General features: G+C 35.5%; 42 protein-coding genes, 1 pseudogene and 1 other annotated feature (1 of these 44 only partly in view). Of the genes and pseudogenes, 16 read left to right on the top strand and 27 right to left on the bottom strand.

Going from position 1 to position 48,379, the window contains the following annotated elements; genetic code table 11:
* Positions 1–153: 153 nt before the first annotated feature.
* The 3 genes from DEX24_RS06690 to DEX24_RS06680 all read right to left on the bottom strand — a co-directional run bounded on the left by DEX24_RS06690 (position 154) and on the right by DEX24_RS06680 (position 5,058).
* Positions 154–1,731 carry a peptide chain release factor 3 gene (locus tag DEX24_RS06690; RefSeq protein WP_109305640.1) on the bottom strand — a complete coding sequence of 526 codons (1,578 nt, stop codon included), beginning with the start codon at positions 1,729–1,731 and terminating at the stop codon, positions 154–156.
* 787 nt (positions 1,732–2,518) lie between these two features.
* A complete protein-coding gene (locus DEX24_RS06685) occupies positions 2,519–3,991 on the bottom strand; it encodes a UDP-N-acetylmuramoyl-L-alanyl-D-glutamate--2,6-diaminopimelate ligase (protein ID WP_109305639.1) in 1,473 nt (490 codons plus the stop codon).
* Positions 3,992–3,993: 2 nt separating this feature from the next.
* A complete protein-coding gene (locus DEX24_RS06680; RefSeq protein WP_109305638.1) occupies positions 3,994–5,058 on the bottom strand; it encodes a M42 family metallopeptidase in 1,065 nt (354 codons plus the stop codon).
* Between the two features lie 110 nt (positions 5,059–5,168).
* Between DEX24_RS06680 and DEX24_RS06675 the strand changes: the two genes are divergently transcribed.
* The gene (locus tag DEX24_RS06675) at positions 5,169–6,758 is read left to right on the top strand and encodes a two-component system sensor histidine kinase NtrB (protein WP_170112875.1); all 1,590 of its coding nucleotides are present in this window, start codon (positions 5,169–5,171) and stop codon (positions 6,756–6,758) included.
* A 416-nt stretch (positions 6,759–7,174) separates the two neighbouring features.
* Here the strand turns inward: DEX24_RS06675 and DEX24_RS06670 are convergent, their stop codons facing one another.
* Complete coding sequence (locus DEX24_RS06670; RefSeq protein ID WP_109305636.1) at positions 7,175–8,566, bottom strand: aldehyde dehydrogenase; 1,392 nt, start codon at positions 8,564–8,566, stop codon at positions 7,175–7,177.
* A gap of 124 nt (positions 8,567–8,690) precedes the next feature.
* Between DEX24_RS06670 and DEX24_RS06665 the strand changes: the two genes are divergently transcribed.
* The gene (locus DEX24_RS06665) at positions 8,691–10,862 is read left to right on the top strand and encodes a YhgE/Pip domain-containing protein (RefSeq protein ID WP_109305635.1); all 2,172 of its coding nucleotides are present in this window, start codon (positions 8,691–8,693) and stop codon (positions 10,860–10,862) included.
* A 445-nt stretch (positions 10,863–11,307) separates the two neighbouring features.
* On the opposite strand, the gene DEX24_RS06660 is transcribed toward DEX24_RS06665, so the two are convergent.
* The 4 genes from DEX24_RS06660 to DEX24_RS06645 all read right to left on the bottom strand — a co-directional run bounded on the left by DEX24_RS06660 (position 11,308) and on the right by DEX24_RS06645 (position 15,514).
* Positions 11,308–11,559, bottom strand: a complete 252-nt coding sequence (locus DEX24_RS06660) for a hypothetical protein (RefSeq protein WP_109305634.1) — start codon at positions 11,557–11,559, stop codon at positions 11,308–11,310.
* Positions 11,560–11,582: 23 nt separating this feature from the next.
* A complete protein-coding gene (gene gad, locus DEX24_RS06655) occupies positions 11,583–12,971 on the bottom strand; it encodes a glutamate decarboxylase (protein ID WP_109305633.1) in 1,389 nt (462 codons plus the stop codon).
* A 25-nt stretch (positions 12,972–12,996) separates the two neighbouring features.
* Positions 12,997–13,986 (bottom strand): choloylglycine hydrolase family protein, encoded by a 990-nt coding sequence (locus DEX24_RS06650; protein ID WP_109305632.1) that lies wholly within the window; start codon positions 13,984–13,986, stop codon positions 12,997–12,999.
* A gap of 106 nt (positions 13,987–14,092) precedes the next feature.
* Complete coding sequence (locus DEX24_RS06645; protein ID WP_109305631.1) at positions 14,093–15,514, bottom strand: amino acid permease; 1,422 nt, start codon at positions 15,512–15,514, stop codon at positions 14,093–14,095.
* Between the two features lie 128 nt (positions 15,515–15,642).
* Here DEX24_RS06645 and DEX24_RS06640 point away from each other — a divergent pair, with 128 nt between their 5' ends.
* A complete protein-coding gene (locus DEX24_RS06640) occupies positions 15,643–16,380 on the top strand; it encodes a potassium channel family protein (protein WP_109305630.1) in 738 nt (245 codons plus the stop codon).
* A 34-nt stretch (positions 16,381–16,414) separates the two neighbouring features.
* Here DEX24_RS06640 and DEX24_RS06635 read toward each other — a convergent pair whose 3' ends face one another.
* The 5 genes from DEX24_RS06635 to DEX24_RS06615 form a co-directional block, all read right to left on the bottom strand.
* Positions 16,415–18,184: an oleate hydratase gene (locus DEX24_RS06635; protein WP_109305629.1), complete on the bottom strand. Its 1,770-nt coding sequence runs from the start codon at positions 18,182–18,184 to the stop codon at positions 16,415–16,417.
* 818 nt (positions 18,185–19,002) lie between these two features.
* Positions 19,003–20,007 carry an inorganic phosphate transporter gene (locus DEX24_RS06630; protein ID WP_109305628.1) on the bottom strand — a complete coding sequence of 335 codons (1,005 nt, stop codon included), beginning with the start codon at positions 20,005–20,007 and terminating at the stop codon, positions 19,003–19,005.
* A 17-nt stretch (positions 20,008–20,024) separates the two neighbouring features.
* Positions 20,025–20,645 (bottom strand): DUF47 domain-containing protein, encoded by a 621-nt coding sequence (locus DEX24_RS06625; RefSeq protein ID WP_109305627.1) that lies wholly within the window; start codon positions 20,643–20,645, stop codon positions 20,025–20,027.
* Positions 20,646–20,942: 297 nt separating this feature from the next.
* On the bottom strand, positions 20,943–21,512 hold the full coding sequence (locus tag DEX24_RS06620) for a histidine phosphatase family protein (protein ID WP_109305626.1): 570 nt from the start codon (positions 21,510–21,512) through the stop codon (positions 20,943–20,945).
* A gap of 531 nt (positions 21,513–22,043) precedes the next feature.
* Entirely contained in the window at positions 22,044–22,796 is a 753-nt protein-coding gene (locus DEX24_RS06615) for a thermonuclease family protein (protein ID WP_246131445.1), read from the bottom strand.
* Positions 22,797–22,999: 203 nt separating this feature from the next.
* Between DEX24_RS06615 and DEX24_RS06610 the strand changes: the two genes are divergently transcribed.
* Positions 23,000–24,112, top strand: a complete 1,113-nt coding sequence (locus tag DEX24_RS06610) for a YhgE/Pip domain-containing protein (protein WP_109305624.1) — start codon at positions 23,000–23,002, stop codon at positions 24,110–24,112.
* 180 nt (positions 24,113–24,292) lie between these two features.
* On the opposite strand, the gene DEX24_RS06605 is transcribed toward DEX24_RS06610, so the two are convergent.
* Positions 24,293–24,895 carry a TetR/AcrR family transcriptional regulator gene (locus tag DEX24_RS06605; RefSeq protein ID WP_109305623.1) on the bottom strand — a complete coding sequence of 201 codons (603 nt, stop codon included), beginning with the start codon at positions 24,893–24,895 and terminating at the stop codon, positions 24,293–24,295.
* Positions 24,896–24,970: 75 nt separating this feature from the next.
* On the opposite strand from DEX24_RS06605, the pseudogene DEX24_RS17485 reads away from it, so the two are divergent.
* The 3 genes and pseudogenes from DEX24_RS17485 to DEX24_RS17475 all read left to right on the top strand — a co-directional run.
* Positions 24,971–25,384, top strand: a pseudogene (locus DEX24_RS17485) (ATP-binding cassette domain-containing protein); the annotation flags it as partial.
* Positions 25,358–25,546 (top strand): AAA family ATPase, encoded by a 189-nt coding sequence (locus tag DEX24_RS17480; RefSeq protein ID WP_246131443.1) that lies wholly within the window; start codon positions 25,358–25,360, stop codon positions 25,544–25,546. The pseudogene DEX24_RS17485 and the gene DEX24_RS17480, both read left to right, overlap by 27 nt.
* Before the next feature lie 23 nt (positions 25,547–25,569).
* On the top strand, positions 25,570–25,908 hold the full coding sequence (locus DEX24_RS17475; RefSeq protein WP_246131441.1) for a hypothetical protein: 339 nt from the start codon (positions 25,570–25,572) through the stop codon (positions 25,906–25,908).
* Positions 25,909–26,412: 504 nt separating this feature from the next.
* Here DEX24_RS17475 and DEX24_RS06590 read toward each other — a convergent pair.
* Positions 26,413–26,958 carry a phosphatidylglycerophosphatase A family protein gene (locus tag DEX24_RS06590; protein WP_109305621.1) on the bottom strand — a complete coding sequence of 182 codons (546 nt, stop codon included), beginning with the start codon at positions 26,956–26,958 and terminating at the stop codon, positions 26,413–26,415.
* A 100-nt stretch (positions 26,959–27,058) separates the two neighbouring features.
* Here DEX24_RS06590 and DEX24_RS06585 point away from each other — a divergent pair, with 100 nt between their 5' ends.
* The 3 genes from DEX24_RS06585 (at position 27,059) to DEX24_RS06575 (ending at position 28,823) form a co-directional block, all read left to right on the top strand.
* Positions 27,059–27,781, top strand: a complete 723-nt coding sequence (locus DEX24_RS06585) for an alpha/beta hydrolase (RefSeq protein WP_109305620.1) — start codon at positions 27,059–27,061, stop codon at positions 27,779–27,781.
* An 80-nt stretch (positions 27,782–27,861) separates the two neighbouring features.
* A complete protein-coding gene (locus tag DEX24_RS06580; protein WP_109305619.1) occupies positions 27,862–28,374 on the top strand; it encodes a 2'-5' RNA ligase family protein in 513 nt (170 codons plus the stop codon).
* A gap of 5 nt (positions 28,375–28,379) precedes the next feature.
* Complete coding sequence (locus tag DEX24_RS06575; RefSeq protein WP_109305618.1) at positions 28,380–28,823, top strand: GNAT family N-acetyltransferase; 444 nt, start codon at positions 28,380–28,382, stop codon at positions 28,821–28,823.
* 64 nt (positions 28,824–28,887) lie between these two features.
* Here DEX24_RS06575 and DEX24_RS06570 read toward each other — a convergent pair whose 3' ends face one another.
* The 7 genes from DEX24_RS06570 to DEX24_RS06545 form a co-directional block, all read right to left on the bottom strand.
* A complete protein-coding gene (locus tag DEX24_RS06570; RefSeq protein WP_109305617.1) occupies positions 28,888–29,181 on the bottom strand; it encodes a hypothetical protein in 294 nt (97 codons plus the stop codon).
* A 322-nt stretch (positions 29,182–29,503) separates the two neighbouring features.
* A complete protein-coding gene (mgtE, locus tag DEX24_RS06565) occupies positions 29,504–30,880 on the bottom strand; it encodes a magnesium transporter (protein ID WP_109305616.1) in 1,377 nt (458 codons plus the stop codon).
* 572 nt (positions 30,881–31,452) lie between these two features.
* Positions 31,453–32,085 (bottom strand): RluA family pseudouridine synthase, encoded by a 633-nt coding sequence (locus DEX24_RS06560; protein ID WP_346214774.1) that lies wholly within the window; start codon positions 32,083–32,085, stop codon positions 31,453–31,455.
* A 50-nt stretch (positions 32,086–32,135) separates the two neighbouring features.
* Positions 32,136–32,354, bottom strand: coding sequence for a hypothetical protein (locus DEX24_RS17760; RefSeq protein ID WP_346214761.1), 219 nt, complete (start codon positions 32,352–32,354; stop codon positions 32,136–32,138).
* A gap of 1 nt (position 32,355) precedes the next feature.
* Positions 32,356–33,162, bottom strand: coding sequence for an NAD kinase (locus DEX24_RS06555; protein ID WP_109305615.1), 807 nt, complete (start codon positions 33,160–33,162; stop codon positions 32,356–32,358).
* On the bottom strand, positions 33,159–33,839 hold the full coding sequence (gene yjbM / locus DEX24_RS06550; protein ID WP_109305614.1) for a GTP diphosphokinase: 681 nt from the start codon (positions 33,837–33,839) through the stop codon (positions 33,159–33,161). Before yjbM ends, DEX24_RS06555 begins: the two co-directional genes overlap by 4 nt.
* A 21-nt stretch (positions 33,840–33,860) precedes the next feature.
* Positions 33,861–34,244 carry a UPF0738 family protein gene (locus DEX24_RS06545; protein ID WP_146192967.1) on the bottom strand — a complete coding sequence of 128 codons (384 nt, stop codon included), beginning with the start codon at positions 34,242–34,244 and terminating at the stop codon, positions 33,861–33,863.
* 142 nt (positions 34,245–34,386) lie between these two features.
* On the opposite strand from DEX24_RS06545, the gene DEX24_RS06540 reads away from it, so the two are divergent.
* The 4 genes from DEX24_RS06540 to DEX24_RS06525 all read left to right on the top strand — a co-directional run bounded on the left by DEX24_RS06540 (position 34,387) and on the right by DEX24_RS06525 (position 37,171).
* Positions 34,387–34,968: a CYTH domain-containing protein gene (locus tag DEX24_RS06540; RefSeq protein WP_109305612.1), complete on the top strand. Its 582-nt coding sequence runs from the start codon at positions 34,387–34,389 to the stop codon at positions 34,966–34,968.
* 13 nt (positions 34,969–34,981) lie between these two features.
* Entirely contained in the window at positions 34,982–35,764 is a 783-nt protein-coding gene (locus tag DEX24_RS06535; protein ID WP_109305611.1) for a lytic transglycosylase domain-containing protein, read from the top strand.
* Positions 35,765–35,951: 187 nt separating this feature from the next.
* Complete coding sequence (locus DEX24_RS06530) at positions 35,952–36,347, top strand: globin domain-containing protein (RefSeq protein WP_109305610.1); 396 nt, start codon at positions 35,952–35,954, stop codon at positions 36,345–36,347.
* Between the two features lie 5 nt (positions 36,348–36,352).
* Positions 36,353–37,171 carry a DsbA family protein gene (locus DEX24_RS06525; RefSeq protein WP_109305643.1) on the top strand — a complete coding sequence of 273 codons (819 nt, stop codon included), beginning with the start codon at positions 36,353–36,355 and terminating at the stop codon, positions 37,169–37,171.
* 1,562 nt (positions 37,172–38,733) lie between these two features.
* Here DEX24_RS06525 and pepF read toward each other — a convergent pair.
* The gene (pepF, locus tag DEX24_RS06515) at positions 38,734–40,545 is read right to left on the bottom strand and encodes an oligoendopeptidase F (RefSeq protein ID WP_109305608.1); all 1,812 of its coding nucleotides are present in this window, start codon (positions 40,543–40,545) and stop codon (positions 38,734–38,736) included.
* Positions 40,546–40,592: 47 nt separating this feature from the next.
* The gene (locus tag DEX24_RS06510) at positions 40,593–41,696 is read right to left on the bottom strand and encodes a competence protein CoiA (protein ID WP_109305607.1); all 1,104 of its coding nucleotides are present in this window, start codon (positions 41,694–41,696) and stop codon (positions 40,593–40,595) included.
* Between the two features lie 416 nt (positions 41,697–42,112).
* On the opposite strand from DEX24_RS06510, the gene DEX24_RS06505 reads away from it, so the two are divergent.
* Positions 42,113–42,760 carry an adaptor protein MecA gene (locus tag DEX24_RS06505; protein ID WP_109305606.1) on the top strand — a complete coding sequence of 216 codons (648 nt, stop codon included), beginning with the start codon at positions 42,113–42,115 and terminating at the stop codon, positions 42,758–42,760.
* A 708-nt stretch (positions 42,761–43,468) separates the two neighbouring features.
* On the opposite strand, the gene spxA is transcribed toward DEX24_RS06505, so the two are convergent.
* A complete protein-coding gene (gene spxA / locus DEX24_RS06495; protein WP_186819642.1) occupies positions 43,469–43,864 on the bottom strand; it encodes a transcriptional regulator SpxA in 396 nt (131 codons plus the stop codon).
* A 382-nt stretch (positions 43,865–44,246) separates the two neighbouring features.
* Positions 44,247–44,466, top strand: a binding site (T-box leader).
* Between the two features lie 43 nt (positions 44,467–44,509).
* Between spxA and trpS the strand changes: the two genes are divergently transcribed.
* Positions 44,510–45,514, top strand: a complete 1,005-nt coding sequence (gene trpS, locus DEX24_RS06490) for a tryptophan--tRNA ligase (RefSeq protein ID WP_109305604.1) — start codon at positions 44,510–44,512, stop codon at positions 45,512–45,514.
* Positions 45,515–46,430: 916 nt separating this feature from the next.
* On the opposite strand, the gene DEX24_RS06485 is transcribed toward trpS, so the two are convergent.
* Entirely contained in the window at positions 46,431–47,612 is a 1,182-nt protein-coding gene (locus tag DEX24_RS06485; protein WP_109305603.1) for an MFS transporter, read from the bottom strand.
* Between the two features lie 156 nt (positions 47,613–47,768).
* Positions 47,769–48,379: the end of a beta-ketoacyl-ACP synthase II gene (fabF, locus tag DEX24_RS06480; RefSeq protein WP_109305602.1), read on the bottom strand. Its footprint extends 631 nt past the window's final position; 611 of the gene's 1,242 nt are visible here — the last part of the coding sequence; the start codon falls outside the window, past its right edge; the stop codon is at positions 47,769–47,771.

Below are 48,379 nucleotides of genomic sequence, written 5' to 3'. Positions count from 1 at the left end.
TGGTTAACATTTGGATTGCTTTATATTTTTGTTCAATTGTATGCTTACTTCGCGCCATAAAAAATACCCCCCAACAGGTAAACAGATTTTTGTTTTTTCATCTGTCTACCTATTGGGGAGCATATCACAATCAAAGAATGTCTTTTTATTTTCTTATAGTAGGCTGTATAATTCCACTTCTGGGAACTTATCGCCAAACCAACGCATAGCAAATTCATTTTCAAATAAAAATACTTTATTGCCAAAACGATCATTTACGAGCATGCTGCGGGGACCTGTCATAGCATCTTTAACAACTTCTTCATTAGCAATCCAACGCGCGATTTTATTGCCAATTGGCTCCATTTTCACATCAACATTATATTCATTTTTCATACGATTTTCAAACACTTCAAATTGTAGTTGACCTACAGCACCAAGAATTGTGTCTTCCGTATGCAATGTTTTGTAATACTGAATGGCACCTTCTTGTACAAGTTGATTAATACCTTTATGGAAATGTTTTTGCTTCATAACATTTTTAGCTGTGACGCGTACAAATAATTCCGGTGTAAATTGTGGAAGTTTTTCAAATAGGAATTTATTTTTCCCGCCAACGATTGTATCGCCAATTTGATAGTTTCCTGTATCATATAAACCGATTATATCCCCAGCAACTGCTTCTTCAACCGTTTCGCGATCATCGGCTAAAAATGTTGTTGATTGCGTTACTTTAAAGGACTTATTTGTGCGGCTAAGTGTGACGCTCATACCGCGTTCAAATTTGCCTGATACAATTCGGACAAATGCAATACGGTCACGGTGAGCAGGGTTCATATTCGCTTGAATTTTGAAAACAAAGCCACTGAATTGCTCATCTGTTGGCTCAATATACTGCTCATCTTCCGTCAAGCGTGGTTGTGGTTGCGGTGCAAAATTTAAATATGTCTCTAAAAATGTTTGTACACCGAAGTTAGTCAATGCTGATCCAAAGAATACAGGTGTTAATTGACCTTTACGAATTGCATCTTCTGAGAAAGGATTTCCTGCTTCGTTCAATAGCATAATATCATCTAAAGCTTGTGTGTAATAAGATGTTTTAGTCATATCATTTTGAACATCAAGTCCGCCTTCTGCATTTAAAGGTAAGAAACGATCTTCTTCTGCTGTACGGAATTGTTCTACACGATTATTATAACGATCATAAATACCTAAAAATTCTTTCCCCATACCAATAGGCCAGTTCATAGCATACGATTGAATACCTAACACTTCTTCTAGTTCTTCCATTAATTCAAGTGGTTCTTTACCTTGGCGATCCAATTTATTGATAAAAGTGAAGATTGGGATACCACGCATACGACAAACTTTAAATAGTTTTAATGTTTGTGCTTCAATACCTTTTGCAGCATCAATTACCATGACAGCACTATCTACTGCCATCAAGGTACGGTACGTATCCTCAGAGAAATCTGAGTGTCCTGGTGTATCTAAAATATTTACGCGGCAATTATTATAATCAAACTGCATAACAGATGATGTAACTGAGATCCCACGTTGTTTTTCAATTTCCATCCAATCAGATGTTGCAAACTTACCTGATTTTTTCCCTTTAACTGTTCCGGCATCACGGATTGCGCCACCAAAGAACAGTAATTTCTCAGTAATTGTTGTTTTACCAGCATCGGGATGGGAGATAATTGCGAATGTGCGGCGTGCTAATATTTCTTGCTCTAATTTTGAAGTGACCATTATTTTTCTCCTTCTACTATCATATATTATTCATAAATGGTTGGTTGAAGGTAAGACCTACATCGGCAATCACTTTCCTTACTTATGATTTTTTATATGAGCTTTCATTTATATACATTTTTCTAACCTTATGATTATAACAAAATTAATGATTAAGCAAAAGACCTAAAGCAGAATTACATAATTTAGGCAAAAAAAAGTGCGACACCTCATAAATGAGATGTCGCGGTAGAATTCTTTGTTCCTGAAGAACTCTGGTTGGGTTTTGACACCCAATAATCACAATTTTTTCTTTTGAAAAATGATGATTATTCGGAGTCAAATAGTTGCTGTTCCTTACTGCTATATAAATATAACATAACTTTAAGTAAATGTGAATTAACTATTTATTCCGCGTATTATCAGCATGAAATAACTGCTCTTTCCTATAACTAGAAAACAACGAGATACTACACGATAAACAGATTTTCTTGATGAATATTGGTGTTGTGTTAAAAGACTATAACAACAATTGACAAACTCAGATAGTGTATTCTTTATCATTAGGTTCCATCCAGAGATACTATTCACTTGAAATGCTTAATTAGTATTGTCACGCAGCCTTCAACAAGTAAACGATAAAGATTCTTCCCTTTTTATACGGTTCAGTTCCCAATGAATCATGCAAAATCAGCAGAAGTGGTATTGTTTGCAAACCCCAACAAATAGTATAAAATCCAAATAAAAAAACATCCCCAAAGATTAGATAGTGGTCATCATCTAAATTCTTTGAAGATGTATTAGTTTATTATAATTCGAACTTTTCTTTTGCAGCGATTAATGCAATTTCGGCATCGCTATGTGGGTATTTTGTATTTTCTATAATTTGATAATCTTCATGGCCTTTACCTGCAAATAAAATAAGGTCGCCTTCTTCTGCAATATCAACAGCATGGCGCACTGCATCTGCTCGATCACCAATACATGTGTAATTTTTATGCGTCATGCCTTTTTCTAAATCATTAACAATACTATCATAGTCCTCATAGCGTGGGTCATCTGTTGTCAAAATAACATAATCTGCAACCGATGCTTTTTCAGCCATTGTCGGACGTTTGGATTTATCCCGATCGCCACCCGTACCAATAACAAATATTATCTTTCTAGCAGCATATGGTTTTGCTGCACGAATTGCCTGTTCAATAGCATCCGGCGTATGTGCATAGTCTACAAAAATGGAAATAGGTAATTTACCTGTTTCAATTTTTTGCATCCGGCCTTTAATCGGTGCCATAAATTCTAATTGGCCGATAATATCTTCCAAAGAATACCCTCTACAATAAAGGGCTGCTGTAGCTGCAAGTGCGTTGTATACATTGAATTCACCAAGTAATTGCAATTTGACATGTTTCGTACCTTCAGGTGTGACCATATCGAATTCTGTGAGCTCATCATGATAGCGAATATTCTTGCCTTGGAAAGTAGCCTCTTCATTATGCAAAGCATATGTCCAAATTGGATAAGGCGTTAAACCAGCATATTTAGCGGACCATTCGTCGTCAGCATTTAATACAGCATGTTTATCTTTTTCTAAGTCCTGTCCTAATTGTGAAAATAACATACCTTTTGCATTACCGTAATTTTCCATTGTACCATGGAAATCTAAATGATCATGTGTAAGATTTGTGAAAATTGCAACGTCAAAATCAACACCCGCAAGACGCCCAAGGACAAGGCCATGAGAAGAAACCTCCATTACCATACCGCGACAACCTTCTGCTTTCGCCCTGAAGATCATCTGTTGTGTTGTTAATGCATCACTCGTTGTATTCGTTGAATCGTACATAATCCCATTTAAGTTAAAGCCAATCGTTCCTGATAATGCTGAACGCACACCCAAACCTTGTAAAATATTTTGAATCATCGTCGAAACACTTGTTTTACCATTTGTTCCGGTTACGCCAAACATTGTTAAATCCTTTGATGGATAGTCAAAGAATTTTGCAGATAATAGTCCAAGTGCACGACTCGTATCTTCAACTATCACCTGTGCTACATCACCTGTTAACTGTAACTCATGATCAACTATAACAATTGTCGCGCCGCTATCTACAGCTTGTTGAGCGTAGTCATGTGCATCCACCGTATAGCCTTTAATACAGATGAAAATTGTCTTGTCTTGAACATTACGTGAATCGATTGCAATATCCTTAATGTTGTCTGGTAATGTGCCAATAATACGTTTTATTGGCAAGCTTTGTAATAGTTGTGTTGCTTGCATGTTTATTTTTCCTCCTGTTCATCAACCATTGGCGCTGTTACGTATGCGAAAAGAAGTTCTGCTGTATTACGTAGTGAGTCGATATGCGTGCGTTCGTATGCATGTGAAGATTCAATGCCTGCTCCAAATAGAGCATGGCGCACATCCACTCCTGCTTTAATTGCTGCTGAAGCATCGGAACCATAGTATGGATAAATATCAACTTTATAGTCGATTTTATGTTGCTTAGCAAGTTCGATTAACTGATGAGTCAATTCATAATGGTATGGGCCGCTCGAGTCCTTCGCACAAATTGATACTGTATATTCATCAGTTTGTTGCCCATCGCCTATTGCACCCATATCTACCGCAATATATTCAACAGTCTTCTCTGGGATATTTGAGTTACCACCATAACCAATTTCTTCATTATTTGAAATATAAAAATGAGTTGTGTATGGTAATTGTAATTTTTCAGCGTGAATTAATTTGATTAATTGAATTAATAATGTTGTACTTGCTTTGTCATCTAAATGACGTGTTTTAACGAAACCACTTTTTGTCAGTTCAAAACGATTATCAAAAGAAATGAAATCACCCACTTCAATACCTAAAGCGCGTGTTTCATTTTCTGATGTCACTTTTTCATCAATGCGTACTTCTATATGATTTTCATCACGAGGAAGTTCTCCCGCATTTCTGTAAACATGGACAGATGTTTCGTGCATTAATATAGTACCACGAAATTCCTTGCCAGAAGCAGTATGAATTGTACAATATTCACCTTCCACCGCATTCCATCTAAAGCCCCCAACCATTGATAGCGACAATCTACCTGATGATTTTACTTCTTTTACCATTGCTCCCAAAGTATCGGTGTGCGCTGTAAGTAGTCGTTGACGATCATCATTTTCCCCTTTGATTGTCACGATGATTGCACCCTTATTTGTCGTTGTGTATGCAATACCAAAATCCTCTAAAATGGCTGCCATTTTCATCATAATATTTTTTGTATAACCCGTCGGACTTGGTGTACCTGTCAGTTGTTTTAATAAATCGATTGTTTCTTGTTCTTCAAAAATATTCATTTAAACGCGCCCCCTCGTATATTTATTCCATAATATCAGAATATGACATTTTACGACACCGACAAATACTGTATTATGTAAGTAATACTAAATTTGAGGTGTTAAAAATGATGCACTCGTCTACTTTAAGAAAAAGGAATAAAGTTATTTTGTCGATTGTCACAGCGAGCATTCTATTATACGCCATCGTTTCAATGGTTAGTTTTCTAGAAGAAATCGACTCTTTTCCACTTACACTGCTACTACTTTGTGCAGTCATTATTTTTTTATTTAATAGGAAAGTAAATGAAATTCTCGTCTGTTCATTAATCATCATGACGATTAATCTAACTCTCGTACATATTATTTTTATATCGATGAATATTTATTACTCTATTATCTTAATTATTGCTTTATTTATTATTTCTATTTATCAATCAGCCTATTTAAACGCCTTTGTACTATTATTATTCGGTTCTGAAATTGCTTGGTTCTTTTACGCTTGGTATCCTGAATTGATTATAGCAATTGGCGAGACAAATATTGCCGTACTCATCATCCTCTTAGCTCTATTGAGCACCATCAGTTTAATTCAGGGGTACTACTTTAGCATGAGTTATCGCCATATTGAAGAAAAAAGTGATACACGTGAAAAAGAATTTTTATCGAAAGAAGGATATTTAAAGCTCTTTTTTGAAAATGCTAAAGACAGCATCGCTGTTTTTGATTTAAATAATTATGTCATTGCGGTCAATCCCGCCTTTGAAAAACTATATGGTTGGGATGGCGATGAATGTATCGGCAAACTTTTACCCATGGTTCCTCCAGCTGGCTATGAACAATCAAAAGATCGCATAAATCGCATGTTAGCCGGAGAAAGTTTCCACCTCCTAGAAACAGTCGATATGAAAAAAGACGGTACGATTTTTGATGCTGAAGTGACGTTATCACCTATTTTTGATCAGTTTGGAAAAATAATCGCCACTTCTGTTATTACACGTGATATTTCCTATAGGAAGGAAGCCGAAAAAATTCGTGTTGAAGCTGAAAAACTCAATATAGCTGGTGAAATTGCAGCAGGAGTAGCACATGAAATCCGTAATCCGTTAACTGTTATTTCAGGTTTTGTTCAAATGATGAAAGCTGACAAAAACTCACCTAATTATTATTATTTTTCATTAATCAATGAAGAAATTGAAAGAATCAATTTAATCATTAGTGAATTTTTAGTATTATCTAAACCTCATGCGAAAGAAATGACCATTTTTGATATACATGATATTCTTAATCACGTAAAATTGCTGTTTGATCCACAATTCCAAAGCCATCATATTATCCTTACAGAAGAACTTTTAGCCGAATATTCTCATATAAAAGGCGATGCCAACCAAATAAAACAAGTATTTATTAATATTTTCAAAAATGCGATTGAAGCAATTGATGATACGGGCCATATGAATGTCGAAACGAAATGGACAGGTACTCATATTGCCATCGCTATTTCTGATAGTGGTAATGGCATGTCTCAAAAAGTAATCGATCATATATTTGAACCTTTTTTCACAACAAAAGAACATGGTACTGGGCTAGGTATGCTTATTACGAATAAAATAATCCAAGAACATGGTGGTGTCATCAACATTGATAGTATGTTTGGACAAGGTACAACCATTACAATTATGATGCCTGTTCATAGCAATGAGTTAATGCCCATTCATTGAATCTAAGCCCATAAAAAGAAACTACTCAATTACCGCAGTAGTTTCTTTTTTATGGTTCTATATGAGTTGTTGGGTTTTTCAAACAAAATCACCTCTGCTCGACGCTTTCCGCGAGCTTGTGGTATGTAACGCAAAAAGCACACCGCCATCGATTCATACGCTTGAAAACAGGCCAAGTAGAGATTTTAAAACGCCATGCATTTGGATGTAGACGCTTTGAATGTTTTCGAGCGAAGATTTGATTGAATAGGAAGGATACAGAAACGACTTTGCATTTAGGTTGAATTGGTTTGTGTAATAAAGGCACGAGGACTCCTGCCGGAAAACATTCGTCCGAAACGAACAAATAGAAAAAGTGGCGTGATGTGAAAAATCCAAATCACGCCACCTCAATTGTTGACGTAGAAACTTTTTTATTAGCGTAATATTGTTTTTACTAATGTTTTTTTCTGTTTATATGGTGGGTATAACAAATTTGTAGCTAATTTAGATGAACGTTTTAAAATCGATTTTTGATGCGTAAATGTATCAAAGCTTGCCTTACCATGGTAATTACCTACCCCAGATTCACCTACGCCACCAAATGGCAAATGCAGCGACCCTACATGTGTAATGGTTTCATTTATACAACCACCACCAAATGGCAATTCATCTAAGAAATATTGAATAGCTTTTTCTGTTTCTGAGAAGAAATAAGCTGCTAAAGGTTTTGGTTTTTTCTTAATTTGTGTAATTACCTGCCCTAAGTCTGAATACGTTAAAATCGGTAAGATTGGACCAAAAATTTCATCTTGCATAATTGGATGTTCCCATAAAACATCTTGTAGCACAGTCGGTTCGATATAAAGATCATCTTGATCGGTCATCCCACCAAATAGAATTTGCTGTTGTTGCTGCTGAAGTAACGACGCTAAACGATCAAATTGACGTTTATTAATAATTCGTCCAAAATCCGGGCTTTTTTGTGCATCTTTACCATAAAATTTCACTAATATTTTTTTGATTTGGCGAATGAATGCAACGCGAACAGATTCATGAACAACTATATAATCCGGGGCGATACAAGTTTGTCCTGCATTAACAAATTTACCCCATAAAATACGTTTTGCGGCAATTTCTAAATTTGCTGTTTGATCTACGATAACTGGGCTTTTACCTCCTAATTCGAGCGTATGTGGCGTTAATCGGTTAGCGGCTGCTTTTGCCACAATTTTTCCGACCGCTACGCTACCTGTAAAGAAAATATAATCAAATGGTGCATGTATTAAAGCATTGGTTTCTTCTTTTTCGCCCTCTATTACAGCAAGATAATCACGATGGAAGGTTTCCTCGATTATTTTTTTGACAATGGCAGACGTGTGTACAGATGATTCTGAAGGTTTTACAACTGCCGTATTCCCTCCTATAATTGCACCAATTAAAGGTTCCATCACCAGTTGGAACGGATAGTTAAAAGGTCCAATAATCAACGTTACGCCGTATGGGTCGTGGACAATCATGCTCTTCCCTGGCTGGAATTGTACAGGTGTAGGTACAGATACCGGATGCATCCATTCTTCTAGATATTTTAATGCATGACTAATACTTGCATACACAATGCCTATTTCTGTCGCATACGATTCAAAATCACTTTTGCGTAAATCATCATAAAGTGCTTGCTGTATGTCTTTTTCATATTTAGAAATAGCCGTTTTCAACTTTCTTAACTGCTCTTTTCTAAAAGCTAAAGGCTTTGTCACACTTGAATCAAAATAGTTTTGTTGGTTTCTAATTAGTTGATCAATTTGTTGTGCAATATCGTTTGTCATACATCATTCTCCCCTACCAAATTTTTTATTACTATAAGTATACCACTGCTTGAATTACATCTCTATTTTGCTTAATTAGTAAAAATTAAGGGTATATTACTAAAAATACAAAAGGTGGGGTGTCATGAGAAATATTTGGGCAATTTATAAAAATGATATGAAAAATATTTTCACCAATTGGGTTTCTGCAGTACTTATTATAGGACTAATCGTATTACCTTCACTCTATGCTTGGTTCAATATTGCAGCCTCTTGGAATCCATACGGAAATACAGGCAATATGCCTATCGGAATCGTTAATAATGATAATGGTGGGACTATAAATCATGAAAAAATCAATGTTGGCGATTTACTTGTGAAAAAACTGCATACCAACAAACAGTTAGATTGGCAATTTCTGGATGAAGAAAAAGCATTAAGTGAAGTGAAAAAAGGAAAGTTGTTTGCGGTTATTGTTGTACCAAATGATTTCACAAAAACATTGGCAACTGTCTTAGACAAAAATCCTCAAAAAGCAAAAATGAGTTATTATGTCAATGAAAAAATTAATTCAATTGCCCCCAAAATCACTGGTGAAGGTGCTTCTACAGTCGTCACTGGCATGAGTGAAAAATTCGTAGGTGAAGTAGATAAAACGATTTTCGAGGCATTTAATAAAGTAGGTGTCGAACTTCAAAAAGAATTACCTGATATTGAGAAATTTGAAAAATTCATTTTTAATCTCGAGAAAAATCTCCCCTCCATTCATACCGAATTAACCGGTGTACAGAAAACAGCCAAAGAAGCTGATTCTATGTTAACAAAAGCTCAATCTATGATGCCCCAAGCTGTTGAAATAACAAATAACGGATTAAAAACTGTCACAACTGCACTTGCCTATGTTGATGAAGGGCAAAGAGCCATTACAGCGATTGATCAAGCGATTAAAAAAGATGTCGCAACAATGAAACAAACTTCTAAAGAAATTGATCGTACCATCAACGAAATTTCCAATATTTCTTTAGATACCAATGCTATAGAAAAAACAAAAGCAACATTAGCTAATCAAATATCTACCAATCAAAAAGAATTAACATCCTTGGAAGAATCATTACTTTCAATCAAAGCATTTAATAAACAGCAAAAATTCACCGGCACAAATGATGCATTAAATAGTATTATTATTGAAACACGTGCAATCAATAAATCATTAGCAGCTACAAAACAATCATTAAACACAATTGATGATTCCATCCAAAAAGCACAGGCTGTTGGTGAAGCCAGTATGACAGAAATTAAAACACTAGCTAAAAAAACATCCATGTCTATTAACGGATTCATCGATAATTACGAAAATAAATTCTCAACCTCTATTTCAAAAGAGCTGAGCAATGCTAAAAAAACGCTCACGCAAGCTCAATCGACTTTGACAGAAGTACAACAAGCAATTCCTGAAGCAACACAAATTGTCAAAGAAACATCTGGCTATGTTACTGTTGCAAATGGTGATTTGAAAAAAGCGATGGCCGCATTCCCAATTGTCAGCAGTAAAGTAAAAGATCTTGCTACTAAGCTTAGAAAAGCCAATAGTGAAATGGATCTCAATACTTTAATTGGCTTATTAACACATAATGCTGAAAGTGAAAAAAGTTTTTTTGAAGAACCAATTCAATTAAAACAACATGCTATATTCCCAATAAAAAATTATGGTACGGGCATGACACCTTTTTATGGAATTTTATCACTTTGGGTAGGCGGTTTATTACTAGCCTCTTTACTAGAAGTAAATGTCAACAGACCCAAGAAAAAATATACAATTAAACAAATTTATTTCGGGAAATTATTTACTTTCTGGACATTTGGTTTGTGCCAAGCACTCATCATGTCATTAGGCTGTATGCTCATTCTCGGTGTTAAACCTGAATCACCAGTATTATTCATTCTTTTTTGTATGTTTGCCAGCCTCGTATTTATAACAATTGTTTATACGTTGACATCTGTTTTTGGCGATGTCGGCAAAGCACTATCCATTGTTATATTAGTACTTCAAATTGCAGGAGCAGGTGGCACATACCCTGTTGTATTACTGCCGAAATTCTTCCAAGTAATCAATCCATTCCTCCCCTTCACCTACGCTATTGAACTGGCACGTGAAGCGGTTGGCGGCGTATTATGGGCCAATGTACTAAAAGACTTCCTCGTGCTCGGTCTGATTATGTTAGTCTTTATCTTACTAGGCTCCTTCTATAAAAAAGTATTAAATCGTGAAACAACAAAATTAATGGAGAAATCAAGAGAATCCGGTTTATTCCACTAAAAAATACAAACAAAAAGGAAATTGCCTAAGGTAATTTCCTTTTTGTTTGTATTTTTTACATGAGGTGGGCGGCTTTTCTTCTATCCTTTCACCGTATATTTTCTTAATTTGGTCCCTGTTATCGTTTTTATACATAAAGAGCATATCTCTTTCATTTTGGTGGGAAGGACTCTTTTGTTCTATTAAAAAGAAAAATATTCAATTTATTTGAAGTGTGGGTGTGACTTTTGTAGGAACGGTCATTTACCTGCGGGTATTTCTTTTAATTTTGGCTAGCGTTTTGGTCCAGTCTCTTCATTTTTATATACAGACAAAATAAGAAATAGGCTTGCATGTTTAAACTGCCTAGACAAAACTAAATTTAGTTCCATTACTCAAAACTAGAAACAGAGAAAAGGGAAGTTGCCTGGGCAACTTCCCTTTTCATTGAATAAAAAACTGCTATTTATAAATACTTTTCAAAATCTTTTTCGATTTTTTTCGCTTCTTTTTCATCATATTTATCATATTTTCTCACTTCATGTAATAAGCGTTTAATTTCATGAAGAACTTTTTTCTCTTCATACCATTCTTTCATGTGATGAGATTTATCATCTGCTTCATTTAATTCATATTTTTCAATATTTACTTCTAGTTTGTCAAAAGTTGCTGCAATTTTGTCTAATGTTTTGTCTAATTTTTCTTCATAGTTTGTCATATTCATCCAACTCCTATTTTGTATTAGTGTATAAATCCTTGCACATGCGGTTTCTCGTCATCATGATAGAGAATGCGAGCATTTTCCACTTCTTCTAAACAATCATGGAAATCAGAAATCAGTGACTCTACTAAGTTATGTCCTAGATCCGCACGACATACGAAGCGTTGTACAACAATATTGTCTAGATTTTCCGGCAGCGGATATGCTGGAATTTGCCAACCTCTCATTTGCAGGCGATCGGCAAGTTCATAAAGATTCCACTTCACATTTGCATCTTCTTTTAATGAATAACAAACGATTGGCAAATTTTCACCATCATTATATATGTCAAAAAGGCCTGTTTTTTCAACTGCTTTTGCAATGGTCATTGCTGCATCCTTCGAGTTATTATGAATTTCTTTGTAGCCATCAAAACCATAGCGATAAAAATTATAAAATTGTCCTACCACTTGACTGGCGCTACGTGAAAAATTGATGGCCATCGTTGGAATATCCCCACCTAAATAACTTACGCTGAAAATAAGTTCTTCCGGTAGATATTCTTTGTTTCTCCAAAGAATCCACCCTACACCTGGATAAACTAAACCATACTTATGACCAGATGTGTTAATCGATACAACATTTTTCAATCGGAAATCCCATGCTAATTTAGGATCGACAAACGGTACAAATAAACCACCACTCGCACCATCAATATGAATCACTAATTCATGTTCATGTTCTTTATTGTACTTTTCTGCGATTGAATCCAATGTTTTAATATCATCAAATTTACCTGTATACGTAATACCTAAGATACCCACAATACCGATTGTATAATCATCAACATAATCTAATATTTTTGACGTATCGATACTTAAATGCTTTTTATCCAATGGTACTTCGCGCATTTCGATATCCCAATAGATACAGAATTTTTCCCAACATACTTGGAAACCGCTTGAAATAACCAGATTGGGTTTTTGCGCATTTAAATCAAGACCTCGTTTCTTTGCGAGGTTTCGCCATCTGAATTTCATCGCCATACCACCGAGCATACACGCTTCACTTGATCCTACAGTAGATGTACCCATTACTTCATCCACATCTGGCGCACTCCATAAATCGGCAATCATATTCACACAGCTTTCTTCTAGCCTTGCTGTTTCAGGATACTCCGATTTATCGATAGCGTTTTTCTCCATAATCTCAGACATTAGTTGTGTGGCTTCTGGCTCCATATACGTTTGACAAAAAGTTGCTAAATTTTGTCTAGCGTTTCCCTCATCAATGAGCTGATCTTTTATTAAGCGATAAGCTACCTTTGCTTCAACAGGTTGTTTCCTAATTTTTTTTAATACAACATCTTCTCGTGCAGCTAAAGAAGCAAAAATCGGTTTGATATCATCGGGCGTATTTTTATTTGACATTGTATTATGCACCTACCTTATCCATTTAATTTAAAGATTTAATTGCTTCTTGGTGATCTGCTTCGAAAAATTTTGGTTTTGTTTCCTTTAGTAATTCATCCGTAAGTGTTACTTTTGAAATCTGATAATTTTCATACGGGCTAAAATAATAACTTAAGGATTCATTACACATTGTGCCAACATACTGTGAATAATCTAATGCACCTTCTCCGGTAACGACAATCCCTTTTGGAATACGCACAGTTGCTAATATATGATAGGCATTGGATACACCTTCCACTTCATTTGGAGCTTGTGAAATATGCTCTTTAAAAAATGCTGCACGTACAAAACGATCTGGTGGTGTATAACCTCCAGGTAATCCTGTTGTACCCGTTCCTTGTGAAAACGGATTCGCCGTATGCGTTCCAAAAGTTACTGGATCATATTGTTGTGGTCGAACATGTAAATAATTACTTAAATTCGTTACATGCCATTCAATACAAGGCGTATTTGTCATAACACCAACTGTATTTTCATAAATTGATAATTTTTCTTCAGTCGGTTCAATGACGATACAACGACCTGTTTTGTCGGTAATAATCCAATGGAGCGGTGTCACAAAATTCAATACTGGAGCTGCTTTCTCTACTAAATGAATTTTTGATAGATGCTGTTCTAATTCTGCAATTGAACCACAATTTCCTAGCACCCAAACAACCAGTTCATGTGGTGCTAAATTTAATGCATCCTTTTTTTCTTCTTTTGAATAATATACTTCTCCTGGCAGATACAACTCTGCAATAGATAAGCCTTTTTCATTCACACCATCTGCTACAAAATAAGAAGATCCTAGCAGTCTACCCGCACCTATAAAGCCATATTTATTTTGATAGGATTGTTGATCTGAGTCAGACGACCATTGATGATCCCTCGGTAAAAATAAAGGATTTGGATCTAAGGGAAACGAAAAATCCATCGTTCTAGATAATAAATGTTTGCCGTCTTTAGTCATTGTAAAAATACTTGTACACATAACTACACATCCTTTTCATTTTTTATCAATCACGCTAAATATTACGATTACCAACTACATCATGGTCCTCTGTAATGATACGAGTAGACATTTTTCATGTGGCAAATCAACTTCCTTTCGCAACAGTTTTTTTGTGTTTCGAATAAAAATGATAAAATACAAAGGGTAATACTAGCGTTATAATAAAACCAGCTGACAGCGTCATAATATACGTGCTTGCTTCAGCATGTTTTAATTCACTCGGCGCAATAAAGGCTGAGATAATAGCTAACACAGAAATAATCAACCCGGAAGCACTAATAATCAGTTTCCCGATTTTCCCACCAGGAACTTGATAAGAGCGCACTAAACTTTGATTTTTTGGTTTTAATACAAGGAAGAAATAGCTAATGAATAATAAAATGTATGCACTCAGGTAAATAATAACTGTTAGTGATATAGCAGTTAAGAACGAAACATTATTACCACCACCACCAAATGTTAAAATAGCTGCCCATACAGTTACGACAATACCTTGTAGATAGATCAATGGGACAGGTACACCATTTTTATTTACTTTTTTAAATTTTGCAGGCAATAATCCTTTTTCAGCTACCGTTCGTAAACCCTCTGTTGGGCTGACGATCCATGAACTTACTTGCGCAATGACACCAAATGCCAACAATACTGCAATAATTTTAACGACAATTGCCATCGCTGGATGACCGGTTAAAATCAGCGCTTCAAAAGCCTGAACTACACCTGTATTAAGCGATAATTTACTATCTGGAATAACCATAGAAACAACGCTTCCTCCGATGGTACTTAATGTAATACCAACAACAACAAGGATAACCATGATTTTAGGATAGTTTTTTTGTGGATTATCTAAATCTTTAATATGAGGTGCTGATGCTTCAACCCCCATATAAGCAAGCATGAATGATACTAACGCAGCAAAACTTTCCTTATTTTCTGGAAAGAATCCCTTACTCGTAAATGAATGTGCTACGGCGTGACCTGATACAAAATACTTTATTGCAAAAACAAGTAATAAGAGAACTGGGATGATAATACCGAAAATAAAGCCAGCTTTTGCTACTTTTGCAGTCAATTGTGTTCCTTTAAATTGCATAAATGTTAATGCCCAAAAGATAACTAATACACATAAAAATTTCAGCATAGAATTACTATTTATTTCTGGTATTTTCAGCGCATAAGCTAAAGCACCGATGATAAAATAAATCATGGTTACAAATCCTACCGTTATTTGAAACCATTGAAAGAATATAGCTGCAAAACCGTATTTTTCACCTAATATTTTTCCTACCCAACCGAAAATACCACCTTCTTGATACCCTTCGATCGTTGCGAGTTCTGCTGAACAAAGTGCAACAGGTAAGAACCAAAATATCCCACAAACTAATAAGTAAAAAATTAACATAACGCCAGACTCAGCAAATGTTGGATACTCATAAACTGTAATAAATAAGGAAGCAGTCATTGCGAAGAAACTAAATTGTGATAATTTCTTTTTATCAGTTGCCATAATTTCAGTCCTCTCAAAATACCTTCTAGTTTAGAAATTCTATAGTTGTTTTTTTATCGTAAATAAGGGAATACTTTACTATTGATTTTGTATTTTAAAAATCAAAAAACAACTATAGGGGTTTTTCCATGCAGATTAAACAAATATATTATGGTGGTATGTTCATATTACTGTGTATTTCCGTAGTTTTAACGGTGACAAAACATCCAATTGCCTCTTATTTTGATTGGTCCATCCTTATCATTTTCACGATTGATACGTTTTATCATCTATTTAAAAGTGAAAATAAATGGCAATATATTAAACAAAACCCACTAGACTTCATATCGATTATTCCAATAAATAGTGGCTTTAGATTTTTCAGATTTTTACCGCTACTCATGCAGTTTCTTCGTGTAACAACCGTTGGGAAAAAATATATTTTACCGTATTTAAGTAAATTAACCGGTACTGGACTTGGTCGATTTCTAGCCTATTTTGTCGTTGTTTTTTTCGTGTTACCATTACCCATGTACTGGATAGAACCAGGCATTAAAAATTATCCAGATTTACTCTGGTGGTCTCTACAAACGGTGACAACAGTTGGTTATGGTGATATTACAATTGTTTCAAATATTAGCCGTTGTATTGCAGCCATTCTAATGTTTCTCGGCATTGGTATGATCAGTACACTAACGAGTAGCGTGACAAAGATGATGACCGATTCAAAATCCATCATACAAGACGCTAAAGAATTGGCAACCGGCAAGAACCCTATAGCTGAAACAGCAAAAAATACTGCTTCTATCACAATTGAGTTGGCTGATTTAGAAAGAATTGAACAACTGATTCAAAAAGAAAAAGAAAGATTAAAAAATAATGAATAAAGAGGAAGTATTTGCTTCCTCTTTATTTTTATTTTTAAAGCAATCCAGAGTCTTTTAAGAGTTCTTCAATAAAAGTACCTTGGATTTTTTTCAGTTCATGTCTTTCAATAATTCCGGCTAACATCGGCACTTTGATATCTTTGATTCCTTTTTTGTCATTTAAATAATAAGATGCTTTTAGCAACATGCGGATATCGTAAGAAGATGCAAACACTTCCGGTACACCGCGATCAATATCTAGGAATGTATACACAGCTTCCATCGCTGTTCTAACTGAATACTCAGTAGTAAATACTGTATCACGCTCAGTTTCTGCAAAATTCCCGATAAATGCTAAATTTTTAGAACCATGTGGTACGACTAATGGGCGATCGCCTACTGCTCTTGGCATGAAATAAGAAGTAATATACGGCATATAACATGGAATTGTACTACATGAATTTACCGCTAATCCTTCGATTAATTCGATTGGTACACCCATGTGATACAACCATTCGGATGCAATTTCATTACCTGAGCATTGCGTGATTGGTTTTTTTATATAGTCTCCTTCTTTATCAGAAAGTAATGCATATACCCACACAACTAGTTCATCTTTTCGTTGTGCTTTAAAATGGGGTTGTCTATTTAATGTATAACTCATCTTCCAATTTGAATCTTGGGCATGAACGATCCCACCTGTTACTACTTTTCCAGCATAGGGATCCCGTTTACTAATACGCTCAATATATGGCGCAATCTTATCATCCAATGTAGTCACTGTTGCCGATACAAACCAGCTTGCTCTTGGAATATTTTTGTAGAATTTTTCAGGGCGACCAAATTCAGCATTTTGCTCCGCTAAATTTTCCCATAAATCCCAACCACCACTTGTTTCAGTTGACACAGGTGCAGGTTCTTCATTTGAACCATATGTTGAACTATCCGTAATCGAACCATTTGTAACAAACACTAAATCATGTTCTGTTAAGGCAATTGTTTGCGCCTCGCCCTTCACTTTAAGAATTAATTCTTTTGCCACTTTAGTCGGACCGCTGTCCACAATTACATTCTCTACTACAGTATCGTATTGGAATTGAACACCTTGCTCTTTTAAATATTTTAGTAGTGGTAGTACCAATGATTCATATTGATTGTATTTAGTAAATTTTAATGATGAAAAATCAGTTAGTGCATCAATATGATGGATGAATCGCATTAAATATCTGCGCATTTCCATTGCTGAATGCCACTCTTCAAATGCAAACATAGTGCACCAGTAAGTCCAAAAATTTGATTTGAAAAATTCTTCCGTGAAAACATCCGTAATCTTTTTATCAGCTAATTGATCTTCTTGATGTAAGCACAGTGCTAACATTTCTTTTATCGCCTTTTCACTTAACATTAGTTTCCCATCTGTTGGGAATTGCACACCTTGTTTATGAATTATTCGACATTCAGAAGAATTCGGATCTTCTTTATTCAGCCAATAAAATTCATCTAATACAGAAGCATTTTCCACTTCAATAGAAGGAATAGAGCGGAATAAGTCCCATAAACATTCAAAATGACTCTCCATTTCACGCCCACCACGAATGACAAAACCTAAATCGGGGCGACTAAGTCCATCCAAAGATCCACCAGCAATCGGTAACTCTTCTAAAATATGAATTTTATCTCCTTTTACTTGACCATCTCTAATTAAAAATACCGCGGCAGATAACGATGCTAAACCTGATCCTACTAAGTATGCTGATACTTTATCCGCTCTTTCAGGTTTTTTCGGTCTAGCAAATGCTTCATAGTTCCCATTACTTCTATACATAGTCGATTCCTCCTAGTTTTAGTACACTTTATTGTCATTGGTCATTAGTAAAACAGTGCATGGCAATTTAGGTTAAAAGAACGATCATCGTGTGCTACATTTTCGCTTCTAAATTCTAACAATGTTTTATAGGCTATTTATTCCCTAAATACTATAATTAAACCTATAAAAGACATAATTTTCATTAAATTAATATAATAAAAAGGTCATTAAAAGGTTTCAAATTTAAATAATGTTAAAAAAATAAAAATTAATATCATATTTTTTCATTTTCGTGTATAATATCTAATTAGGTGCCAAACCTAGCGTTATTCATTTTCGAATGAATAACAAAAAAGATTCTCGCTAACAGCACGGATTGCTGGAGAATCTTTTCTTTTATGAGCGGGGAAATTTCGATGAGCCCCCGCTCTTTAATTTTGCTTTTTTTGACCCGCTACTGCCTGTTAATACCTCAAATAGAGTCTATTATAATTTAATTACTATCGTATAAAATAACTGAAAATTCAGTTATTTTATACGATAGATGTCAAAATTTCTTCTTCTTCCTATACAAAATCTACCCTTGCATCGAAATCATTAATATACAAAAAAGAGCCTGGGACAGAACAAAAATAGTATGTCTCCCATACGAATCATCAAATCAATTGAACGCGTAGCCAACGACTCCTGCGGGAATAGCGAGGCGTTTGAAGCCATGTCCATGGAACGCGTTTTTCGAAGCCGAAATGGATTGAAATGAATAATCCCGTATGATTTCGAAAAATCATACGGGATTTTCTCTGTTGAACATACTGTTGTCTCAGGCTCTTAATTTATTAATACTTGATAAAGAAGTTAAGAATATAGTAAAATACTGCCGCTAACACAGCTGCGATTGGCATCGTAATAATCCACGTAATAACGATTTTACGAGCAACTCCCCATTTTACACCTTTTACACGTTGAGCAGAACCTACCCCCATAATTGCAGAAGAGATTACATGCGTCGTTGATACTGGTAAGTGAATCAGCGTTGCACCAAAAATAATAGATGCTGATGCTAAATCGGCTGCTGCACCATTAATTGGACGCAGTTTCATGATTTTTCCGCCGACCGTTTTAATGATTTTATAGCCCCCGATTGAAGTACCTAGTCCCATTGCCGTTGCTGCTGCAATACGAACCCAAAGCTGAACTTCATCATCCGTTTGTAAACCACCAGCAATCAACGCCATCGTCATAATACCCATTGCTTTTTGGGCATCATTTGTACCATGTGTGAATGACTGTAATGCTGCTGTACCAATTTGCAAATAGCGAATTCGTTGGTTCGTTTTTGATAAATGCGCCTTCCTAAAGATGAATTTAAATAAAGTCATCATTAAGAAACCGGCAGTTATTGCGATAAATGGTGAAATTAATAGCGCTTGTAGAATTTTCCCGAAACCAGAATAGTTAAGGATACTAAATCCACCTGCTGCAATTGCAGCACCTGCGATAGAACCGATAATTGCATGGGATGAACTCGATGGAATACCAAAGTACCAAGTAATTAAATTCCAAGCAATTGCAGATAATAATGCTGCTAAAATAATAAGCGTACCATTTTGAAGTGCAAATGGATCAACGATGTCTTTCGTAATTGCTTTTGCAACACCAGTGAATGTCATTGCACCAACAAAGTTCATAATTGCAGCCATTAATACAGCTGTTTTTGGCTTTAAAGCACGCGTTGAAACAGATGTTGCGATGGCATTTGCCGTATCATGAAATCCGTTAATAAAGTCAAATACAAGTGCAAATACAACGACCAATACCGTTAAAATTATAAGTGTATTCATTAACTATACCGTCCTACCTATGCATTTCGCATAATGATTGTTTCCATCGTATTTGCTACGTTTTGACAGTCATCTGCGATATCTTCTAATTGTTCGTAAATGTCTTTGAACATTATGATACGAATAGGATCTTTTTCATTTAAGAAAAGTTGTTTGATTGAAGTTCTAAGTACTTCATCACATTTACTTTCATAATCTTTTATAAGAATAGCGTGATCACGCATATCTACTAATTTTTTCTGTTGTAATTTGTCCATTGCTTTTACCGTTTCATCAGCTGATTTCACGATATAGCTAATAAATTTATTCATTGATTCATCAATTTCAATAAGTGAGAACATGTCAAAGTGTGCAATACATTCTTCCATGCCATCTAAAACATCATCCATACAATTTGCTAAAGCTAATATATCTTCACGTTCAATCGGCGTCATAAATGATTTGTTTAACATAACAATCAATTTATGAATTAATTTATCTCCATCAGTTTCGTATTTTTTCATACGTGTACTAATTTCTGCTAGATCCTCTAGTGTAGTGATGCGGAAATCATTGGCATAATGCATTGACTCTTGAACATTCAAAGCAATTTTACCTAGAATATCAAAAAACGGATCACTTTTTTTACGATTAAACATAAATTCCTCCTGAAACAATTATGTGTATTTTTCTGTTCTTGTTATTGCTAGATTATCTTAACAATATTTCAATGAAAAATCGCTGAAATTTACATTAATTCATGTAACATTTACATTACTGTAATAATAGCGAACTTAAACATCTAATCTTTGACATTTAAATAGAAAAAATTTCAATTTATAAGAAAATTGACGTATTATCGCGTTTACATCAGCTTCATAATTTACAATTTTTTCAATCCGTTTTTATACGAAAAACGCTATGATGGACGGCTAATTGCCCATCATAGCGCTTTATTATTCTAAATGATCAATCGCATTATATTTTTTCAACCACCATTTACCATCTTCAAAACTAACGGTACTAACACCACCATTAGATAGTCGTGCATTACTTGGGAAAAAATCATCATTTTCTACAATTTGAAATAATGTATGAATAACCGCACCATGTGCAACTAATAATACATTACCTTCTGGGTACGCTATATTTATTTTCTCTAACCCAATGATTAAACGTTTTTTAAATGCTTTAAAATGTTCCTGGTTCGGATAATTTTTTCTCGGATAAACCTTAGATCGTTCTTCATATGTCATCCCCTCAGCATCGCCAAAAGTACGTTCTCGGAATTCCGATATTTCTATTATAGGAACATTCAACTGTTCATTAATTATTTTAGCCGTTTCACTCGCTCGTTTTAAAGGGCTCGTGAAAATAGCATCGACAGGAATTGTTTCAAAATATAAACCACATGCTCTTGCCTGTTCTCGCCCCGAATCATTCAATGGGATATCGGTAGCTCCCTGTAACTTACCCAACCTATTCCAATCTGTTTCACCATGCCTTGCAACATAAATCCTTGTCATTCCTTCACCCCTTTAATACCTATTATCGTACCACAAAATTTGGTATTTTAAAGCCTGTTCTGATGATCCCCAACTACAAAATTATCCGATTTGATGAAATCTGACTTATTATTTACATAGTGTCCTTTTCCCCATTTACTAATCCCTACTCCAAACCCCTTATTTAGCTAGTAGTAAACCAATTCATCTTTTACAAACAAATTATATTCTTCATGCATGCGCGGTTTATCGGCACATGCCATGGATCTATTTTTATTTTAAAGATCCTTCTTTTAACGTAAACAGATTTTACTTACCGTTTGACCACGCAGCACTCGTTACTCACTTAAACTTATGCGATGGAGTAGTACTAGAGAATACAAAAAAGGGCTCTGTGTCAAATGTTGGGGTGAATGAAAGTGCGTTACTTGTCGGCGGCAAGCTCTCGCTATTTCTAATTGTCTAAAACATGAATTGTTTTAATACCCCAACATATATAATAGAACCAAAAAAAGAGAAGCCTGATTCACTGAATCAGACTTCTCTTTTTTGTTATTGTGCCTTTTTAAAGCCCGCTTTTTGTGCTTCATTTTGTGAACAAAACATCTCTTCTTCATTCACTTGTTCATAATTAGGATCACCTGGGAGGAAATAGTTTTTATTTCCTTTAGCATTAATATTACCTTTAATTTTACAGTCTGCTGTTTGCACTTTTTGTGACGTCGACGTATTTAACGATTTTCCTGGCTGCCAATTAGGTACAGCTGATTTGATAAATCCACGATCTGTTACATAGCCAGGATATTGCCAAATACCTAATTTAGCCTGTTTAGCTTTATTTTGTGCAGCGTCATATTCATCTAAATGGGCAGCTTGTTTATTGTAAACATATCCAACACGCACAAGCCCTTCTTTGATTAACTGCTGTTGCACTGATTGGCCATCTGCATAGACATAAGCTAGTAATCGATTGTATTTGTCTTCTCGAGCTCCTGTCTCATCGAATTCGATCGAAACCTCTTTCGCTTTCTTTAGTAATTCACGTGTTCTCGTTTGTGCTTCTCTACCAAATGGTTGCTCCCCTAATTCTTTGTGATACATTTCAGGTGCATCTATTAATAGGAAACGAACTTTTCTCTCTTTACCATTATACATAACCTTCATCGTGTCACCGTCCATCACATTTGTGACTTTTACAACTTCACCGACAGTTTTATGATTATTTTCTTGATTATTTACATTTGCTGTTTCTGTGCAAGCCGATACTATTAATCCAACTGAAAAAATAATAGCGAGCCAAGTCATCTTTTTCACATTCATCATCCTTTTATAGCGTTCATTCTATCTTAATGTATTCTATCATTAAACTACATAGCAAAAACCACCTATAATAATGAACAATTCACACTATATTGTCCATTAATCAACGAAATGCTGTATATTGCCGATAGCTATTTTAGTGAAACAAAATTATAGTAAAACAAGATTCATTTATAGGAGGAACTACCATGCAAAAAAAATTTTTAGCTCTGCCTTTTATCGCTGTTATTGTTCTTGGACTTATTTTTTTAAGTACACAAATCCCAGCTGTTAAAATGTCACCAAAAAACTTACCTACTGCGATTGTATCAGAAGATGCTGGCGAAATGGGCCAAACGCTTGTTACGAATTTGCAAAAGCAATTAGCAAAATCTGGCGTTGATACTTTGGAATTTAAACAGTATCAGTCTGTATCAGCTATGAAAAAAGCTATGACTGATAAAGATGTTTATGGTGGCATCGTTATTCCAAAGGATTTTTCACAACAGTTTGCCACATTGCAAACGCCAAAACCTACTCAACCCATCATCAAAACTTACGTAAATCAGGGAGCTAATACAACAGTTGCCACCATGATGACCTCGGCTTTAGATGGCATTGTCAAACAACTCAATGCTGTAATGAGTGTCGAAATACTTAATAAAATGACGGCAGCCAAAATGACAGTTCAACCAGCTCAGGTTGCTTTATTACAAACACCTATTAAAAATGAAGCCATTATTATAAATGAAGTCGGAAAATTGGGTACAGCTCCTACTGCTTTTTTCCAACCACTTTGGTTTGCTAGTATTTTAGGAGCCGTACTATTTTATTTTGCTCTAACAAAATCAATCTTTACATCAACTGCACAGCAACGCAAATTCACTTTAGCAACAACAGCCATTGCAATTGTCTATGCACTATTTGCCGGTTATTTTATTACTTGGTCAACTACTTGGATGCTTGGTTATTCGTTCGAATCATTTAATACGGTCGCATTATTTAGTTCATTAGCTTGCTTAGCCTTCCTCTTTACTATTTTAGCGACACTCTCTTGGTTGGGTATGCCAGCTATGGCGATTTTTATTTTGCTCATGTTCTTTGGTTTACCGCTTATTCAATTAGCGCCTGAGATGTTACCAGACTTTTACGCACATTATATCTTGCCATGGTTACCGATGAAATTCTTAATTGATGGTCTAAAAGATATTTTATTCTTTGGTCAAGATCTCTTCAATAAAAATGCGATTGTTCTTATATGGCTAACTATTATAGCTTTTATTGTTTTCATATTAAAACAACTGACACACAAACAAGCCTAATAAAAAGAGCCTGAGACAAACGTATTTTCAACAGAGAAAATCCCGTATGATTTTTCGAAATCATACGGGATTATTCATTTCAATCAATTTCCGCTTCGAAAAACGCTTTCTGCACGTTCAATTGATTTGATTATTCATATTGGGGACATACTATTTTTGTTCTGTCTCAGACTCTTTATATTAACTATTTTTAGGTAGATCAATCCCAAGAGCACCTAATGGGCCTTTTGAAAAAATATCCCAGACAATTTGAGCCAATTCTTCAGGCGAATATTCCATGTCTGTTTGGAGCCAATACTGAATCGTACTAATAAAATTGCCACTAGCAAAAACAGCTAAAAAATCTAAAGGATATTTTGACTTATAATCTTTAATAAATGCGGGTAGTGATGAACGGAGGAACTTAGTAAAAATAGTAATCATACGTTCTTGCAACGAGAAAAAACCTCTTGTTTGCAAAATAATAGCTAATAATTCTCGTTCTTCTTTTAAACATTTAAAAATATTCACCATCGTCGAATGTCTCGTATTGATGAATTCTTCCATTGTAATATCATCTGTCACATAGACTAAGGCAATATCTTTTAGTTTCATAAATAATTCTATTTCATATTTATCTAACATGTCATATTTATCTATATAATGTAAGTAAAAAGTTCCACGATTAATATTTGCTCTATCGGCAATATGCGATACAGTAATTGCTTCAAAATCTTTTTCTTTCATCAATTCAATAAGTGCTTGGCGAATCTCTTTTCTCGTTTTAATAATACGTCGGTCCATCAGTTATCCACTCACTTTGCTCTTTATTCTATAATTTAATCAACAGTTTATTTATTTTAAAGGAGGTCAGTTTTCATGTCCATCATTACGTTAAAAAATGTGACGAAAGATTACGGTCATGATCGCGGTATATTTGATATTACGTTTGAAGTAAAAAAAGGTGTTACTTATGGTTTTCTTGGACCGAATGGTGCTGGTAAAACAACCGCTATTCGGCATATTATGGGCTTTTCTCATGCACAGCAAGGTTGCGTGAAAGTGAATCACTTGGATAGTTGGACTAATGCTGCCACTATTCAAGAAATACTCGGTTATCTACCGGGTTAGGTGGCATTACCTGACAACCTTACCGGCCATCAATTGATCAAGATGATGATGAATTTACGTAAACTTACTGACCGTATTCAGTGCGACAAATTACTCGATTTTTTTGAGTTAGATGCTTCGCCTAAAATCAAAAGTATGTCACTTGGTACAAAACGTAAACTTGCTATTGTCACTGCCTTTTTACATGACCCAGAAGTGCTGATTTTAGATGAACCCACGAGTGGACTAGACCCTATTATGCAACAATATTTTATTGATTTTATTAAAGAAGAAAAAAACGTGGGAAAACAATTTTATTATCCAGCCATATTTTCACAGAAGTAGATGCTATATGCGATGAGATTTCGATGATTAAGGATGGACAACTTATTACATCATTCAACAAACAACAACTGCTAAAAATAATGCATAAGGAATTAATAATCCACTTTCAAACGACTGCTTCTTTTGAACAATTTGTAACCAATCATGCACAATCGACTATTTTCTCTCTGACAGAAAAAGTAGCGCAAGAGTATAAAGTCATCGTGCGTTGTATGCCAGAGAATATTGCTGTGTTCATAAAAATTTTGGCCAGTCGTTCGATTACCAATTATAGTGAAATCCCGTTCAGTTTAGAAAATCATTTTATGCGTTTTTATACGAATAAAGAGAGGGCGGTAGCAAAATGGTCATATTACAATTGATGGCTTAGATGCTTGGCACGATTTTGCAGCAATAAAAAAAGAAATCGGCTATATTCCTGGTGAAATTTCTTTTAATGTTTGCTATTAGTAGTATTTCTTTCTTTTTCTCCAGCCTTTGCAATTTATCAAAAAATTCATTAGCATTAGGCGCTGGTATCCCTATAACATTTTTTACAATTAATGGCATCAATTGATACCAGTCTCGCCTTCTTAAAAAAACTTACGATTAATAGCCTTTTTGATATATCTACTATTTTGGCTGGTGACAACTATATTTGGAAACTTGTCATACTAATCGTCATCGGTATTTTATTCTATATCGCAAGCATAATTGTCTTCAAATTCAAAAAATTACCATTCTAAACATAAAAGAGCCTGAGACAAACGTATTTTCAACAGAGAAAATCCATTTACGCTTCGAAAAAGGTTGTCCGCGCGTTCAGTTGATTTGATGATTCGTATTGAAGACATACTATTTTTGTTCTGTCTTAGGCTCTTTTTATATTAGATAATTACAGAAGCATCTAATACAATGCCCTGTTCTTCCAAATCACGAATGCGATGTGCCAATCTTGATGACGCTGCAGCAGCGATTGCTCCTACTAAATCATCTAAAAAGGTATGAACACCATTGCCAACCTTCGTATCTAATTGTTTGATGATACCCATTTTATGTTTATCTAGATGACCGTAAGTTGTGACACCAATACTACCATATGTTAAGACAGCACCGAGGGCGATTGTTTCATCTACACCAAATAAACCTTCATCTGTAGCAATGAGTTGTTGTAAGGGTTGTGACAGCATATTTTTTTCTGCCAACTCATCTAATTCAATACCAACTAATAACGCATGTTGAATTTCACGTTTACGTAATACTTGATCAACGGAGTCTACACACTGATTGATTGTTAACCCATCATTATATGTATATTGCATCTCATATACAATTTCAGCGATATCTACTAATGTTACGCCACGACGCTCTAAGGCAGCCCTAGCAGCAGTTGAAACTTCTGCCGATGATAGGTGAGTGATTACTTTGTTCATGTAAATTACCTTCTCTCTGTCTAATTCAGTTAACTTAATGTAAGTCACCTAGTACTATGATACAATTTTCCTACCTATAGTAAAAGGAGTGTTTAAAAAAATGAATAAGGGTACTATGACAACTACGACAATTTTCAGCACTGCATTACAAGAGGATATGAAACTGCTCATTTATACACCCGCAGACTATACACCGATGATGACCTATCCTGTGGCGATTGCATCTGATGGTAATGACTACTTTCAACTTGGTAGCCTTTCACGTATTTTGGATGAAAAAATAGAAGATGGCGATATCGATGAATATCTTGTTGTGGGTATACCTTATAAAAATAGTGAAGACCGTCGTCAAAAGTATATGCCGACTGGCGACAAACATCCTGCCTATTTACAGTTTTTAGCGGAGGAATTAATACCTTACTTGGAGGAGAATTACTCCATTTCACCTGAACCAAATGAACGTATTTTGATGGGAGATTCTCAAGCCGCAACCGTCTCGTTATTAGCTTTAATCGAATATCCAGAAGTATTTAGACAAGCTATTTTACATTCACCTCAAGTAACTCCAGAAGTATTAGCACTTGTGAAAACATTGCCTGAACATATCGATTACTCCATCTATCATGCGATTGGTAAAGGCGAGACGACGGTTCATACGAAAGACGGTCAAGTAAAGGATTTTTTGACACCTAATCGCGCGCTACAAAATCTTCTTCAGCAGCAAGAAATCGACTATGACTATAATGAATTGCCCGGCGATCATACGTGGAAAACATGGAAGCCTGATCTTCCTAACGCTATTATGCGACTTTTTCATAAATGACATAGCTGAACCGAGCTATTTCTAATAGCTATTTGCTATACTATTGACAAGAAAATATATTATCAATGGGGGTTTTATATATGAAATATGGTATCGTTGCTTTTCCTTCGAAAGAAGTACAAGATTTTGCAAACTCATATCGTATGAGATACGATTCACATTATGCCCAACTACCGCCACATATTACCATTCTTGGTGAAGTGGAAACAGATGAAGCTGGCCTAAAAGCTGCCGCTGACTACCTATTCAATATTACGAAAGATGCCAAAGCTTTTTCTATTAATATCCCGAAAGTTGGTACATTCAAGCCTATCAATAATGTCATTTATTTAAAAGTTGATGCAGATGAAGAACTGTATAATCTAAATAAAGCATTACATGATAGCGATTTTGGTGGCTCATCACAGTACCAATATGTGCCTCATATTACATTGGCACAAGGGATTACAGGCGATGAACTCGACGATATATATGGCCAACTTCGCATGACAAAAATTGATTTCACCGAAGTGATTGACCGCATCCACATCCTATATCAATTAGAAAATGGTTCATGGACAGTTTACGAAACGTATAGGTTGCAAGAGCAATAACTAACATGGCAAATATTCGTGTCAAACTTGTACAAAACGAACAGGAATTAGAGGATGCATTCTCTGTTCGACAAGAGGTATTTGTGAAGGAGCAAGGAATTCCTGCCCCTCTTGAGCAAGATGTATTTGATGCAGTATCACAACATATCGTCGCTTATTGTGATGATCAGCCCATTGCTGCTGGTCGTGTACGGATTGTTGATGATCATGTAGCAAAAGTCGACCGTGTATGTGTTTTACCTGCATATAGACGCAAACAAGTCGGTGTGCGAATGATGGAAAAATTAGAACATTATGTAAAAGATTATCATATAGACGTTATTAAAATCCATGCTCAAACACATGCTGTGCCTTTTTATGAAACACAGGATTATAAAGTAACGTCTCCTGAATTCATTGATGGTGGTGCACCATTTCGTGCGATGGAAAAGAAAATGACAAATGACTAACATGTAAATGAGCATATTATTAGCGAAGAATCGCTAATAATATGCTCATTTTTTACATAATTTATTACACATACGTATTCACAATATTTCCTTTTCCAGTAATTTCTGCAATACTCTTTTCCTTTGGTGGTTGAATAATGATTGGCATCGAATAGGGTAAGTGCAATTGATTCATACGTTCAATTTTTTGTTGCTCACTTGTCGCCCTGTCCAAATGACGTTCTAATTCTTTTTCAAAATGCGACTGTTTTTTCACCCTTTGCAAATGCTCAATATGAGAGTAATTATACGTCCCCATTTGTTGAATTGCAGCATATTGCATTGATTGATAAGGTGTAATTGGTAATATATAGCCCATACGAATGCCTCCTCATGAAATCTATACTCTATACATAGCACAGCTTACAAAAGTGACTTCAAACGATCTATCTACAACAATTTTAACATAGGTACTTCTCTACTACCACTAACGAGCTTCCTTTATGACGTCATTTTTCTGAAAAGACAGTTTATTTTTTTATACAAAATTGGTTCTTTTAAATCACGCCACTTCTTCTATTCGTTAATTTTAGTATGAAATACTGCTATTAAGCAGCGTTAGTAGTGTGGGAAATCTCCAGCAAATAGTAGAGAACTCGAAATAAAAGAGCTTTGCGACTAACTCGCAAAGCTCGAAGGTTTTACATTAATTTTTCGATGAAAAGAGTAGCAATGCCTAGATAGATTAAAATAGATGTAATATCGTTTAGCGTAGTAATAAATGGACCTGATGCTACAGCAGGATCAATTTTTAGTCGGTGCATTAATAATGGGATAAATGAACCAGCAATCGTTGCGACACAAATCGAACAAGCAATTGCGACTGCTACTAGTAAACCTAATAACATTTCTGATTTCCACATATAAACAATTATAAAAGCAACTGCACCACATACCAACCCCATTACTATACCAGTTAGTGCTTCACGTATGAGTAGTTTAAATTTGTTGACACCCGTAACATCACCTGTAGCAATACCACGGACTGCGACTGCTAGAGCCTGCGTACCACTATTACCCGAAGTACCACCAATCAAGGGAATGAATGCTGCTAACAATGCAACTTTTTCTAAAGTACCTGTAAAAAGGTCAACTAAATTGGCGGTAATCATACCCAAAATCAACAGGACAACTAACCATGGTAATCGTTTTTTGGCCGCGATTAAAGGATTGGAATCAAAAGTATCCATATCCGCAACACCAGCTAATTTTGAATAATCTTCGCTTGCTTCTTCATCAATAACATCAATAATATCATCGACGGTAATAATACCGAGCATTTCTTGTTTTGAGTTGATCACAGGAACAGCTAAGAAATTATAATCTTTCATAATATGAGCGACATCTTCTTGATCATCTGTTACAAGAACACTAACGACACGTTCATTCATAAAATCATGGATGAGTGTATCTTCTGAAGCAATGATTAAATCACGTAATGAAATAACGCCAACTAGATGGTTTTGATCATCTACAACGAATATATAATAAATAGTTTCGGCGTCAGGTGCTGCATTACGCATGATTGTCATTGCGGAGCGTACTGTTGAGTTTTCTGGTATGGCTACATACTCCGTTGTCATAATCGAACCGGCCGTATGTTCTTCATAATAGAGGAGATCTCGTATATCTTCGGCGGACTCTTTGTCCATTATTTTTAAAAAGTGACTAATTTTATCTTTATCTAATTCATTAAGTACGTCAACAGCATCATCCGTATACATTTCTGAAATCATCTGCGCTGCATATGAGCTATCCATCTCATCGATAAACGGTTCATAATTTTCATCGTCTAACTCCAAAGCCTCGAAAACAGTTGACATTTCTTTTGGAGACAAGTACTGATAGATAATCGACCTTATATCAGGGCCCACCTTTTCATAAAACTGTGCCTGATCATACGGATGTAGGTTTAAATATTCGTTATGAAACTCATCCGTCGCACCATTTTCTAATAATGATACGAGACGCTCTTCATCAAATTGAACCTCATCTTTTTCCATTCTTTCATCTATCATGCATGTCCCCTCCTCTCGGGCGTAAAAACGATTTTATTTGCTACTATTTGTAATCGAGGAATCCTTAAATCATTTGAAGGATTATCACCCTACTTTTAAATCACTTACTTATAATAGTACCTAATGTAGAAAAAGTGAACCATTTTTTAATATAGTTTCTCAATCTATCGTATCACTATACGCTATTTTTCGACAGTCATTCGCTGTTTTACAAATGTTTCACAAAAAATTAACAGCATTTTTCCCTATTTACATTCTACTAGATCAAACCTGTAAAGCATAAATAAGGCTTGGGCAAAAGGACTTTGTCATATGCCATCGGGGGTAATGTTTGTTACAACCACTCATCGAATCATCAAGAAAAGACATAGTTTTACCTCTCTATATGAATCACCGTCTCTACAATCAAAGAATTCTAACTCGTCCATGCCCTTCATAAAAAAAAAGTCGAAAAGAAAGAAATCTTTTCAACTTTTCTATAGGGAGTGAACGTAAAAATTTTGCAAAGAACCCTTTATTTTATGGATTTTCACACATGTCGCAACAAAAATAATTCCCCATAAAAGCATTGCTTAATTTTTCGCATCCACTATACTTTGAATTTCTGTTGGTAGTTCACTATCCCAAGCCATATGTTGTTGTGTAATTGGATGGGTTAATTTCAGCGACACACCATGCAATGCTTGACGGTTTAAATGCTGTTCTGATGCACCATAAAGAACATCACCTACAAGAGGATGCCCAATATGCATCATATGAACACGAATTTGATGGGTGCGTCCGGTAAATAATGTCAGTCGTACCCTCGTCATTTGCTGATTATCTACTGCAAAACGCTCCACAACGGTATAATTTGTATGCGCAAACTGACCATCTTTCGACACAATACGTTCAATCATACTACCATCTTTACGGCAAATTGGTGCAATAATGTCGTCGTAATCTTTGGCAATATGCCCTTCGACTAATGCTTCATACGTACGGTGTACTAGCTGCTGTTTTTGTTGCTCACAAAGTAAATAATGAATATAACTATGCTTTGCAATGCACATTAACCCCGATGTATCACGGTCTAAACGGTTAACGATATGCACTGTAGAAGCAATATTTTGTTGTGAAAAATAGGCAACAACACGACTAGCTACACTATCTTCTTGATGTAAATAGGATGGTATTGTCGCTAAAAAAGGTGGCTTATTAACAATTAATAGCTCCTCATCCTCATAAACAATATTCAGTGGGATGGGTGATGGATTTATTTTATCACTCGGTATTTCTGGCGGAAAATAACGGTAACTACATCCCCTCGCTCTAAAGAATGTCGCACTGTTTTTTCTACGCCGTTGACGAGCAATTCTCCTCCACGATGCTTAATGGCTGTAAGTCCTTTTTTTGAAATACCATAAATCGTTAATGCCGTTCGTAATAATTGCGGTTCCTCAATCGGAAACTGAAGAGAATATCGATTATCCATTTTAGTCCTTTAAGTCGCTATCAATAAAGGAGTCATGTACTCGTTGCCAAAACGGAAATGCTTTAAAACGAGCAAATCTAACCTTTTCTTTTGCGACGCGGTATTGTATTGATTTAACATTTTTATGCAGTAATTGCACATGATCGACCGTCACCATAAAATCTTCTGCTTTTACGGGTTTTAACACACAGGAGTGATGTGACGGTAATATAAGGGAAGATCCCACGGTTCGAAAGACACGATTATTAATGGAGGCCATTTCAGTAATTTGTAGCGCGTCTAGTGATGGGTGTAAAATTGCTCCACCAAGTGCTTTGTTATAAGCCGTACTCCCTGAAGGTGTCGATACGCATAAACCATCTCCGCGGAAACGTTCAAAACGGCGACCATTTAACTCCACATCCATCACCAATGTGACTTCTGACGACTTCACTGTTGATTCATTCAGTGCTAAATAGGTGAAGTTTTCATCTGATGTTTGGTAGTTAATCGTTACTTCTAATAATGGATACTCAATGGCGCGAAACTCATCCTTAGAAATGGCGATAACTAACTTCTCAAGATCCGCTGGTTTCCAATCTGCATAAAATCCTAAATGCCCCGTATGAATACCGACAAATGCGACATCTGCTAACATATGCGTATAGCGATGAAATGCATGAAGTAACGTTCCATCACCACCAATTGACAAGACAATATCGGGTTTTTCTTCATCAAACGTTAAACCAAAGTCCGTTAAATAGGAAATCGCACGATTGGCAATTTCATTTGATTGTGGATCATTTCTAGATTGGACGGCAAATTTCATACGTTCGATTGCTCCCCTTTCTCACGTTTGGAATGGACAAGTGGCTTTGGTAGCTCCTTATTTTCTGTAAAGTATTTCTGTGCCTCATGTATTTCACTACGAATTAGTGACATTTCTTCGTCGAGTCTAAATGCTGCTTCCGCTGCACTTTGTAAACGTGTCATAATTTCATCTGGAAATTCACCTTTATATTTATAATTTAATGAATGCTCAATGGAAGCCCAAAAGTTCATTGCCAATGTACGGATTTGGATTTCTGCTAAAATGAGCACTTCACCTTTGATTGTAGCGACAGGATATTCTACGATTACATGATAGGAGCGATATCCACTCGCTTTTGAATTCGTTATATAGTCTTTTTCCTCTACAATATTCAAATCATTTCTTTGGCGCAATAAATCAATTACCGTATGAATATCATCCACAAATTGGCACATAATTCGAACACCCGCTATATCTTGCAACTCATGTGCAAGTTTTGTTGACGGTTCGAAGATGAGCCCCTTCTCCATCGTTTTATCATAGATGCTTGCTAGCGGTTTGACACGACCTGTTACAAATTCAATCGGTGAAGTTTGATTAGTTTTTTGAAACTCCGTGCGAATCCCTTTAAGTTTAATTTTCAATTCATCCACGGCTTGTTTATAGGGTTGCAAAAATCGATCCCATTGTCCCATTACAAGACCCCCTAGTGTCTATTAGGCTTCTTCTAAAATAGCTGCGAATACGTTCTCAACAGCTGTTACAAATGTATCTCCGTAATTTGAATTACCTTCTATATTATAAATTAATGACTGTATTTCATCAAAGAATCCAGTAAGTACGATTTGCTGATCTTCTACAACGACAACTGGATCTGTTTCCGATTCAATAACGGCTACGAGCGAATTCCATAGTGGTTGCTTAAAAACAAGATAGCTAAACGCATCATTTTCATCAATTGTATAGATAAATGCCAGATCATCTGAATCTGTAATTACTCTACCTGCAGGCTTCCATGAGCTATTAGGCGTTGTCTTCAATGTGAAATGGATTTTTTGATTGATCATCTTTCCTTCTTCTATTACATAATTATTTCGCAATGCTCATCTTCCCTTCCAAGTATGTCCCATATATTTTATCATAATACGGTAGAATAGTTATAGTATCATTCGCTTATTTCGACTCAGAAAACATTAAAATAATTAAAAGCAGTCTACTCACTGCTAAAGGAGAATCTTTTATATGTCTCAACAACTGGAAATTGAATTTAAAAATATGCTTACAAAAGAAGAGTTTCAACAAATTTGTGATTTTTTTTCTATTGAACAAACAGATTTTCATGTTCAAAAGAATCATTATTTCGATACACCTGACGGTCAACTTCGTGCCAAGCGTTGTGGTCTGCGTATTCGCCAATTACCGACGCGCAACGAACTAACATTGAAGGAACCACAACAAGGAATTGCGCTAGTTGAAACGACGGATTTCCTGTGTGATGACGTCGTTACCACTATTTTAGATGGGCAATCTTCGATTCTTGCTGTCGATGTCCAACAGCGATTAAATGCACTACAAATAAATACGAATGATTTACAGCTTTTAGGTACACTTTCGACAACACGAGCCGAAATAAACTATAAAGATGGTTTACTTGTTTTTGATTATTCTCAATATGCATGTCAAGAAGACTATGAACTCGAATATGAAGTACAGCATGAAGAAACAGGAAAACATATTTTTGAAAATCTATTAAAAGAACAACAAATCCCACTTCGTCCAGCTGATAAAAAACTGGCACGCTTTATGAAAGCAATTAACAAATAAAGGAGTATGTATAATGGATATTTCAGCACTACAACAATTCATCCAACTTCAAGCGATGTCACAAATGAATGCAAGTTCCAATGGCGATTCTACTGCACCCTCTAGTGGTACAAGTGATTTTTCAAGCTTATTATCACAAGCATTAAACGGAAATTCCGGATTACCAAATTCCAATCAAACACTTGGTTTAATGAACGGCGTAAATGACGCAACATCCGCTAATACTAATCCGTTACAAATGTTGTCATCTCTCTTAGGTTCTCTGACAAACACGCTGCCTCAACAAAATAATGAACTCGGCAGTGTTTATGCAAGTTCTCCTACTTCTATGTACAGTAATTATATGAATACTTATAAAAATAATGCTCTATATACAGGCACAGAGGCCGTCACTGCGACAAAATCTACTACAAAAACGCCAAAAACAGCTTATGATACCATAATCACACAAGCTTCCCAAACATATGGGATTCCTGAGAAGATGATCAAAGCTGTAATTCAACAAGAATCTGGCTTTAATGCTAAAGTAACGAGCTCAGCAGGCGCTGGCGGTTTGATGCAACTTATGCCTGCAACTGCAAAATATTTAGGTGTTACTGACGTCTATGATCCTCAGCAAAATATTATGGCCGGCACAAAGTATTTAAAACAGATGTTTGATCAGTTCGGTGACTATAGTACAATGCTAGCAGCATATAATGCGGGACCAGGTAATGTTAATAAATACGGTGGTATCCCGCCATTTACTGAAACACAAAACTATGTCAATAAAATTATGACATCATACAAAGCTTAATAGAACATGCAGTAATCCGCTTAAAAAATGGATTACTGCATTTTTTTATTTTATCGTTCATCGTAGGCTACGAGTGACTTTATAGAGAAAATGTTTACCCAAAAATATCTTCTTGAAACCATTTGTTTGAGAAAAAGAATGCATGTTGCTATTATAGAGTTACAGCTAAAGCAAAGGAGCATTATTCATGACTCAAAAACCTATAATTCCTTTCGAGGAAATCGGTGCGGATACACTGGAAGAAATGATTTCTATCTTTTATTCTAAGGTAGCCAAAAATCCACAGCTAAAGCCGATCTTTCCTGAAGAAATGACGGAAACAGCGCGCAAGCAAACTCAATTTCAAATTCAATATTTAGGCGGTCCAAATGTATATACAGAGGAACACGGTCATCCGATGCTAAAAGCGCGACATAATCCTTTTGAGATTACACCGGCAAGAGCGCAAGCATGGCTTGAATGCATGTCAGAAGCGATGGACGAAGTAGGCTTGGACGGTAAAATCCGTGAAGTTTATTTCAAAAGGCTCGTCCTTACCGCACACCATATGATTAATGCACCGGATCATGACGAGGAGGTATGACAGTAGTGAATCATTTACAATTAGTTTCGGAGCCTGCTTCACAGCCAGCATCTTGTAGCAAGCCAGTTGAACTTTATGTGTTCATCGATTTGCTGCATCCAGATAGTTGGTCTCTCCATTCTACAATTAAACGACTTGAAGTGAATTACGGACAATATTTTTCGCTCCGTTTCATCTTAAGTACGGAGTTATCTTCTTTGAACGTTGCTTGTCACCGTATTAATAATTGTACGAGTCAAGAAGAACTGGTTGATTTAACACATCCAGTCCTCCCTTCAATTGCTGTAAAAGCTGCAGAACTGCAAGGGAAAAAAGCCGGTTATCGCTACTTAATGAAACTTCATGAATATTATACAATAGATGAAAAAAGTGTATTATCTTGTAATACGCTGACTGAAATCGCTAAAGAAGTCTTATTGGACTTGGAAGAATTTGAAACTGACTTCCGTTCATTAGAGGCTTCTCGTTCATTCCAAGGTGATTTATGTATTACACGTGAAATGGGTGTACAAGAAGTACCTAGTTTTGTATTTTTCAATGAAAATATTGAAGATGAAGGCTTAAAAGTTTCTGGAACTTATTCATTTGAAGTATACGAACATATTTTATCTGAAATGCTTGATATCGAATTAATACAAAACCAACCACCCACGATTGAAGAGCTTTTCAATAAATTCCACACTTTGTCGGTGAAAGAAGTCGCTAGTATTTATAATATTTCTGAAAAAGCTGCAGAGCGTGAACTCAAAAAAAATATGTTGCAACAAAAAGTTGAACGAATTAACTGCAAAAACCATTCTCTGTTTCGTTTAAAAGCCTATTGATCTCATATATTCAAAAAGTCCCTTCCAACAGACCTCATGTCTGATAGAAGGGACTTTTTATAATTCTATTATATTCAGGTATGGTGTCGAAACAATTCATGTTTGTCTAGATGTTTCGACATAACAAAAGTTTTCAATTGACAAGTATTGCACTATTTCTGTTAATCATGATGAACATACCTAAAATAAACATAAAAAGGTAAGCTACACTAGATGAAGTCTATTTGGGCAGTGAAACGATGTTTTAGTCTCAACTATTAAAGAACTGGCATCAAGCGATTCAAATCAATTACTGAGAAGATGGGACATCTAAGTTCACCTGTCATAGTCACAGATCGATTTCATTATTGTCGTTCCGTTTATTGGACCTTAGACAAGGTACAACATACCGTTCTAAATGATGGAATCGATTGAGCGCGAAAATAGTATTAATATAACTGTATAAAAAAGTTTATTTTCATCTGTGCTCAATTAAAAAGGTGAATAAAATTGAACACCCAATTTCATTCACCTTCATATTTGATACAGAACCTTTTTATATGTTTTTTTAACTTATAATCATCTATTCGTAAAGAAAATAATCTTTCTTTATGTATACTGTACTAATTAATGAAGTGTTTTTTATAAATACAACTATGGTAATATATCTGTTTTTTAGATTGAATTTCTTTTTATTTATCTATTTTCGCGATAGTTAGCTCTATTATCGTCTGTTTCATTTTTTTACGAATACCGAAAAAATACAAAAAAATAAAATGAGCTACTCTACGAGAGCGCTCATTTTCACAAAGGGGATGGGAGAAATGTTCACGTTCAAACAAAGGGGTGTATGTTTGTTTGTGATGTATTTCACATTTATTACTTTATCACTTAATCCTATATATAGCAACGCTTTTCTAATATGTTCACATATTGGACATATTGAAAGCGATAACAAAATCGCTATTCAGAAAACCTATAAAATCCGACAAAAAATAAAATCCTCCTATTCAAATCATTACCATTTTAAAGTAAAAAATCCCCATTACTTTATAAAAGAGCATAAATTTTTGTCATTCCTCTTTATTCATAGAAAAGCTACTCATTTACTATCATTTCTTATTAGAAAATAATAAACTGTTATATAATCGCTTTCTGTTTTATAACAACAACTTTTCATGTACTCTGTACTAAGTTATTTTCGCAAACAAGTTTCTACATCAAATAGTGAGATGACGTGATTTGACACGTTCAAATCACGTCACTTTTTCTATACTGCCGATTCAATAAAATCTTTGTACAAAAAGCATCAAACCCTCTACATATATTTCATTTTCATGTTTTTTAATGTATGAACTGTTGGCATTATAGGACACCCTCCAACAATTGATAGAAAACTATAAAAAAGAGCCTGAGACAAACGTATTTTCAACAGAAAAAATCCCGTATGATTTTTCGAAATCATACGGGATTATTCATTTCAAACCATGTCCGCTTCGAAAAATACTTTCTGCGCGTTCAATTGATTTGATTATTCGTATTGGAGACAGACTATTTTTGTTCTGTCCCAGACTCTATGGAAATTATTTTGCTAATAATCTTTCTAATTCAGCAAGATTTTTTTCAAATAGCTCAAATGCTAATTCAATCGGTTTAGCTGATTCCATATCAACACCTGCTGCGCGTAACACATTGATTGGAGAATCTGAACAACCCGCTTTTAAGAAATTATTCACATAACGCTCTACAGCTACTTCACCCTCATTTAAAATTTGGCTACTCAATGCGATTGCAGCAGATTTACCAGTTGCATATTGATAGACATAATAATTATAGTAGAAGTGTGGAATACGAGCCCATTCAAGCGCGATTTCATCATCACTTACCATGTTATCTCCAAAGTAGAATTTATTTAGCTCATGGTATTTAGCAGATAATGTATCGGCAGTTAATGGTTCGCCATTACGATCCATCTCATGAATAATATGCTCAAATTCAGCAAACATGGTTTGACGAATAATCGTTCCTCTAAACGAATCTAACCAATGATTTAAAATATAAATACGTAAATTATCATCTTTTACTGTTTTCAGTAAGTAATCCGTTAATAATTCTTCATTACAAGTTGAAGCGACTTCCGCTACGAAGATGGAGTAATCTCCATAAACTGCAGGTTGATTATTTCTAGAGTAATAACTGTGTACACTATGACCAAATTCATGAACTAATGTATACAAATTATCTAGATTGTCTTGCCAATTCATTAAAATATATGGATTTGTGCCATATGAACCGGATGAATAGGCACCGCTGCGTTTCCCTTTGTTTTCTACAACATCAACCCAACGATCTGCAAGCGCTTTTTTCACGATTCCTACGTAATCATCGCCCATCGCTGCAAAACTATTTAACATATGTTCTGTTGCTTCTTCATACGTAACCTTCATTGTTGTTTCTTTCACAAGTGGTGTATAGACATCCCACATATGAAGTTCATCCACTTCCAAAACATTTTTACGTAAATCCAAATAACGATGCATTAAGCCAATATTATTGTGAACTGTCGATAATAATTGATCATATACTTTTTCAGGGATACTATTATTAGACATCGCTGCATGGCGTGCTGAATCATAGTTTCTAATTTTAGCGGATACATTATGGGCTTTCACATTGCCGGATAGTGTTGTAGCAAATGTATTTTTAAATTTACCAAATGTTTCATACATTGCTTTAAAACCCGCCTCACGTACTGAGCGGTCTGCACTATCTAAGAATTGAACATAATTACCATGCGTTAATTGTACATCGTTCCCCTCTTCATCTTTGACGACTGGGAATTCTAAATCTGCGTTATTTAACATACCAAATGTATTAGCAGACGCTCCAGTCACTTCGCTCATTTGAGCTAAGATGGCTTCCTGTTCTGCTGGTAGTACATGTTCACGTTGCTCATTAATTTCTTCCAACTCATGCTTGTACAAACGTAATGCTTCATTTTCTTCTAAGTAATTTTTAATCAAATCTTCAGATAACGATAAAATTTCCGGCGTTAAGAATGATAATGCCGTACTCACTTTCGCAATCAACGAGCGGCTACGCCCTTCCAATCCTTGGAATTCACTATTTGTTGTGTCTTGATCGGATTTCATATGCGCATATGTGTATAAAATACCAATTCGAGTATACACTTCATCACGATATTGAAGCGTTTCTAACATCGCCTGCGCACCATTTTTTAATGTGCCTTCAAAACTTGGTGCTTTTTCTAATAATGTTGAAATTGCCGTGAATTCTTCATTCCATGATGCTACTGTTTGGAAAATATCTTCTAAATTCCAAGTTAATGCTGTGGGAACTTCTTCACGAGTCGGGATTTTTTTTACTTCTGCCATATCATTTTCCTCCTGTAGCCACTATAATATCTTTCTTTACTATTTTCTCAATTATCAAACTTTAATGCAACATATTGGCTGTATATTTCTTCGATAATCGAATTAATTTTAATATCCTCATGAATCAACTGAGGATTATAACATGACAAAAATAATAGATAGGTGCGTACTTCTTGTGCTGTAATCTGGAAATTTTTATGTTCAGATAAAAAAACATCGATAAAATCATGAGGGAGTCGTTGTAAATTACTCGTTGTTTTCTTTAGTTTGTTCACAATAATTAGCTGCCATTCTACGGCATGTTTTGGTCTTTGTTTAAAAGTCGGTATACCAATCCAATTTGGTAGTGCTAACGGCGATTTTTGCGCATCGTAACACGCTTTTAAAAACGGCTCACGAATTCCTTGACGATTATAGTGAATTTTTTGTTTAATATAATGTAGTTTCTCAAGTTGCCATCGATGATAAAAATCATAACAATCTTTGAGCGTATAGTGCTTCATTTGGATAAATGGAAATTTTTGTATCGATGCATGTACAGATTTGCAGTTGGCTAGATAACTAATACCTCTTATCGGAATAATATGCTCATAATGATGAAAATAATTATTTTTTGGTTCGTATGTAATTAAGCGTTGTCCTTCAATAAACTGACTATAAAATGGTGATAGCTGAATTTTTTGTAACCCTTTGTAAAACCTTCCCTTCGATACAGGAAGCCATACTGGTTGTAAATCCACTTTTTTATACCCTTCACTCCGTTTTCTAACCAGACTTTGAGCAATGGACGAACATTGAAATTCAATCGGTGTCAGAATCGCACCATGTTTCACAATTAAATCTGGCCTTTGCTTTATTTCAGGGATAAACTGCTCCAAATTCACGAGCATTGATTGATTTTTCAACCAATTATAGAGCTGATGCTTACCTAAAATATGTTGCTCACTTTCCCCTTCAGCAAATGTAGAACAGTCATTATTTTTTATATGGGCAAAATGGGGTGTTATGACATCTCCAATTTTTAAAGTAAGGGGCTGTTTGCAAGCAGGGCAATAAAAGAATTCCTTATTTCGTAATTCCCGAAGTTTTTCCTTTGAACTAGAATAGGTCAGGCGAACAATTTGTTTTTTTGCATTTAAAGCGGTTAACATTTCCCACACCTCCGTTACAAGTTATAATAAACAATTGTCTCTTTTTTCTCAACGTCAGAAAAACCTTTATTTATGGGATTTGAAGCTCAATTAGTAGGGATTTTCGAGAAATGACTATTAATTGATAGCCCTATTGTAAAAACGGTTGTTTTCGAGAAAATAAATCTGGCGTACTTATAGAAAATTATGTTATTTATTAGGATTTTACTTTTCTTAAAATGTGGATATTCAAGTGGATTAAACAATAATAGTTGCTTTTAAACACAATGTTCAATACAATTCATATACTGTTAGTTATAAAAGGACTTTTTCTTTTCTTTTTTGGCTACTTAGAATTACAATAGAGATAGAGTATAGTACAACATTATCCACAAGGGATTTACTCGATACGAGATAGCCGAAGGGAGTTGTTAAGTATGGATATTGAACGTATTAATGAAAATACCTTGAAGCTAGCGATTTCGTACAATGACATCGAAGAACGTGGCTTTACTAAAGATGAGATTTGGTATAACCGAGATAAAGGAGAAGAACTTTTCTGGGTTATGATGGATGAACTTAATGATGATCAATTTGAGATAAATGGTCCACTTTGGATTCAAGTAGTTGCAAAAGAGGTTGGACTGGAGCTTACTGTAACTGTCGTAAGTAATCCAGGTGACTTCTTTAACGAAGCACCATTCGACGCTTCAAACAAAGACGGCCAATTTGGTAATCTATTTGACCATGAGTCCATTGCCGATATGAAGGCTGAGTTCGCGGAAGAAGAGGCAGTATTACTCGAAGAAATTGTTTTTGAGCTCGCTCAATTTGACGATATGATTCCACTTGCCGCATCCATTTCAGAAAGCTTTGATGCTATAAATGAATTGTATGTAATGGACGACCAATATTACTTGTATATCGATTTACGCTCATTGAGCGATATTGACCAACAACAAGATTATTTAAGCCCAATTCGCGAATTTTCAACACCATCGAAAAAAACGATTCACCTGCTTCAAGAGTATGGTAAAGTCATCATGGAAGTTGATAGCTTCAAGCTAACAAGAGAATTTTTCTAACAAAAAACATGTAGCGCAATTATTGCTACATGTTTTTTTATTGTCTTTTTTAGGGTTCTCTACTGTTTGTTTGGGTTTTCAAGCACTCCATCCTCTGCTCGACGGCTTTTCGCAGGAGACGCGAGCTTGTGGTATGTAACACCAAAAGCACAACGCTTACCGATTCATGGTCGCACCACCTTTAATTAGTAACTACTATTATACAGGATGGTCCGTGACCGGGCGAGACCACATTTTAACCCATGAATAGTACAAGTTGATGGAGTGCAGGCGGCGACTTCTGCGGGAACAGCACGAGCGGAAGCACCCGGACTGAGCGAAGCGAGGGAGAAGGCTGGAGCCGTGCCCGCGAAAAGCGTCCGCCGGAACGGAATCAACGGCTACGAGGAAAAGCGAGGACAGGAACGAAATCCGTTCCTGTCCTCGCTTATCTGTGCATAAGTGGACTTTTTCAGTGCCCTCGATTTGACGTAGAACCTTTTTTAGAAGATCCCCGCAAACATCATTTGCGTTCTCCAAACAATATGAATCATAATTTGTGAGAACATTAATCGTGATTCATGTCATTTTAATAGAACCCTTTTTCATGCTATTGAAATGATTAGGTGGTATTTCACTAACTAGCGATAAAACGGCTAGGCTCAGGCAAAGCAAAAAGCTAGCAATCCTCCAATGGATAGCTAGCTAATTTATATAATAACAGTCATATTAATTGACCATTCTTTGAGCTTCTTGTAATTGGTAAGCACGAACTTTACGAGGTAAGAAACGACGAATTTCATCCTCATTATAGCCTACTTGAAGGCGTTTCTCATCCAATATAATTGGACGTCTTAAAAGCCCAGGATTTTCTTGAATTAATTCATATAACTGCTGTAGTGGCATTGTTTCTAAATCCACTTGTAGCTTTTGAAAGATTTTTGAACGAGTTGAGATGATCTCATCCGTGCCATCTTCAGTCATTTTTAAAATCTCTTTAATTTCAGAAATTGTTAAAGGTTCTGCAAAAATATTACGTTCAGTATAAGCAATATCATGTTCCTCTAACCAAGCTTTTGCCTTTCTACAAGAAGTACAACTAGGAGATGTAAATAATGTTACTATCATAACTAGCACATCCTTTCCAATGTATGAAGCACTTGTAATTCTATTATTAAATTAGAATAAATCTAATAAAGAGGTCTATGTTCATTATACAACATATTTTTTATTTTGAATATACCTTTTGAAAAATTTTTCTTTTGTAATTATTGGTATATATAACGCCAATTACATGTATATATCACTGGCATAAATGTATATTTCCCTTTCAAAAGCATAATTAAACCTATTATTCGAATATTTTTATTCTCATTTAGAGTTCCTTAAATGAAAATAACTTTTTAGATTTTCAGATTAAAAGGCGCTATCACAAGCTTCATACACCCTATTACACTGACCAAAATTTGCTTTTATTCTAAATGTCAGCTATAATTCACTCATTAATATTTAGGTGAAGATGAAGAGTAGTAGGTAATTTATATACATATAGAGAGTCTGTGGTCGCTGTAAACAGATTGTATATAGTATCGAATGGACTTCGGAGCCAGCTTTATGAAATTTGTAGTAGTGAAGCTCGAGTGGCCTCTCGTTATCGAGGTAGAGTGGCCAATTTTATTGGCAAGCTTGGGTGGTACCGCGGATTATTAACATCATTCGTCCCTTTTTTAGGGGACGCATGATGTTTTTTATTTTGAGGAGGAATTTATGATGAAGAAAAAAATTTTTTCAGGCGTGCAACCAACAGGTGTCATTACACTAGGTAACTATATCGGCGCTTTTCGACAGTTTGTAGCGCTTCAAGATGATTTCGATAGTATCTTCTGCATCGTCGATCAACATGCCATTACAATGCCACAGGATAGCAAAGAACTACATGCTAATATCCGTAAACTAGCTGCCACTTATTTAGCAGCAGGTATCGATCCCAATAAATCCACGCTCTTCATACAATCAGAAGTACCAGCTCATGCGCAAGCCGGTTGGATGCTGCAATGTGTTGCTACGATTGGTGAGCTTGAGCGTATGACACAATTCAAAGATAAATCATCAAAAGAAGGTGTTTCTGTCTCTGCTGGATTACTAACTTACCCTCCGCTAATGGCTGGCGATATTCTGCTATATAATACAAATATTGTACCTGTTGGCGACGATCAAAAACAGCATATTGAATTAACACGTGATCTTGCAGAACGCTTTAATAAACGCTACGGTAAAACATTCGTGATGCCAGAAATTCAATTACCAAAAAATGGCGCACGTATCAAGTCACTGCAAGACCCTACAAAAAAAATGAGCAAATCTGATGATAATACAAAGGCAACAATCCGTATTTTAGATGAACCAAAACAAATAGAGAAAAAAATAAAATCGGCTGTTACTGATTCTGAAGGTATTGTGCGTTTTGATGTTGAAAACAAACCAGGTGTTTCAAACTTGCTAATCATTGAATCTTCACTAACGAATAAATCGATTGATGAGGTCGTGGCAAAATATGATGGTAAAGGTTACGGTGACTTCAAAGCAGGCGTTGCTGCTGCAGTAATCGAACATTTAGCACCAATTCAAGCACGTTACAATGAATTAATTGATTCTCCAGAATTAGACGAAATATTAGATGCGGGGCGCGATAAAGCCAATGCGATTGCCTCTGCAACTGTCACACGTATGGAAGTAGCGATGGGCTTAGGTCGCCAAGTAAAACGCAAAAAATAAAACAGAATAAAGAGCCTGAGACAAACGTATTTTCAACAGAGAAAATCCCGTATGATTTTTCGAAATCATACGGGATTATTTATTGGTTCTATTATATATGTTGGGGTATTAAAACAATTCATGTTTTAGACAATTAGAAATAGCGAAAGCTTTCCGCCGACAAGTAACGCACTACTTATTTTCACCGTAGATCAAAATAAAGGATTGCTTACTACTTGTTTTTCGGCAGGAGTCCTCGCCATTTCTTTTAATCACAAAAGTTGAAGAAATCGAGGGCAAGTCTGCTCTTTTATAGAAATGCCAAAGCGTTCACATATTTGTCCAGCTTGCCAGTCCCTTACTTCGAAAGTACATGATGATCGCATACAAAAAATGAACCAGTACTTACAAAGGTTCGGTGATCAAGTAGAAATCGTTGTAATGGATAGGAATCAATGAAACGAAATGCATATGGTTATAAACGATTTGATCGATTGAGAGCGAAGATCTTACTAACATTAAAGTATAAAGAAGTTGGTTTACATCTGGGCTAAATAAAAAAGGTGAATGAAATTGACAATCCAATTTCATTCACCCCAACCTTTGACACAGAGCCCGAAAAACGCTTTCTGCGCGTTCAATTGATGTGATGATTCGTATGGAGGACATACTATTTTTGTTCTGTCCCAGACTCTTTTTAGTTCTACACTACTAGTTGTTGGCGTTTCAAAGACCATCGAGTCATGCGCTGAAAAAAATGAGCCTGATAGAGATGACAACAAAATACAGGTGAATGTAGATCGTTTGATACTCTTTGTATACGGGATAGTATTGAATTAGGCCTAGAAAGAATTAATAGCGTGAGGTGGAAGAACTAAATCACGTCATTTAACATAGCGCCGCTCATCGAGCTATATTTTCTATCTCATTTGCACAACTAGCTCACCATATCTTTTAATTTTTTGCCCTTCCACATAAAAGTAAAAATGGATGTAGCAATGAGTATAATAAGACCGGCAATAAACGGATACAGGATACGAATATCATAGAGCGCTCCTGCTAATAGGGGGCCTAAAATATTCCCAATACTCATATAAGCATTATTCATCCCCATAGCAAATCCTTGTTCCTTACCTGCTAATTTTGATACAAGCGTTGTTAAGACAGGGCGTAGAATGGATGTAGACAAGAAAATAATTAATGAGATTGCAAAAAACATCCTATAACTTCCAGCAATAATTGACAGGAAAAAACCAATAGCTGTAATGACTAAAAATGCGCGTAATATAATTAATTCTCCAAAACGATTTACTAATTTATCAACGAAGAATAATTGGACAATAACACCAACAATACCTGTGGCTGTAACCATAAAGGCAATATCTTGTGGCGTTGCGCCATATTGATCATCCACAAATAGACCGAGAACTGTTTCATATGCCATTAACCCAAAACTCATGATTAAAGTAATAATAAGCGGCACAAAAAATGGCTTTTTCACAGATAATACAATATCTTTTATCATCGATTGATCTGGCCCATCAAAGACCTCAGCATCATCAGGTTTACTCTCCTTCAATGTGAAAAAAGATACGATAAAAGCTAGTAATCCGACGATTGCTGAAACAAGCAATGGCATTTTCAGTCCATACTCTGCTAAAAAACCACCAATTCCAGGTCCTACCACGATTCCTAATGACATGGCTGCGGAAATAAAACTATTACCTTTTGCACGTTGTTTCATTGTTGTAATATCAGACACATAGGCATAGATAGCTGGTATTAAAAATGCACAACCTACGCCACCTATAAAGCGTGAAATATACAGTAATGTAACTGAATTTGTGAAGTAAAAAATAAACATGGAAATAGCTAAAATAAGCAAACCACTATTTATTAACAAACGACGACCATATTTATCGGCCATTTTACCACCAAAAGGTGAAAAGACAAATTGGGCGAAGGCAAAAATAGCAATAATTAAGCCTGCTGCTGTCCCACCCTGCCCCAATTCTTTTAGAAAAGTTGGGATAATTGGAATAATAATTCCAAAACTACCAACCGCTATAAACATATTTAACATCAAGAGTGCTAATTTTTTCTTTTGATCTGCAGTCATTATTTTTGTCCCTTCACCGTCATTCTAGCGTAATTTAAAATTCATTTGTGATTATTTATCGTAACCTGTGAGGTCATTCTAAACAAGTCTTTTCGAAAAAAAAAAGCATCATTAAGAAATGTGAACCATTCCCTAACGATGCTCAATAATCTATTTTTATGCTTCGTATTTTTTAAATACGAGAGTAGCATTATGACCACCAAAACCAAATGAATTACTTAATGCATATTGTAAATCTTGTTTGCGTGCTTCATTTGGCACATAATCCAGATCACATTCTTCTGCAGGTGTTGCATAATTCATTGTTGCTGGTACCACACCTTCTTGTAATGCAAGTACAGAGAAAATTGCTTCTACTCCACCTGCTGCACCAAGCATATGACCCGTCATCGATTTAGTTGAACTAACTGGGATTTTTGTTGCATACTCACCAAATACTTTTTTAATTGCCTCTGTTTCTAACATATCATTATAATATGTACTCGTACCATGTGCATTAATATAACTTACTTGATCCGGTGTAATTCCCGCATCTTCAATAGCTTGAACCATCGAACGGGCCGCACCTTCTCCACCAGGTGCTGGAGCTGTAATATGATACGCATCTCCTGCCGCACCGTAACCAACTACTTCAGCATAAATTTTAGCACCACGTGCAATTGCATGATCATACGATTCTAAAATCACCACGCCCGCACCCTCTCCCATAACAAAACCATCTCGTTCTTTATCAAAAGGACGTGATGCTGTTTTTGGATCTGGATTTA

The organism is Kurthia sibirica (genome assembly GCF_003143975.1).
Classification (GTDB): Bacteria; Bacillota; Bacilli; order Bacillales_A; family Planococcaceae; genus Kurthia; species Kurthia sibirica.
Note: the sequence above shows the minus strand (reverse complement) of the source record. Positions and strands in the feature narration are given on the sequence as shown.

Excerpts from the sequence above, each read along its gene's own strand:
- DEX24_RS06690 (WP_109305640.1), bottom strand. The coding sequence starts at position 1,731 with ATGGTCACTTCAAAATTAGAGCAAGAAATATTAGCACGCCGCACATTC.
- DEX24_RS06685 (WP_109305639.1), bottom strand. The coding sequence starts at position 3,991 with ATGCAAGCAACACAACTATTACAAAGCTTGCCAATAAAACGTATTATT.
- DEX24_RS06680 (WP_109305638.1), bottom strand. The coding sequence starts at position 5,058 with ATGAATATTTTTGAAGAACAAGAAACAATCGATTTATTAAAACAACTG.
- DEX24_RS06675 (WP_170112875.1), top strand. The coding sequence starts at position 5,169 with ATGCACTCGTCTACTTTAAGAAAAAGGAATAAAGTTATTTTGTCGATT.
- DEX24_RS06670 (WP_109305636.1), bottom strand. The coding sequence starts at position 8,566 with ATGACAAACGATATTGCACAACAAATTGATCAACTAATTAGAAACCAA.
- DEX24_RS06665 (WP_109305635.1), top strand. The coding sequence starts at position 8,691 with ATGAGAAATATTTGGGCAATTTATAAAAATGATATGAAAAATATTTTC.
- DEX24_RS06660 (WP_109305634.1), bottom strand. The coding sequence starts at position 11,559 with ATGACAAACTATGAAGAAAAATTAGACAAAACATTAGACAAAATTGCA.
- gad (WP_109305633.1), bottom strand. The coding sequence starts at position 12,971 with ATGTCAAATAAAAATACGCCCGATGATATCAAACCGATTTTTGCTTCT.
- DEX24_RS06650 (WP_109305632.1), bottom strand. The coding sequence starts at position 13,986 with ATGTGTACAAGTATTTTTACAATGACTAAAGACGGCAAACATTTATTA.
- DEX24_RS06645 (WP_109305631.1), bottom strand. The coding sequence starts at position 15,514 with ATGGCAACTGATAAAAAGAAATTATCACAATTTAGTTTCTTCGCAATG.
- DEX24_RS06640 (WP_109305630.1), top strand. The coding sequence starts at position 15,643 with ATGCAGATTAAACAAATATATTATGGTGGTATGTTCATATTACTGTGT.
- DEX24_RS06635 (WP_109305629.1), bottom strand. The coding sequence starts at position 18,184 with ATGTATAGAAGTAATGGGAACTATGAAGCATTTGCTAGACCGAAAAAA.
- DEX24_RS06630 (WP_109305628.1), bottom strand. The coding sequence starts at position 20,007 with ATGAATACACTTATAATTTTAACGGTATTGGTCGTTGTATTTGCACTT.
- DEX24_RS06625 (WP_109305627.1), bottom strand. The coding sequence starts at position 20,645 with ATGTTTAATCGTAAAAAAAGTGATCCGTTTTTTGATATTCTAGGTAAA.
- DEX24_RS06620 (WP_109305626.1), bottom strand. The coding sequence starts at position 21,512 with ATGACAAGGATTTATGTTGCAAGGCATGGTGAAACAGATTGGAATAGG.
- DEX24_RS06615 (WP_246131445.1), bottom strand. The coding sequence starts at position 22,796 with ATGACTTGGCTCGCTATTATTTTTTCAGTTGGATTAATAGTATCGGCT.
- DEX24_RS06610 (WP_109305624.1), top strand. The coding sequence starts at position 23,000 with ATGCAAAAAAAATTTTTAGCTCTGCCTTTTATCGCTGTTATTGTTCTT.
- DEX24_RS06605 (WP_109305623.1), bottom strand. The coding sequence starts at position 24,895 with ATGGACCGACGTATTATTAAAACGAGAAAAGAGATTCGCCAAGCACTT.
- DEX24_RS17480 (WP_246131443.1), top strand. The coding sequence starts at position 25,358 with ATGTCACTTGGTACAAAACGTAAACTTGCTATTGTCACTGCCTTTTTA.
- DEX24_RS17475 (WP_246131441.1), top strand. The coding sequence starts at position 25,570 with ATGATTAAGGATGGACAACTTATTACATCATTCAACAAACAACAACTG.
- DEX24_RS06590 (WP_109305621.1), bottom strand. The coding sequence starts at position 26,958 with ATGAACAAAGTAATCACTCACCTATCATCGGCAGAAGTTTCAACTGCT.
- DEX24_RS06585 (WP_109305620.1), top strand. The coding sequence starts at position 27,059 with ATGAATAAGGGTACTATGACAACTACGACAATTTTCAGCACTGCATTA.
- DEX24_RS06580 (WP_109305619.1), top strand. The coding sequence starts at position 27,862 with ATGAAATATGGTATCGTTGCTTTTCCTTCGAAAGAAGTACAAGATTTT.
- DEX24_RS06575 (WP_109305618.1), top strand. The coding sequence starts at position 28,380 with ATGGCAAATATTCGTGTCAAACTTGTACAAAACGAACAGGAATTAGAG.
- DEX24_RS06570 (WP_109305617.1), bottom strand. The coding sequence starts at position 29,181 with ATGGGCTATATATTACCAATTACACCTTATCAATCAATGCAATATGCT.
- mgtE (WP_109305616.1), bottom strand. The coding sequence starts at position 30,880 with ATGATAGATGAAAGAATGGAAAAAGATGAGGTTCAATTTGATGAAGAG.
- DEX24_RS17760 (WP_346214761.1), bottom strand. The coding sequence starts at position 32,354 with ATGGATAATCGATATTCTCTTCAGTTTCCGATTGAGGAACCGCAATTA.
- DEX24_RS06555 (WP_109305615.1), bottom strand. The coding sequence starts at position 33,162 with ATGAAATTTGCCGTCCAATCTAGAAATGATCCACAATCAAATGAAATT.
- yjbM (WP_109305614.1), bottom strand. The coding sequence starts at position 33,839 with ATGGGACAATGGGATCGATTTTTGCAACCCTATAAACAAGCCGTGGAT.
- DEX24_RS06540 (WP_109305612.1), top strand. The coding sequence starts at position 34,387 with ATGTCTCAACAACTGGAAATTGAATTTAAAAATATGCTTACAAAAGAA.
- DEX24_RS06535 (WP_109305611.1), top strand. The coding sequence starts at position 34,982 with ATGGATATTTCAGCACTACAACAATTCATCCAACTTCAAGCGATGTCA.
- DEX24_RS06530 (WP_109305610.1), top strand. The coding sequence starts at position 35,952 with ATGACTCAAAAACCTATAATTCCTTTCGAGGAAATCGGTGCGGATACA.
- pepF (WP_109305608.1), bottom strand. The coding sequence starts at position 40,545 with ATGGCAGAAGTAAAAAAAATCCCGACTCGTGAAGAAGTTCCCACAGCA.
- DEX24_RS06510 (WP_109305607.1), bottom strand. The coding sequence starts at position 41,696 with ATGTTAACCGCTTTAAATGCAAAAAAACAAATTGTTCGCCTGACCTAT.
- DEX24_RS06505 (WP_109305606.1), top strand. The coding sequence starts at position 42,113 with ATGGATATTGAACGTATTAATGAAAATACCTTGAAGCTAGCGATTTCG.
- trpS (WP_109305604.1), top strand. The coding sequence starts at position 44,510 with ATGAAGAAAAAAATTTTTTCAGGCGTGCAACCAACAGGTGTCATTACA.
- DEX24_RS06485 (WP_109305603.1), bottom strand. The coding sequence starts at position 47,612 with ATGACTGCAGATCAAAAGAAAAAATTAGCACTCTTGATGTTAAATATG.